This window comes from Streptomyces griseorubiginosus, assembly GCF_017614965.1.
Lineage (GTDB): Bacteria > Actinomycetota > Actinomycetes > Streptomycetales > Streptomycetaceae > Streptomyces > Streptomyces griseorubiginosus_B.
Genome location: NZ_WVUG01000012.1, coordinates 1 through 57,671 on the forward strand (window position 1 = coordinate 1; position 57,671 = coordinate 57,671).

General features: G+C 70.2%; 47 protein-coding genes and 3 pseudogenes (1 of these 50 running past the window's edge). 25 read left to right on the plus strand and 25 right to left on the minus strand.

Annotated features, from left to right (window positions below; genetic code table 11):
* Positions 1–480 (plus strand): PaaX family transcriptional regulator C-terminal domain-containing protein (locus GRC12_RS04015; protein ID WP_280117412.1); only part of this gene is annotated, 480 nt, incomplete at its 5' end.
* A 17-nt stretch (positions 481–497) separates the two neighbouring features.
* Here GRC12_RS04015 and GRC12_RS04020 read toward each other — a convergent pair.
* The 3 genes and pseudogenes from GRC12_RS04020 to GRC12_RS04030 all read right to left on the minus strand — a co-directional run.
* Positions 498–935 (minus strand): annotated as a pseudogene (locus GRC12_RS04020) (PPOX class F420-dependent oxidoreductase); the annotation flags it as partial.
* On the minus strand, positions 932–1,294 hold the full coding sequence (locus GRC12_RS04025) for an MmcQ/YjbR family DNA-binding protein (RefSeq protein ID WP_208777400.1): 363 nt from the start codon (positions 1,292–1,294) through the stop codon (positions 932–934). The gene GRC12_RS04025 and the pseudogene GRC12_RS04020, both read right to left, overlap by 4 nt.
* 8 nt (positions 1,295–1,302) lie before the next feature.
* Positions 1,303–1,686, minus strand: coding sequence for an MmcQ/YjbR family DNA-binding protein (locus tag GRC12_RS04030; RefSeq protein ID WP_208777401.1), 384 nt, complete (start codon positions 1,684–1,686; stop codon positions 1,303–1,305).
* Positions 1,687–1,866: 180 nt separating this feature from the next.
* Here GRC12_RS04030 and GRC12_RS04035 point away from each other — a divergent pair, with 180 nt between their 5' ends.
* Complete coding sequence (locus GRC12_RS04035; protein WP_208777402.1) at positions 1,867–2,889, plus strand: helix-turn-helix domain-containing protein; 1,023 nt, start codon at positions 1,867–1,869, stop codon at positions 2,887–2,889.
* A 279-nt stretch (positions 2,890–3,168) separates the two neighbouring features.
* Here GRC12_RS04035 and GRC12_RS04040 read toward each other — a convergent pair whose 3' ends face one another.
* On the minus strand, positions 3,169–3,687 hold the full coding sequence (locus GRC12_RS04040; protein WP_208777403.1) for a hypothetical protein: 519 nt from the start codon (positions 3,685–3,687) through the stop codon (positions 3,169–3,171).
* A 425-nt stretch (positions 3,688–4,112) separates the two neighbouring features.
* Between GRC12_RS04040 and GRC12_RS04045 the strand changes: the two genes are divergently transcribed.
* Positions 4,113–5,615, plus strand: a complete 1,503-nt coding sequence (locus GRC12_RS04045) for a hypothetical protein (RefSeq protein WP_208777404.1) — start codon at positions 4,113–4,115, stop codon at positions 5,613–5,615.
* Here the strand turns inward: GRC12_RS04045 and GRC12_RS04050 are convergent.
* Entirely contained in the window at positions 5,612–7,186 is a 1,575-nt protein-coding gene (locus tag GRC12_RS04050) for a Na+/H+ antiporter (protein WP_208777405.1), read from the minus strand. The genes GRC12_RS04045 and GRC12_RS04050 overlap by 4 nt on opposite strands.
* A gap of 236 nt (positions 7,187–7,422) precedes the next feature.
* On the opposite strand from GRC12_RS04050, the gene GRC12_RS04055 reads away from it, so the two are divergent.
* From GRC12_RS04055 to GRC12_RS04095, 9 genes are all read left to right on the plus strand, one after another.
* A complete protein-coding gene (locus GRC12_RS04055; protein ID WP_208777406.1) occupies positions 7,423–9,918 on the plus strand; it encodes a sensor histidine kinase in 2,496 nt (831 codons plus the stop codon).
* Between the two features lie 475 nt (positions 9,919–10,393).
* Positions 10,394–10,483 carry a K(+)-transporting ATPase subunit F gene (kdpF, locus tag GRC12_RS04060; protein WP_016434100.1) on the plus strand — a complete coding sequence of 30 codons (90 nt, stop codon included), beginning with the start codon at positions 10,394–10,396 and terminating at the stop codon, positions 10,481–10,483.
* A gap of 7 nt (positions 10,484–10,490) precedes the next feature.
* Positions 10,491–12,155, plus strand: coding sequence for a potassium-transporting ATPase subunit KdpA (gene kdpA, locus GRC12_RS04065; RefSeq protein ID WP_208777407.1), 1,665 nt, complete (start codon positions 10,491–10,493; stop codon positions 12,153–12,155).
* Positions 12,152–14,290: a potassium-transporting ATPase subunit KdpB gene (gene kdpB, locus GRC12_RS04070; protein WP_208777408.1), complete on the plus strand. Its 2,139-nt coding sequence runs from the start codon at positions 12,152–12,154 to the stop codon at positions 14,288–14,290. Before kdpA ends, kdpB begins: the two co-directional genes overlap by 4 nt.
* A gap of 5 nt (positions 14,291–14,295) precedes the next feature.
* Positions 14,296–14,964 (plus strand): potassium-transporting ATPase subunit C, encoded by a 669-nt coding sequence (locus tag GRC12_RS04075; RefSeq protein WP_208777409.1) that lies wholly within the window; start codon positions 14,296–14,298, stop codon positions 14,962–14,964.
* A gap of 133 nt (positions 14,965–15,097) precedes the next feature.
* Positions 15,098–15,781 (plus strand): response regulator, encoded by a 684-nt coding sequence (locus tag GRC12_RS04080; RefSeq protein ID WP_208777410.1) that lies wholly within the window; start codon positions 15,098–15,100, stop codon positions 15,779–15,781.
* 225 nt (positions 15,782–16,006) lie between these two features.
* Positions 16,007–16,627 carry a bifunctional 4-hydroxy-2-oxoglutarate aldolase/2-dehydro-3-deoxy-phosphogluconate aldolase gene (locus GRC12_RS04085; RefSeq protein WP_208777411.1) on the plus strand — a complete coding sequence of 207 codons (621 nt, stop codon included), beginning with the start codon at positions 16,007–16,009 and terminating at the stop codon, positions 16,625–16,627.
* A gap of 47 nt (positions 16,628–16,674) precedes the next feature.
* On the plus strand, positions 16,675–17,595 hold the full coding sequence (locus GRC12_RS04090; protein WP_244371997.1) for a sugar kinase: 921 nt from the start codon (positions 16,675–16,677) through the stop codon (positions 17,593–17,595).
* A 425-nt stretch (positions 17,596–18,020) separates the two neighbouring features.
* On the plus strand, positions 18,021–19,901 hold the full coding sequence (locus GRC12_RS04095; RefSeq protein WP_208777412.1) for a hypothetical protein: 1,881 nt from the start codon (positions 18,021–18,023) through the stop codon (positions 19,899–19,901).
* Here the strand turns inward: GRC12_RS04095 and GRC12_RS04100 are convergent.
* From GRC12_RS04100 to GRC12_RS04130, 7 genes are all read right to left on the minus strand, one after another.
* Positions 19,898–22,162, minus strand: a complete 2,265-nt coding sequence (locus GRC12_RS04100) for a bifunctional glycosyltransferase/CDP-glycerol:glycerophosphate glycerophosphotransferase (RefSeq protein ID WP_208777413.1) — start codon at positions 22,160–22,162, stop codon at positions 19,898–19,900. The two genes, GRC12_RS04095 and GRC12_RS04100, sit on opposite strands and share 4 nt — an antisense overlap.
* A 241-nt stretch (positions 22,163–22,403) precedes the next feature.
* Positions 22,404–23,714, minus strand: coding sequence for an alpha-glucosidase/alpha-galactosidase (locus GRC12_RS04105; protein ID WP_208777414.1), 1,311 nt, complete (start codon positions 23,712–23,714; stop codon positions 22,404–22,406).
* Entirely contained in the window at positions 23,711–24,667 is a 957-nt protein-coding gene (locus GRC12_RS04110) for a carbohydrate kinase family protein (RefSeq protein WP_208777415.1), read from the minus strand. Before GRC12_RS04110 ends, GRC12_RS04105 begins: the two co-directional genes overlap by 4 nt.
* A gap of 43 nt (positions 24,668–24,710) precedes the next feature.
* Complete coding sequence (locus GRC12_RS04115; protein WP_208777416.1) at positions 24,711–25,604, minus strand: carbohydrate ABC transporter permease; 894 nt, start codon at positions 25,602–25,604, stop codon at positions 24,711–24,713.
* Positions 25,601–26,539 carry a carbohydrate ABC transporter permease gene (locus GRC12_RS04120; RefSeq protein ID WP_208777417.1) on the minus strand — a complete coding sequence of 313 codons (939 nt, stop codon included), beginning with the start codon at positions 26,537–26,539 and terminating at the stop codon, positions 25,601–25,603. Before GRC12_RS04120 ends, GRC12_RS04115 begins: the two co-directional genes overlap by 4 nt.
* An 11-nt stretch (positions 26,540–26,550) precedes the next feature.
* Complete coding sequence (locus tag GRC12_RS04125; RefSeq protein ID WP_208777418.1) at positions 26,551–27,879, minus strand: ABC transporter substrate-binding protein; 1,329 nt, start codon at positions 27,877–27,879, stop codon at positions 26,551–26,553.
* 654 nt (positions 27,880–28,533) lie between these two features.
* A complete protein-coding gene (locus GRC12_RS04130) occupies positions 28,534–29,349 on the minus strand; it encodes an endo alpha-1,4 polygalactosaminidase (RefSeq protein ID WP_208777419.1) in 816 nt (271 codons plus the stop codon).
* Positions 29,350–30,095: 746 nt separating this feature from the next.
* Here GRC12_RS04130 and GRC12_RS04135 point away from each other — a divergent pair.
* Positions 30,096–31,331, plus strand: coding sequence for a Gfo/Idh/MocA family protein (locus GRC12_RS04135; RefSeq protein ID WP_208777420.1), 1,236 nt, complete (start codon positions 30,096–30,098; stop codon positions 31,329–31,331).
* 101 nt (positions 31,332–31,432) lie between these two features.
* Positions 31,433–31,813: pseudogene (locus tag GRC12_RS04140) on the plus strand (hypothetical protein); the annotation flags it as partial.
* Positions 31,814–31,857: 44 nt separating this feature from the next.
* Here the strand turns inward: GRC12_RS04140 and GRC12_RS04145 are convergent.
* Complete coding sequence (locus tag GRC12_RS04145) at positions 31,858–32,997, minus strand: PucR family transcriptional regulator (RefSeq protein WP_208777421.1); 1,140 nt, start codon at positions 32,995–32,997, stop codon at positions 31,858–31,860.
* An 87-nt stretch (positions 32,998–33,084) separates the two neighbouring features.
* On the opposite strand from GRC12_RS04145, the gene GRC12_RS04150 reads away from it, so the two are divergent.
* Positions 33,085–34,140 (plus strand): ferredoxin reductase, encoded by a 1,056-nt coding sequence (locus GRC12_RS04150; protein ID WP_208777422.1) that lies wholly within the window; start codon positions 33,085–33,087, stop codon positions 34,138–34,140.
* Positions 34,141–34,147: 7 nt separating this feature from the next.
* A complete protein-coding gene (locus GRC12_RS04155) occupies positions 34,148–35,266 on the plus strand; it encodes a fatty acid desaturase family protein (RefSeq protein ID WP_208777423.1) in 1,119 nt (372 codons plus the stop codon).
* 167 nt (positions 35,267–35,433) lie between these two features.
* On the opposite strand, the pseudogene GRC12_RS45310 reads toward GRC12_RS04155, so the two are convergent.
* Positions 35,434–35,745: pseudogene (locus tag GRC12_RS45310) on the minus strand (DUF6207 family protein); the annotation flags it as partial.
* Between the two features lie 454 nt (positions 35,746–36,199).
* Between GRC12_RS45310 and GRC12_RS04160 the strand changes: the two are divergent.
* Together GRC12_RS04160 and GRC12_RS04165 are read left to right on the plus strand one after the other, a co-directional pair.
* Positions 36,200–36,931, plus strand: a complete 732-nt coding sequence (locus GRC12_RS04160; RefSeq protein WP_208777424.1) for a FadR/GntR family transcriptional regulator — start codon at positions 36,200–36,202, stop codon at positions 36,929–36,931.
* The gene (locus GRC12_RS04165) at positions 36,928–37,716 is read left to right on the plus strand and encodes an SDR family NAD(P)-dependent oxidoreductase (protein ID WP_208777425.1); all 789 of its coding nucleotides are present in this window, start codon (positions 36,928–36,930) and stop codon (positions 37,714–37,716) included. Before GRC12_RS04160 ends, GRC12_RS04165 begins: the two co-directional genes overlap by 4 nt.
* Before the next feature lie 92 nt (positions 37,717–37,808).
* Here the strand turns inward: GRC12_RS04165 and GRC12_RS04170 are convergent, their stop codons facing one another.
* From GRC12_RS04170 to GRC12_RS04200, 7 genes are all read right to left on the minus strand, one after another.
* Positions 37,809–38,291, minus strand: coding sequence for a hypothetical protein (locus tag GRC12_RS04170; protein WP_208777448.1), 483 nt, complete (start codon positions 38,289–38,291; stop codon positions 37,809–37,811).
* A gap of 188 nt (positions 38,292–38,479) precedes the next feature.
* Positions 38,480–39,385, minus strand: a complete 906-nt coding sequence (locus tag GRC12_RS04175) for an amidohydrolase family protein (RefSeq protein WP_208777426.1) — start codon at positions 39,383–39,385, stop codon at positions 38,480–38,482.
* A gap of 39 nt (positions 39,386–39,424) precedes the next feature.
* Entirely contained in the window at positions 39,425–39,772 is a 348-nt protein-coding gene (locus tag GRC12_RS04180; RefSeq protein ID WP_208777427.1) for an L-rhamnose mutarotase, read from the minus strand.
* Positions 39,769–41,775 carry a hypothetical protein gene (locus tag GRC12_RS04185; protein ID WP_208777428.1) on the minus strand — a complete coding sequence of 669 codons (2,007 nt, stop codon included), beginning with the start codon at positions 41,773–41,775 and terminating at the stop codon, positions 39,769–39,771. Before GRC12_RS04185 ends, GRC12_RS04180 begins: the two co-directional genes overlap by 4 nt.
* 7 nt (positions 41,776–41,782) lie before the next feature.
* Positions 41,783–42,637, minus strand: coding sequence for a carbohydrate ABC transporter permease (locus tag GRC12_RS04190; protein WP_208777429.1), 855 nt, complete (start codon positions 42,635–42,637; stop codon positions 41,783–41,785).
* Between the two features lie 103 nt (positions 42,638–42,740).
* Positions 42,741–43,655 (minus strand): carbohydrate ABC transporter permease, encoded by a 915-nt coding sequence (locus GRC12_RS04195; RefSeq protein WP_208777430.1) that lies wholly within the window; start codon positions 43,653–43,655, stop codon positions 42,741–42,743.
* Positions 43,652–45,016: an ABC transporter substrate-binding protein gene (locus GRC12_RS04200; RefSeq protein ID WP_208777431.1), complete on the minus strand. Its 1,365-nt coding sequence runs from the start codon at positions 45,014–45,016 to the stop codon at positions 43,652–43,654. The genes GRC12_RS04195 and GRC12_RS04200 overlap by 4 nt, the downstream gene beginning before the upstream one ends.
* 304 nt (positions 45,017–45,320) lie before the next feature.
* Here GRC12_RS04200 and GRC12_RS04205 point away from each other — a divergent pair, with 304 nt between their 5' ends.
* Entirely contained in the window at positions 45,321–46,082 is a 762-nt protein-coding gene (locus GRC12_RS04205) for a FadR/GntR family transcriptional regulator (protein WP_208777432.1), read from the plus strand.
* A 240-nt stretch (positions 46,083–46,322) separates the two neighbouring features.
* Here GRC12_RS04205 and GRC12_RS04210 read toward each other — a convergent pair whose 3' ends face one another.
* Complete coding sequence (locus tag GRC12_RS04210) at positions 46,323–47,090, minus strand: hypothetical protein (RefSeq protein ID WP_208777433.1); 768 nt, start codon at positions 47,088–47,090, stop codon at positions 46,323–46,325.
* Positions 47,091–47,631: 541 nt separating this feature from the next.
* Between GRC12_RS04210 and GRC12_RS04215 the strand changes: the two genes are divergently transcribed.
* Together GRC12_RS04215 and GRC12_RS04220 are read left to right on the plus strand one after the other, a co-directional pair.
* Positions 47,632–48,330 (plus strand): response regulator transcription factor, encoded by a 699-nt coding sequence (locus GRC12_RS04215; RefSeq protein WP_208777434.1) that lies wholly within the window; start codon positions 47,632–47,634, stop codon positions 48,328–48,330.
* Complete coding sequence (locus GRC12_RS04220) at positions 48,320–49,735, plus strand: HAMP domain-containing sensor histidine kinase (RefSeq protein WP_208777435.1); 1,416 nt, start codon at positions 48,320–48,322, stop codon at positions 49,733–49,735. The genes GRC12_RS04215 and GRC12_RS04220 overlap by 11 nt, the downstream gene beginning before the upstream one ends.
* A gap of 301 nt (positions 49,736–50,036) precedes the next feature.
* On the opposite strand, the gene GRC12_RS04225 is transcribed toward GRC12_RS04220, so the two are convergent.
* Positions 50,037–50,939 carry a LysR family transcriptional regulator gene (locus GRC12_RS04225; protein ID WP_208777436.1) on the minus strand — a complete coding sequence of 301 codons (903 nt, stop codon included), beginning with the start codon at positions 50,937–50,939 and terminating at the stop codon, positions 50,037–50,039.
* Positions 50,940–51,361: 422 nt separating this feature from the next.
* Between GRC12_RS04225 and GRC12_RS04230 the strand changes: the two genes are divergently transcribed.
* Together GRC12_RS04230 and GRC12_RS04235 are read left to right on the plus strand one after the other, a co-directional pair.
* Positions 51,362–51,673, plus strand: a complete 312-nt coding sequence (locus tag GRC12_RS04230; RefSeq protein ID WP_208777437.1) for an EthD family reductase — start codon at positions 51,362–51,364, stop codon at positions 51,671–51,673.
* A gap of 150 nt (positions 51,674–51,823) precedes the next feature.
* On the plus strand, positions 51,824–52,669 hold the full coding sequence (locus GRC12_RS04235; RefSeq protein ID WP_208777438.1) for a PhzF family phenazine biosynthesis protein: 846 nt from the start codon (positions 51,824–51,826) through the stop codon (positions 52,667–52,669).
* A 536-nt stretch (positions 52,670–53,205) separates the two neighbouring features.
* Here GRC12_RS04235 and GRC12_RS04240 read toward each other — a convergent pair.
* A complete protein-coding gene (locus GRC12_RS04240) occupies positions 53,206–53,763 on the minus strand; it encodes a hypothetical protein (RefSeq protein ID WP_208777439.1) in 558 nt (185 codons plus the stop codon).
* A gap of 415 nt (positions 53,764–54,178) precedes the next feature.
* Entirely contained in the window at positions 54,179–54,907 is a 729-nt protein-coding gene (locus tag GRC12_RS04245; protein WP_208777440.1) for an SDR family oxidoreductase, read from the minus strand.
* A 74-nt stretch (positions 54,908–54,981) separates the two neighbouring features.
* Here GRC12_RS04245 and GRC12_RS04250 point away from each other — a divergent pair, with 74 nt between their 5' ends.
* Positions 54,982–55,359, plus strand: coding sequence for a MerR family transcriptional regulator (locus GRC12_RS04250; protein ID WP_208777441.1), 378 nt, complete (start codon positions 54,982–54,984; stop codon positions 55,357–55,359).
* A gap of 660 nt (positions 55,360–56,019) precedes the next feature.
* Positions 56,020–57,671 carry the 5' portion of a SulP family inorganic anion transporter gene (locus GRC12_RS04255; protein ID WP_208777442.1) on the plus strand. 13 nt of this gene lie beyond the right edge of the window, so the window shows 1,652 of its 1,665 coding nt (coding positions 1–1,652); it begins with the start codon at positions 56,020–56,022; its stop codon lies off the right edge, out of view.

Here is a 57,671-nt window from a genome sequence, read left to right on the forward strand (position 1 = left end):
GCCCTGCGCAACGACCGCTACCAGCTCGGCACCCGACTCGAATGGGCCGGCTTCGGGCGCCTGATGTCCAACGTGTGGATCACACCCGGCCGCGTCGACGCCTCCGCCATCCTCGACTACGCCGACCCCGCCGAAGGACAACCGGCCGCCTTCGAAGCCGTCGCCATCACCCCCACCGACATCGCCTCCCTCATCGCACGCGTCTGGGACATGGCCGCCCTGCGACAGGCCCACGAGACCTTCCTGCGCCGCTGGGAAGCAGTACAGCCGACTACCGACAACCAACTGCCCCAACTGGTCGAACTCTTCGACACCTGGGGAGACCTCCTGCGCGCCGACCCCGGACTCCCCACCGAACACCTCCCGCCCGACTGGCCGGCGACCCGATCCGCCCACGAGTTCCACCGACTGCGAGACGCCTTGTGGCGCGGGGCACGCGACGAACTGACCAGGCTGCATCCCCGGCCGACACGCGACTGAAGAGGGCGGGTGGGGTGCAGGCGGACAACGAATTCGCCGGGGACGGCGTTGCGCCTGCCGAATGCCTCGGCCTGGTCCGCGCCCATGTACCGGGCACCTGCCCGGGTGGCGACGTCGAGGAGTTCGTCCAGGTCCTCGCCGAGTGTCACATCGCCGCGCACCTCGACGTAGGCGAAGGGCGGATTGTCGTCGGAGACGCAGAGCGAGGCACGGAGGTTGCGGCGCAGGTTGCGCGCCTTGGCCGTGGCACCGCCGGTGGTGAACAGGAAGTCCGCGCCGTCGAAGACGTACCAGACGGGATGAATGTTCGGGGTGCCTTCGGCCTCGACCGTGGCGAACTGTCCGGTGTGCGCGCCGCGGGTGACGAAGGCGTGCCATTCCTCGGTCGACATGATGTGCATCGGGGGAGATCCTCGTCCTTGGGGGTTGCAGGTCTGTGGTCGTTCGGCGGTCATCCAGGGCGGCGGTTGCGCGGCACCGTGTCCAGGACGAGGTGGTAGGAGTGGTCGACGAGTTCGGCGACCAGGTCCGCGGTGATGCCCCGGCCGGCTCCCACGGAGATCCAGTGCCGCTTGTCGAGGTAGCGGCCCGGAGTGATCGAGGCGTACCGGCCCTGCAGCAGGCGCCCGTGCTCAGGTTCTGCCTTCAGGGTGACGATGAGTTCGTCCGGGTCGTCCGTGACGATCAGGAAGACCTTGCCCGCCACCTTGTAGACGTCCAACTGCTCGGTGAACGGGCGTCCGTGGCCGGTACCGGGCAGCGCGAGCGCAGTGCCGCGGGCGGTGTCCTGGAGCTGCTCGCCGCTGAGGGACATGACGCGGGTCAGGCGCTGCGGCCGTAGGTGTGCGGGTCGACGGGTTGCCGAGACTTGGGGAGCCGGCTGACCACGAGACGGTAGGACTCCATCACGAGCTCCCTGACCAGCTGCTGGTCGATCGCGTCGCCGCCCTCCAACGTGATCCAGTGCTTCTTGTTCATGTAGTAGCCGGGGGTGATGTTCGCGTTCTGCTCCCGCAGGGCCTCGGCCTCTGCGGGATCGGACTTGAGGATCACGACAGGGCGTCCGGGAACCTCGGTCATCAGCATGAAGACCTTCCCGCTCACCTTGTAGACCTCCCAGGCATCGCCGAAGGGGTGCTCCAGGCCGGCCCCGGGCAGTTCCTCGGCGCATTCGGCCGCGGTCTTCTGCAGCGTCGGTCCGTTCATGGTCGTACCTTCCTCGATCAATGTCAGTTCACAAGCCCGCGAGCCGGGGCACCGTGGGGCTGTCTCCGGCATGGTCAGCACGGACGGCAGGGGCGCCGCAGCAGTCGCACCGCCGGTCCGGCACCGGCAAGCCTCATCCTTTCGCCGAAGCAGACGATCCGGACGGTAGGCTGCGGTCACATGATGGTCGACAAGCGACATCCCTCGCGATCCGAGCGAGGTACCTCCGGCAATTCCTCGTCGCGGTCCGACTCCATCGCACGGGCCGATCCCGCCTCCATCCCGCTGTACGGCTTCCAGCCCCCGGTGGGGACCCCGTACGGCCTGGAAGTGACCACCGTCGAGGACTTCCACGCCCACCACGACGACTGGCCGTGGAACCCGCCCCGTCCGGGCCGGGCCACTTTCCACTATCTGATCCTGGTCACACACGGCGTCCTGTGGCACGACGTCGACCACGTCACACACACCGTCGCCCCCGGCCAGTGGTTGTGGGTGCGGCCCGGGCATGCGCAGTGCTGGCACGACCCCAGCACCGCCCGCGGCCTCTTCGTCCTGTTCGAGCCGGAGGTGCTCCGGCCCGATACCGCCCGCATCCTGGCTCCCCTCACCTCACACGACGCCCCTGCCGTCCTGACCCCGCACGCCGATGACGCCCTCTGGCTGGAACGGACCGCGCGTCAGCTCCTCGAAGAACACCGTGCACTGGGACGTCGCCCGCTCGCGGCCCATCACGCACTGCGGCGCAGTCTTCTCGAAGCGCTGCTCCTGCGCCTGGCCCACTCACCAGGTGTCTCAGGACCTCCGACCGATTCCGATGCGGCCTCCTCAGGGAGCGGCCCCCGCTCCGCGCCCCTGGGCGTCGCCGGGCGCCGCCCCGTCTACGAACGGTTCCTGGACGCCCTGGAGCTGCACTTCCGTGAGCTGCACCGCGTCGACGACTACGCCCAGTTGCTCGACTGCTCGGTGCGCACCCTCAGCCGAGCTTCCCGGTCCGCCACCGGCAAGGGAGCACGGGAGGTCATCAACGAGCGACGGCTGCTCGAAGCGCGCCGTCTCCTCGGCCCTGCCGGGTGGACGGCCCACGCGGTTGCCGCCCACCTCGGCTTCACCGACGCGGCCAACTTCGGCCGCTTCTTCCGCCACCACACCCGCCTCACCCCCGCCGCCTACGCGGCTCGTCAGGCGGCCGCCGAATCCTGACCACGGGCACGTGACCGACTACGCGCAGGCGGACCGCTGGACCGGGGGTGTTACCAGCGAAGGAAGCCCGGGCTCGAGCCGAGCTGTGATCCGAGTTCAAACCCTCATCAGTCCCCTGTCGGCGCTGCGTCGATGAGTCCGAAGGAGTCGCCGAACAGGACGACATCGGCGGATCCCGCGGCGTCGTCATAGCCTGCCAACTGCTTGCGCAGCACGAGCCGGGAGGCGATTCGAGGCAGGTCCCGTCCAGTCCGGGGACGGAGAGGGTGCTCTTCGCTGTCAGGACAGCCCCGACGCCCGGAGCACTGCCTCGACCGTCTCGTCGTCGATGTGATGTCCCAGGCGCTGCATGACTCCCGCTCCGTGGCGGAGAGTTCCGTGTTCGAGGGAGCGGCGGACACCCGTGTCGAGCTCGTGCCAGAGCATCGGGTTGGCGGTGAGGACTCGGGGGTCGATTTCCAGGGTGTGTCCGTGGGTGTCCCGCAGGACAAGGTGGGAGGAGACACCGCCGTACTGGCGTACGGCTGTCAGGGCGTCGGTATGGATCACTCGCCTGCACCAGGGGGTTCGCACCGCCAGCCAGCCGCGGCCCGCGCTCATCCGTGGCGGCAGCAGCACCGCGCATAGGGCGGCTGACAGGGTGACCCACAGCAGGGCGCGGAGGGGGGTCAGGCTTGCCGCGTCCCAGTCGACCAGGAGGCTCATGGCGCAGAAGATCACGGCGCAGCTCACCGCGAGCCGGGCGCTGCCACGCCAGTGGCGGTCGCCGGCCGAGCCCGCCGGTCCGCTCCGTCGCATGGCGCTGACGCTAGGCGCTCGTATGAGGTCCGGCGACCGTCGCTAACGGGGTCCTAGCGCCGTACGGGCGAATCTTGACGGGTTTCTGACGCGGGACGTCAGCCGGTGTGCGCGGCCGGCCTGCGGGCGCGGTCCGGTTCCGCTTCGCCGAGGACTTCTCGGGTGACCGGGGCGACCTCGCCGGAGTGCACCGTCAGCCCTGCGGATTCGCGACCGTCGTCAAGGTCCCGTCAAACCCCGCTGAGCGGTCATCAGGAACCCGTCAATGGCAGCTGTCCGTGGCCTGATCCAGTCGCACACTCATCGGCGACGGGGGGACGGGCGACCGTCCGTGGTGTGACGTTGGAGGGACCGTGACTCTCACGGCCGGCACAGCGCAGGGTCAGGGGCCTCGGACCGAGGGGGAGACACCGCCAGGGCAAGAGGTGATCGTCCCGGTCGGCGGCAGGTCCGGGCCCCGCGGACCGGAGGGTTCGGGCGATCCGGGTCAGGTGCCGCGTCCGGCCCGCCAGACCCTGGCCGCGGGGGCCGCTCTGCGCCGCCGCTTCTGGGCCACCGTGCCCGCGCGGCTGCGCCTGCTGCGCGCGGCCTCGGTCCTGCCCGCCGCCGCCCTGGCGGTGCTGCTGACCGTCGCCGGCCTGGCCGCGAACGGTATGTGGGACGGGGTGGCCGGTCGCGACGCGCCGCGCACGATCAGCGCCGCCGACCTCGACCTCGCCCTGAACGACATGGACGCCCAGGCCGCCAACATCCTGCTGTCCAACGGCGATGCGGGTGAGGGCCGCCTGCGGACGCCGTACGAGAAGGCGCTCGGCGTCTACGGCGACGCGCGGCGCGAGATCGGGCACGATCTGCGGGACCTGGCCGTCGCCGCGCAGGGGGACCGGTCCGACGAGAAGACGGTCGAGAACCTGACCGACGACTTCGCCGAGTACCAGGAGCTCATCGGACGCGCCTTGGAGAACGACGGGCGTCCCGGCGGCAAGCCGTCGGCCCTCGTGGACTACCGCAGGGCCACCGACCTGCTGCGGAGCAGCCTGCTGCCCGACTCCCGCAGGCTGGTCTCCTCGAACGACAGGGCCTTCGACGCGCAGTACACGGCGGCTCGCTCCACCCTCTCCGGCCAACTCCTCGCCGTCGTCGCCCTCGGCCTGCTCCTGCTGGTCGCCCTCGGGGCCCTGCAGTGGTACCTGACCCGACGCTTCCGGCGCATCCTGAACCCGCCCCTCCTCGCCGCCACAGCGTGCGCGCTGCTCTCGGTGATCCTCGGCGCCCAGATGCCGGCCTCCTCGGAGGCGAACCTGCGGGGCGCCCGACGGGACGCCTTCGACTCCGTCGTGGCCCTCTCCCGGGCTCAGGCGATCGCCTACGACGCCAACGCCGACGAGAGCCGCTACCTCCTCGACCGGCAGCGCCGCGACCGGTACGCACAGTCGTTCCTCGCCAAGTCGCAGCAGCTGTACGGCCTGAAGGGTGCGACTCTCTCGTCGTACGACGCCGACCTCGCCACTACCTGGCAGGCGTACGAGTCCGATCACCACGACCTGCGGTTCACCGGCGAGTTCCGGAGGGAACTGGACAACATCACCTTCCCCGGCGAGCGGGCCGCAGCGGAACAGACGGTGCGGACGTACGCCGTCTACCAGCGCGACGACCGGAAGATACGGGCCCTGCTGGCCGCGGGGAAGGAGAAGGAGGCGGTCGAGTTCTGCATGGACTGGGAGCCGGGCACCTCCAACGCGCACTTCGGGGCGTGGATGGCGGCGCTGGACAAGGTGACGGACATCAACCGGCAGCACTTCGCGGCGTCCGTGCAGGCCGGACGCTCGGATGTGAGGACCGAACTGCCGTGGGAATGCGGTCTGTTGATCCTGGTCATCGCTCTCACCGCTCTCGGGCTGCGGCCCAGGCTGGCCGAGTTCCGCTAGGCGTCCGCCAGCCGGGCCTCCTCCAGGTCGAGGGAGCGCTGCAGCCGGCGGCGGGTGGTGTCGCTGATGCGGTGGGTGTCGTACAGCCGTTGCAGCTCCACCGTCTCGACGGCGATCAGGTCACGGCGCAGCTGGCGGTAGACCAGATCGGCGGACTCGGTCGCGACCACGGTGCCGTTCTGCTCCGTCAGGCGTTCGCGCGCGTCGTCGAGACGGGCGTTCAGACCCCGGCGCAGCCGGTCGAGGACCATGTCCGGTACGGCCTCCAGCTCCGCGAGCTCCTCCAGCCGGGCCAGGCCGGCGTGGGCGAGGTGGGAGCGGGCCTCGACCTCCTCGCGTTCGGTGTGGGCGGGCTCCAGGGCGATGCCGGAGCGGCGGACGACCGGGGCGAGAGTGAAGCCCTGCACGACGAGGGTGACGACCACGACCGAGGTGGTCAGGACGAGGACGAGCGGACGGTCGGCGAGCGGGGTGCCGTCTTGTGCGATCTCCGGGATGGACAGGGCGGCGGCCAGTGGCATCACACCCCGGGTGCCTGCCCAGGTCAGCACCACCGGGATCCGCCAGTTCATCCGGCCGACCGCGCCTTTGTGCTGGACGACCGCGGACAGCGGGGCGATCCACAAAAGCCGTACGGCGATGAGCGTGCCTGCGACGGCGAGGGCGTACAGGGGCCAGGCATGGTCGCCGTCGGGCAGGGCCCGCACCTCCGCCGGCAACGCCAGGCCGATGAGAGAGAACACCACACTCTCCAGCAGGAAGACCACTGTGCCGTACACCGCGTGCAGCTGGAGCCGGATACGGGCGGTGGTGAGCCGGTCGCCCCGGCCGCCGAGGACGACCCCGGCGACCACGCACGAGGTCACGCCTGAGGTGTGCGCGACCTCCGCCAGCAGGTAGGCGGCGTACGGGGTGACCAGGGCGATCACCGTCTCCAGGACCGGGTCCTCGGTGCGCCGCCGGATCAGGGTGATCACTCCGGCCACCGCGCCGCCGATCAGCGTGCCACCGCCCGCGAGGAGGAGGAACTGGCCGCCCGCCGCGCCCCAGTCGGCGGCCGCGGAGGCCACGGCGATGCCGGCCGCCACCCGCACCAGCACCAGCGAGGTCGCGTCGTTGAAGAGGCTCTCCGCCTGGACCAGCACCTGCACCTTCGGCGGCAGCGACAGTCGCCGCCCCAGCGCGGTGACCGCCACCGGATCGGTGCTGGCCAGAACCGCGCCCAGCACGAACGCCATCTGCCACGACAGTGGCGTCACCCACACCGCGACCGCGCTCACGGCGGCGGCCGAGGCCAGCACCAGCCCGATGGCGAGGATCCCGACCGGCTTCCACACCGCCCGCAGCTCGCGCCAGGGCATCTCCTCGGCGGAGGCGTACAGCAGGGGCGGCAGCACGACCAGGCCGATGACTTCGGGGCTGATCTCGATCTGCGGGGTGCCCGGCAACAGCGCCACCGCGAGACCGGCGACGACCAGCAGGGAGGGCGCGGGGATGCGCCAGCGGCGGGCGAAGGTGGCGACCACCGTGGCCAGCACCACGAGGGCGAGAACCGTACCGACGCTGCGCATGCCGTCCCCCTGGGGCTCTTCGGGAAACCGCCGTGGCTCCCGGCCGACCAGACTTCCCGGCACACCTGCCTTCACCCTATCGGGCCAGGTCACGTCAAGACAGTGTCAAGGTCTTCGGGCCCGGCGCCAAAGAAGCGCTAACAACCGCGCCGGCCGGCCCGTGCGGGGGCTTCCTTGGCAGGAGGGACCCCGGGGGACAGGGGAGTTGATCCAGTGAGCGGAGCGCGTCGGCGGCGATGAGTGACGTACGGCCCGGACGACTGAAGGTCTACCTCGGGGCTGCCCCGGGAGTCGGCAAGACCTACCGCATGCTCGACGAGGGACGACGCCGTGCCGCCCGCGGGGCGGACGTGGTGGTGGGCTTCGCGGAGTGCCACGGGCGCCGGCACACCGAGGCGATGCTCGACGGCCTGCAGAGCATCCCCCGGGCGTCCTGCGCCTACCGCGGCGCACTGTTCGAGGAGATGGACCTCGCCGCGCTGCTCGCCCGGCGCCCGCAGGTGGCGATCGTCGACGAGTTCGCGCATACCAACGTGCCCGGCGACGGCCGCAACGCCAAACGCTGGCAGGACATCGAGGCACTCCTCGACGCCGGCATCGACGTGATCACCGCGCTGAACATCCAGCACCTGGAATCCCTCAACGACGTGGTCGAGAAGATCACCGGAGTGCCGCAGCACGAGACCCTGCCCGATGAGGTCGTCCGCCGAGCCCACCAGGTCGAACTGGTGGACATGCCGCCCGAGGGGCTGCGCCGCCGGATGGCGCACGGCAACATCTACGCGCCCGAGAAGGTCGACGCCGCCCTCGCCAACTACTTCCGGCCCGGAAACCTCACCGCACTGCGGCAGCTGGCCCTGCTGTGGGTGGCCGACCGGGTCGACGAGGCGCTGCAGGAGTACCGCTCGCAGCACGGCATCGGCGGGGTGTGGGAGACACGCGAGCGGGTGGTCGTCGCCCTGACCGGCGGCCCGGAGGGCGACACCCTGATCCGGCGGGCGGCCAGGATCGCCGACCGGTCGGCGGGAGGAGATCTGCTCGCTGTGCACGTGACCCGCAGCGACGGCCTCGCGGCAGGCGCCTCGCACGCCTCGCTCGCCCGTCAGCGCAGGCTCGTCGAGGACCTCGGTGGCAGCTACCACTCGGTGGTCGGCGACGACGTGGCCTCCACGCTGGTGGAGTTCGCGCGCGCCGAGAACGCCACCCAGCTCGTGCTGGGCACGAGCCGCCGCGGCCGGCTGGCCCGGTTCCTGACCGGGCCCGGCACGGGGGAGACCGTCACCGAACTGTCCGGCGACATCGACGTCCACCGGGTCACCCATGAGCGAGCCGGTCGCGGCACGCTCCTGCCGTCGCGACGGCGCACCCTGTCCACGGCCCGGCTGATCGCCGGACCGGTGGCCGGGCTGGTGCTGCCGGTGCTGCTCACCCTCCTCCTCGCCCAGATGCGCGGAACGCTGAACCTGACGAGTGAGGCCCTGCTGTTCCTGCTCGCCGTGGTGGGCGTGGCCTGCATCGGCGGGGTCGCCTCGGCGGTGATCGCCTCGGTGACGGCGTCCTTGCTGCTCAACTACTGGTTCATCCCGCCCATCGGAGCCTTCACGCTCGATGACCCGAACGCACTGCTGGCGCTGGCGGTGTTCGCGGTGGTGGCCGCCACCGTCGCCGCCGTCGTGGACCGGTCCCTGCGGCTGTCGCGCCGCTCCGCCCGCGCGACCGCCGAGGCGGAGACCATGTCGTCCCTGGCCGGCAGCATCGTCCGGGGCGAAGCGACCATCCCGGCCCTGCTGGAGCGGACCCGGGAGACGTTCGGGATGGAGTCCGCGGAGCTGGTGGACGAGCCGCCCGAGCAGGCGGGTGTGACGGCCGTTGCCGCCGGTCCCGGTGCCTGGCTCGCACTGCGGGGCCGCACGCTGTCGTCGTCCGAGCGGCGGGTGCTGGCCGCGTTCGCCGCGCACGCCGGCTCGGCGGTCGAGCGGGCCCGGCTCGCCGAGGCCGCCGCCGAGGTGGAGCCGGTCAAGGCCGCCGACCGGTTGCGTACGGCCCTGCTGCGGGCCGTCGGCCACGACCTGCGCACCCCGCTGGCCGCGGGTTGGGCCGCCGTGGCCTCGCTGCGCAGCCGTGATGTCGAGTTCTCTTCCGAGGACCGGGACGAACTCCTCGCCACCGCCGACGAGTCCATGGCCAAGCTCAACCGCCTGGTGGAGAACCTCCTCGACCTCAGCCGCCTGGAGGCAGGCGCCCTGACGCTGAACCTGCGGGCCACCTCCCTGGAAGAGGTCCTCCCGATGGCCCTCGCGGATGTCTCCGACGTGGACGTGGCGGACCTGGAGGAGATCCCGGCGGTGCTGGCCGATCCACCGCTGCTGGAGCGGGTGATCGCCAACCTCGTCGGCAACGCCGCCCGCCACACACCGTCGGGGAAGAAGGTGCTGATAACCGCCAGTGCCCTGGCCGGCCGGGTGGAGCTGCGGGTCGTGGACCGGGGGCCCGGTCTGCCCGCACAGGGCCGCGACCAACTCTTCGAGCCCTTCCAGCGCCTCGGCGACACCGACAACACCACCGGCCTCGGCCTCGGACTGGCCCTCGCCCGCGGCCTGACCGAGGCCATGAACGGCACCCTCACCCCCGAGGACACCCCCGGCGGCGGCCTCACGATGGTCGTGTCGCTGCCGTTCGCCCCACAGCCCCTGAACGCCGTACCGACCGAGCAGAACGCAGGAGGTGCGTGACGCCCTGGCGGCCGGCTTTTGCTGCCCCCTTCCAGGTGGCCCTCGCCTTCGTTCCCTTCCGCACGAGCCTGTAGCACACCACGGTCGTTCGTGGCTGCCTCCCCGGCGCCCTACGGTCTGTCGGCGTCCGTGTCGAGCGGTCCGCCGCATGCGTCGTCACGGCACCGGGTCACCGTGCTCATCCCGGAGGCGGAGCGGCTGCGGGTTGGGCTGCTGTGAGCCGGGTCACCGCTGGTCACGACTGCTGCTCACCGGTACGGGGCCGGGCCGTATGAGTCCCGTCAAAGCCATGAGCGTCGGCGTAAGAGAGCCGTCAACGGGTGGTCGGATGCGGCCACACAGGCGGTTTCCTCTAACCGTCCGCCTTTCATCGAACCTCACTCCAGGAGCTCGCGATGGCCGATCTGGCCTTCGTCGTCACCGTGATCGCGTCCTTCGCACTGGTGGCCCTCGTCGCCAAGGGGGTGACGAAGCTGTGACCGCCGAGAACATCGTCGGCCTGGTCGTGGCCGTCGCCCTGCTGGGCTATCTCGTCCTCGCCCTGATCTTCCCGGAGAGGTTCTGAGACAGACATGGGTCCCGTACTCGCGGGCGTGCTCCAACTGCTCGCCCTCATAGGCGCGCTGGCGCTCGCCTACATCCCCCTCGGCACCTACATGGCCAGGGTCTACTCCTCCGACAAGCACTGGCGTGTGGAGCGGTGGATCTACAAGGGCATCGGCGCCAACCCGGACACGGAGATGCGCTGGCCCGCGTACCTGCGCGGTGTTCTCGCGTTCTCCGCGGTCGGTGTCCTCTTCCTCTACCTGCTCCAGCGGCTGCAGGGCATCCTGCCCGGCTCGCTGAACTTCTCCTCGGTCGACCCGGCGCAGTCGTTCAACACGGCCGTCTCCTTCGTGACCAACACCAACTGGCAGTCGTACTACGGCGAGCAGACCATGGGGCACGTCGTGCAGACCGCCGGTCTGGCCGTGCAGAACTTCGTCTCCGCGGCCGTCGGCATCGCCGTCGCCGTGGCCCTGGTGCGCGGGTTCGCCCGCTCCCGCACGGGTGAGCTGGGCAACTTCTGGGCCGACCTGGTGCGCGGCACGATCCGCATCCTGGTGCCGGGCGCGGCGATCGCCGCGATCGTCCTGGTGGCGTGCGGTGCGATCCAGAACTTCTCCGGCATCCACGAGGTCGGCCAGTTCATGGGCGGCTCGCAGCAGTGGAACGGCGGAGCGGTGGCCTCGCAGGAGGCCATCAAGGAGTTCGGCACCAACGGCGGCGGCTACTTCAACGCCAACTCCGCCCATCCCTTCGAGAACCCCACGCCCTTCACCAACCTCTTCGAGATCTTCCTGCTGCTGGTGATCCCGTTCGCGCTGACCCGCACCTTCGGCGTGATGGTCGGCAGCGTCAAGCAGGGCTACGCGATCCTCGCCACGATGTTCACCATCTGGCTGGGCTTCGTCGCGCTGATGATGTGGACCGAGTTCGCCCACCACGGCCCGGCGCTTCAGCTGGCCGGCGGGGCGTACGAGGGCAAGGAGGTCCGCTTCGGCGTCGGTTCCTCGTCCATCTTCGCGGTGTCCACGACCTTGACGTCCACCGGCGCCGTGGACTCCTTCCACTCCTCCTTCACCGGCCTCGGCGGCGGGATCACGCTGCTCAGCATGATGCTGGGCGAGATCGCTCCCGGCGGTACCGGCTCCGGCCTCTACGGCATCCTGATCATGGCCGTGATCGCGGTGTTCATCGCCGGTCTGATGGTCGGCCGTACGCCGGAGTACCTGGGCAAGAAGATCGGCGCGCGTGAGATCAAGCTGGCCGCCTGCTACATCCTGATCACCCCGGCGCTCGCGCTCGTCTTCACCGCGGTCTCCATGGCGCTGTCGACCCCGCCGCACTCGATGCTCAACTCCGGGGCGCACGGCTTCTCCGAGGTGCTGTACGCCTTCACCTCGGCCTCCAACAACAACGGCTCGGCCTTCGCCGGGCTGAACGCGAACACCGACTGGTACAACACCACGACCGGTCTGGCGATGCTGCTGGGCCGCTTCCTGCCGATGGTGTTCGTGCTGGCGCTGGCCGGCTCGCTCGCCGAGCAGAAGCCGATCCCGGTGACCGCCGGCACGCTGCGTACCGAGAAGCCGCTGTTCACCGGCCTGCTGGTCGGCGCGATCCTGATCATCACCGGTCTGACCTACTTCCCGGCGCTGGCGCTGGGCCCGCTGGCCGAGGGGCTGGCGTCATGACCACCCGTACCGAGAAGTCAGAGGACTCCATGTCCACAGCCACCCCGACCCGGGCGCCGCACAGCGACGTACCCACCGGGCACAAGCCCGCCGAAGGACGTGTCGGCGCGGGCCTGTTCGACCCCAGGCAACTGCTGAAGTCGCTGCCGGACGCCTGCCGCAAGCTCGACCCGCGGGTGATGGTCAAGTCGCCCGTGATGTTCGTGGTGTGGATCGGCTCGGTGCTGACCACCGTCTTCTCCTTCAAGGACCCCGGCGACTGGTTCGGCTGGGCGATCAGCGCCTGGCTGTGGCTGACCGTGATCTTCGCCAACCTGGCGGAGGCGGTCGCCGAGGGCCGCGGCAAGGCGCAGGCCGACACCCTGCGCAAGGCCAAGACCGACACCGTCGCCCGTCGGCTGCTGGGCGACGGCACCTCCGAGGAGCAGGTCCCGGGCACCGCCCTGACCATCGGCGACCTGGTGGTGTGCGAGGCGGGCGACATCATCCCCGGCGACGGTGACGTCGTCGAGGGCGTCGCGTCCGTCGACGAATCGGCGATCACCGGTGAGTCGGCGCCCGTCATCCGTGAGTCCGGCGGCGACCGCAGTGCGGTCACCGGCGGTACGAAGGTGCTGTCCGACCGCATCGTCATCAAGATCACGACAAAGCCGGGCGAGACGTTCATCGACCGGATGATCAATCTCGTCGAGGGCGCGGCCCGGCAGAAGACGCCCAACGAGATCGCGCTGAACATCCTGCTGGCCTCGCTGACGATCGTCTTCCTGCTCGCGTGCGCCACGCTGCCGCCCTTCGCGGACTACGCGGGCACGCATCTGACGATGGTCGTGCTGGTGGCGCTGCTGGTCTGCCTGATCCCGACCACGATCGGCGCCCTGCTCTCCGCCATCGGCATCGCGGGCATGGACCGGCTCGTCCAGCGCAACGTCCTCGCCATGTCGGGCCGTGCCGTCGAGGCCGCCGGCGACGTATCCACCCTGCTGCTCGACAAGACCGGCACCATCACCCTGGGCAACCGCCAGGCCTCGGAGTTCGTGCCGGTCCAGGGCAGCACCGAGGCCGAGGTCGCCGACGCCGCCCAGCTGTCGTCGCTGGCCGACGAGACGCCCGAGGGCCGCTCCATCGTCGTACTCGCCAAGGAGCGGTACGGGCTGCGCGAGCGGCACCAGGGGCAGCTCGCCGGGGCCGAGTGGATCGCCTTCACCGCCCAGACCCGCATGTCGGGCGTGGACGTCGACGGGCGCAAGATCCGCAAGGGCGCGACCGGTTCGGTCATCGCCTGGGTCAAGGAGGAGGGCGGCACCGTCGCGGACGACGCGGACACGCTCTCCAACGCCATCTCGCAGGCGGGCGGCACTCCGCTGCTGGTCGCCGTCAAGGACGACGAGGGCGCGCGGGTGCTGGGTGTCATCCATCTGAAGGACGTCGTCAAGGACGGCATGCGCGAGCGGTTCGACGAGCTGCGCCGCATGGGCATCAAGACCGTCATGATCACTGGCGACAACCCGCTGACCGCCAAGGCGATCGCCGAGGAGGCGGGCGTCGACGACTTCCTCGCCGAGGCCACGCCCGAGGACAAGATGGCCCTGATCAAGCGGGAGCAGGCGGGCGGCAAGCTCGTCGCGATGACCGGTGACGGCACCAACGACGCGCCCGCGCTCGCCCAGGCGGACGTCGGGGTGGCGATGAACACGGGTACGTCGGCCGCCAAGGAGGCCGGCAACATGGTCGACCTCGACTCCAACCCGACCAAGCTCATCGAGATCGTCGAGATCGGCAAGCAACTCCTCATCACCCGAGGAGCGTTGACGACGTTCTCCATCGCCAACGACGTCGCGAAGTACTTCGCGATCATCCCGGCGCTGTTCGCGGCCGTCTACCCGGGCCTGGACAAGCTCAACATCATGGGCCTGTCCTCGCCCGACTCCGCGATCCTGTCCGCGGTCATCTTCAACGCGCTGATCATCATCGCGCTGGTGCCGCTGTCCCTGAAGGGCGTGCAGTACCGGCCGGTGAGCGCCGACAAGATGCTGCGCCGCAACCTGACGATCTACGGCATCGGCGGCCTGATCGCGCCCTTCATCGGCATCAAGATCATCGACCTGCTCATCTCCCTCATCCCCGGGATCGGCTGACCGCCATGAACAACTCCGTATCGAACACTGCTCGGTTGCTCGGGGCGGCCCTGCGGGCCCTCCTCGTGCTGACCCTGGTGACGGGCGTCATCTATCCGCTCGTCGTCACCGGTGTGGCCCAGGCGCTGTTCCACGACAAGGCGAACGGCTCCGAGGTCAAGGCGGACGGCAAGGTCGTCGGCTCCTCGCTGATCGGTCAGTCGTACAACCTGCCGCTGAAGAAGGGCCGGCAGACCCCGGACCCCGATCTGAAGTGGTTCCAGGGCCGCCCGGCCGACGGGCTCGGCAGCAACAGCGTGAACACCCAGTACAAGCTGCTGCTGTCCGGCGCGACCAACCTCTCCGCCGACAGCAAGGTCCTGATCCAGCAGGTGAAGACGGCCAAGGCGGCCGTCGTAAAAGACAACTCGGTGCCCGGCTACACGGTCAAGGCGTCCCAGGTGCCCGCCGACGCGGTCACCTCCTCCGGCTCCGGCCTCGACCCGGACATCTCCCCGCAGTACGCGCAGATCCAGGTCCACCGGGTCGCCGAGAAGAACGGCCTGTCGGTCGCCCAGGTCGAGAAGCTGGTCAAGGACCACACCGAGGGACGCACGCTCGGCTTCATCGGGGAGCCCCGCGTGAACGTCCTCGAACTCAACATCGCGCTCAAGGATCTTCTGGCAAAGCATTGACGGGATGGGGCGACATGCGCGGGAGTTGGCGGCCGGGAGTCATCCCTGAGCCGCCAACCCCCGTCGCCGTGGCGTCGGTTGCCTCGCGTCCGGTTCCGCCCGGCCCGGCGCACGACAGGAAAGGCACGCACCCATGACCAGGGTGTTGGTGGTGGAGGACGACCCGCAGCTCGTGCGGGCCCTCGTGATCAACCTGCAGGCGCGCAAGTACGGCGTCGACGCCGCGCCCGACGGGGCCACGGCCCTGCGGCTGGCCGCCGCCCGTCAGCCCGACGTGGTGATGCTCGACCTCGGCCTGCCCGACATGGACGGCATCGACGTCATCAAGGCCCTGCGCGGCTGGACCCGAGTGCCGGTCCTGGTCCTGTCCGCGCGGCAGGGATCCGAGGAGAAGGTCGCCGCACTCGACGCCGGCGCGGACGACTACATCACCAAGCCGTTCAACATGAACGAGCTCCTCGCCCGGCTGCGGGCCGCCGTCCGCCGCACCGAGGACACTCCACTCGTCCCCGAGACGACACTCGTCGAGACCGACGACTTCACCATCGACCTGCTCGCCAAGAAGGTCGTACGGGACGGACGGGACGTACGGCTGACCCCGACCGAATGGCACCTGCTGGAGATCCTGGTCACCAACCCCGGCCGGCTGATCACGCAGAAGCACCTCCTGCAGGAGGTCTGGGGTGTCTCCCAGAGCAACAAGACCAACTACCTGCGCGTCTACATGGCCCAGCTGCGCCGCAAACTGGAGGCGGACCCCGCCCACCCCCGCTATCTGATCACCGAGCCCGGCATGGGGTACCGCTTCGAATTCTGACTTCTCCGTGCCGAACTTCCTCATCCAGGAACAGAGCATGGGCATCCACTACAACCAGCAGTGCGACCTGCTGGAGTACGTGACAGCCCCCGAACCCTTCCGCTTCCAGGACGGATACGCTGTGGTCGGTTCCCGCCCGGGTCTCGGTGCCGACATCACGAGAAGGCCGTATGCCGGGCCGCCGAGACCGGAGGAACCGAACCCGCGCAAGGAAGGCCCGCTCCCATGGACCTGGTGGAATCCCTCCGCCGCCACCGCCTGCTCGCGATCGTGCGGGGCAAGGACCCCGTCGCCGCCGTGCGCACGGTGCGCACCCTCGTGGAAGAGGGCGTCGCCGCCGTCGAGATATCGCTGACCACCACCGACGCCCTGACCGTGCTTCGGCAGGCCCGCGCCGCGCTCGGCTCCGACGCCCTCCTCGGCGCCGGCACCGTGCGCTGCGCGGGGGACGCGGGCCGCGCGCTCGACGCCGGGGCGTCCTACCTCGTCACCCCGGCACTGGTCGACGGACTGGCGCCGTACGGTGTGCCCGTCCTCATGGGCGCGCTGACCCCGACCGAGATCGAAGCCGCCCTCGCCCGCGGCGCCGACGCGGTCAAACTCTTCCCTGGCTCCCTCGGCGGCCCCGGCTATCTGCGGGCCCTGCGCGACCCGTTCCCCGAGGTGCCCTTCGTGCCCGTCGGGGGAGTGGACGCGACGGCCGCCCGCGACTACCTGGCCCGGGGTGCCATCGCCGTCGGCGTCGGCTCACCGCTCGTCGGCGATGCGGCCGACGGCGGCGACCTGGACCCACTGCGCGCCCGGGCGGCCGAGTTCCGCAGGGTGGCCGCCGGGGACACACCGTGAGCGCGAACCCGCAGGGGCCGCCCGAGGTGGTGACCTTCGGCGAGACGATGGCGGCGCTGCGGGCCCAGGGCGCGCTGCGGATGGGCGGGAGTCTCGGCCTGTCCGTGGCGGGAGCCGAGTCCAATGTCGCCATCGGCCTCGCCCGGCTCGGGCACCGGGCGCGCTGGGCCGGCCGGGTCGGCGCGGACGAACTCGGTGCCCTGGTACTGCGCACCCTGCGCGCCGAGGGGGTCGACATCAGCCACGTGGCCACCGACGACACCGGTCGGCCCACCGGACTGCTGCTGACCGAACCCCGCCTGGGCACCCTGACCCGCGTCAGCTACTACCGCGCCGGTTCGGCCGGATCGGCGCTCGCACCGGCCGACGTGCTGCCCGCGCTGGCCCCGGGGACCCGCGTCCTGCACATCACCGGCATCACGCCGGCGCTCGGCCCGTCGGCGGCCGATACCGTCCTGGCGGCCGCCACTGCCGCGCGGGAAACCGGCGTCACCGTGTGCCTCGACGTCAACCACCGCTCCCGCCTGTGGACCGCCGACAGCGCCCGCACGGCACTGCGCCCGCTGCTGGCCCACACCGACTTGCTGATCGCCTCCGAGGACGAACTGCCGCTCGTGCAGGAACGCGCGGACGCGGAGGAGTCCGAGGCCGCGCGCGGTCTCCTGGCGGCGGGCATCAGAGAGGTGGTCGTCAAACGCGGTGCTCGGGGCGCGACGGTCTTCACCGCCGACGGGGCGACCCACCGCGCCGCACGGCAGGTCGACGCCGTCGACCTCGTCGGCGCGGGCGACGCCTTCGTGGCCGGGTATCTTTCCGGACTCCTGGACGGCGCGGATGTCCTGGACCGTCTGCACCGGGCCGTTTCGACCGCGGCCTTCGCGGTCGCCACCCGGGGCGACTGGGAAGGGCTCCCCACGCGCGAGGAACTGGGCCTGTTCGACGAACCCGACGGCACGACCGTCCGCTGACCACAGAGAGACGACGCATGACCTTCACGGCCGGTACGTGTACGTCGACATCCTCACCAGCCGGCTCTACGAACCGCGGGAGGAAGCAGGCCCCACGGATCCGCGCCAACTGGCCCTACTCGACGTTCCGTTGGGCGTGGCGGGGGTGGCGCTGAAAGGCCCGACGCACACTCCTGGATCTGGCGGGGGCCCGGGCCAGTGCACCCTGTCGGCTGCCGTGTCGCAGCGTGTGGGACGTGTGCGGGACGGGCCAGGGCCGCTCGCTCGCCCATCCGGCCGATGCGGCTCCGATGACTTCGGTCTGCGCGAACAGCTCGGCTTGAGGCGCGAAGTTCGCCGTCCATCGCAGGAAACCATCCCCACCCGCCCGAACGCCGACGGACCGGCACTGGTAGAACCGTCGAATGTCCCTGCGCGCTCGAATCTTGAAGAAGCTGCCCCTCGCGGTTGCCACGCTGCCGCTCGCGCTGCTCGGGATGTTCGTGACGGCGGTCGTGCCGAGTGGATGGGCCTACGCCGTGTGCGCCGCTGCCGCCTATGGCGCGGAACCCGGCGCGATGAAACGGGTCACCGGCCGCATGCAGCCGCTGCCCCGGGTGGGCCTGAGCGTTGCGGCGGCATCCGCGTTGCGCGGTGCCTCGGCGCTGGCGCTGCTGGCGCGGGCCGGGCAGGGCGAGTCCGGCGCGTTCGTCCTCGCCGTCCTGGGCTTCCTGGTGGTGCAGGCGCTGCGGCTGGGGTACGCGGGGCTGCTGCTGTATGTGTGGTGGTGTCGCCGGCTGCCCGCCGTGACCCGCAACGTGGATCTTTCCGCGCTGCGGATCCCGGACGCTCCGCCACGCCGGCTGATGGACCTGCACCGTGGGCCGCTCACCTTCGTCGACCTGCCGCTGGTCGCGGGTGCCGCCGTCGCCGCGGAGGCCGGCGCGCGCTGGGCCGCCGGTGGCGCCGGAGCCGCCGTCCTGGCGGCGCTTGTCGCCGTCGTGCTGCTCGCCGTGCCCGCGTGGCGGTCGAGGCATCTCGCTGCCAAGGGGCGCGTGCTGGCCGCCGTCCGCGCGGAGGTACAGGAGTACGAGCCCGAGGTGGTCGTCTACTTCTCCGGCAACCTCCGGTCCGCTTACCAGCTCAATGGCTGGCTGCCCGTCCTGGAGCGGACGCGCCACCGGGTGGTGATCGTGCTGCGCGAGCGCGAGATGCTGCCCCGGCTCGACGTGACGACCCGGCCGGTGGTCTGCCTGCCGCTCGGCAAGGACCTCGCCGCCTTCGAGTTGCCAAGCGCCCGGGTGGCGTTGTTCGCCGCCAACGCGGCCAACAACACCCACCTCCTGCGGATGCCGCAGTTCCGTTCCGTCTACATCGGCCACGGCGACAGCGACAAGCCCACCAGCTTCAACCCCTTCACCAAGGTCTACGACGAGGTGTGGGTCGCCGGCCCGGAAGGCCGCGAACGGTACGCCCGCTCGGGCGTCGGGGTGGCGGACACGGACATCGTCGAGGTGGGGCGGCCCGCGCTGTGGCCCATCACCACGACGACCGCTGCGGCACCGCAGCCGACCGTCCTGTACGCACCCACCTGGGAGGGCTTCCACGGCGACGAGGGCGCAGCGACTTCCCTGACCACGATGGGTCCGGCGCTCGTCCGCGCCTTGTTGGCCCGGCAGCCGCGGATTCGGCTGCTGTACCGGCCGCACCCGCTCACCGGAACCCTCGACCGGCGGGCGAAGGCAGCGCACGACGAGATCCTCACGCTGATCAAGGCGGCGAACGGCGGCGTCGGCGAGGACGACGCACGGCTTGAGCGGCTCGCTGCCCGGCTCGAGGCGCTGCGGCAGCCCGGCGGCGACGAGGCGCAGGCCGCACGGGACAGTGCCAGGCCCGTCGCCGACTGGGACACGGTGTTCGCCGCGTGGCAGGACGCGTACTGGGCCGATGGCACTCGCCACCGGGTCACGGCCGGCTCTCGCCCTGGCCTCTACGACTGCTTCAACCACGCGGACGTCCTCATCGCCGACGTGTCTGGCGTGGTCACGGACTTCCTCGCCGCGGACAAGCCGTACGCGGTGACGAACCCCGCCGGCCTCGATCCTGACGTGTTCCGGGGGCGCTACCCGGCAGCGGCGGCCGGTCACGTCCTCGGCCCGGACCTCGTGGGGCTCGAGGAGTTCCTCGACCGTGCGGGCAGCGCGCCCGACCCGCTCGCCGCTGAACGCGCGCAGCTGCGCGCGCGTCTGCTGGGACCGGCGGAGGCCGACCCGCTGGCCCCCTTCGAGCGCGCCCTCGACGCCCTGCTACGCCGCGCCGCCGGCTAGGGGGCCGGTCGAGTGGGAGGGGGCGTCGGCGAGGTGGGCGGGACTCCGCTTCGGGCCGTCTGGTCCTCGCCGAGGAACACCCGCCTGACCACCCGCTCAGCGGCGTGCCCGTCGTCGAACGTGCAAAAACGGCGGCGGAACGCGGCCCGTGCCCGCTGGGCCGCTTCATCGTTCGCCTCGCCGGAGCGCAGTACTCGGGTCAGTTCCTCCTCGGTCGTCGTGACGGCCCCGGGCGGCTGCTCCATCAGGTCGAACGTGACACCCCGGGTGCTGCGATACGTCTGCCAGTCGGGGGCGTAGACGACGATCGGCCTGTCCAGGTCGGCATAGTCGAACATGATCGACGAATAGTCCGTCACCAGCACGTCCGCCGCCAGGCACAGGTCTTCGACGACGGGGTGCGTCGACACGTCCAGCACCCGGCCGCCGCCGGACCGCGGCTGCTTGCCGTCGGCGTCGTAGTAGTGGGAGCGCAGCATCAGAACGTGGTCGGGCCCCAGTGCGGCTGCCAACCGGTCCGGGTTCAGGAGCGGGCCGACGTCCGCGTACTCGCGGTGGGTCGGGGCGTACAGGACCGCAGTCTGCCCCTCGGCGATGCCGAGGCCCTTGCGGATCGCGGCGATCTCGTCGGGACCGGTGGCGAAATAGCGGTCGTTGCGGGGATAGCCGTACTCCAGTAGCTCGTACGAGCCCGGGTAGACGCGCCGCCAGATCTGCGAGGAGTGCGGGTTGGCGGAGAGGAGGTAGTCCCAGCGGGCGGAGTGCTCGCGCAGCCGGGTGAAGTTCATGCCCTTGGCACCGATCGGGTACCGCTCCTGATCCAGGCCCATGACCTTGAGAGGGGTGCCGTGCAGGGTCTGCAGGTGCACGGAACCGGGACGCTTGGCGATGGTGTGCGGAAAGTTGACGTTGTTGACCAGATACTTGGCGCGGGCGAGGTGGCGCAGGGCGCTGCGTGAGCCCTCGACAGCAAAGTCCACCCCCGGAGGGAGCGAGGCGACGGCGTCCTCGCGGACGATCCACACACCGTGGATGTCCGGGGCGAGTTCGCGGGCCCGCTCGTAGATGGCGCGGGGATTGCAGGAGTATCCGCGGTACCAGTACGCGGCGTAGACCGCGAGGTGTTCGTCGAGGGGGAGGCGGCGCTGGAGTTCGTAGTAGAGGAATGAGGGCACTGCGCGTGCCCGGCGCGCGGTGGTGCGGGCGGCGCGCTTGGTCGTGCCGACGCTCCGACGGGCCTGCAGGCGCAGGCGGTTGACCGGCCGGAGGGCGGTGTAGAGGCGGTAGTCGTCGCGGGCGACGAGGCGGAACTTGGTGCCGCGGGCGCCGGCCGGGAAGGTGTATCCGGCGGGCCGGTAGCGGATGAAGTGCGCGGCCATCCGGTGGAAGAACTCTCGGCGGCGGCGCGGAGGGACACGGGACGGGTCGTCGATGATCGTGGTGTAGTGCCAGATGGCACGGTCGAAGATCGGCATGCGGAAGGCGTTGAAGGCGTCGCCGTGGGCGTCGAGGAAGGCGAAGATCTTCTCGTACTGGCCGAAGACGTCGAAGTGCCGGTCGCTGACCGTGGTGGTTATGGCTCCGGCCCGGCGCTCGCGGTAGATGTAGCAGACCCGGTCGAGGAGGGCGATGCGCTCTGCTGCGAGCAGGATGGGATAGGTGACCGGGAGGTCCTCGTAAAGGCCAGGGCCGAACCGTACGTCGAGGGCGGCGAGGAAGTCCCGGCGGATGACCTTGTTCCAGGCGGTCATCATGAGTTCGAGGACACTGGGGCGGGCGGCGAGGCCGAAGGTGTCCGGGGGCGTCGGCTCGCGCAGGAGGTGACCACGCGGGTTGGGTTCGATCGTGCCGTCGGGCAGCGCGCGGGCGTAGTCGAGGAACAGGACGTCGGGACGACTCGCCTCGAGACGGGGGGCAATGGCGGCAAGGCTGCCGTCGGCGATCCAGTCGTCACTGTCGACGAACCACACGTAGGTGCCGCGGGCCTTCTCGAACCCGGTGTTGCGGGCCTGGCCGAGGCCGCCGTTGTCCGCAAGGTGCACGACCCGGACGCGGGAATCCCGGCGGGCGTACTCGTCGAGGATCGCCGGGCAGCCGTCGGGGGAGGCGTCGTCAACCGCGACGACCTCGAAGCGGGTGAAGGGCTGGGCGAGGATGGCGTCGAGGCATGGGCGGAGGAATTCCTCCACGCCGTAGACCGGGAGCACAAGGCTGACGAGCACGTCGGACTCTGGGGTGGCGGCCGCTGCTGCCACTGCCATGTTGTGTACCTCCTATGGGTGACGCCCGTTCACCCTAGCCCCGTCCTTGGCGGGTAGCCGGGTCGGGTGCGCTGCTTGGGTGGGATGCGTCCGATCGGCGGTGGTGGCCGTGCTGAGGCGGGTGCAACGCCCGGTCCACCGTCAGTGATCGTCGTGAACGCCGATCACTGACGGTACGCGCCAGGGTTCCGCCGCGGCAGCGGAACAGTTTGCGAGGTGCGTACACCGCCGGCCACGGCGCCTACGACCCGAGGCGGACGCGCAGCCCCTGCTGGAGGAGGTCGCCGTGGGCGGTGACCATGTCGTCGCACAGGCGCCAGATGTCCTCGACCGGCAGGGCCGCGGCCGTGGCGGGGTCGGTCATCGCCGCGTGCCTGATGTGCCGTGGTTCCTCCTCGATCGCCGCCTGCACCACCAGGTCGTTCGCGCTGAGGTAAGTGCGGTTGAGCGCCGCCAGCTGGGGCGGGAGGGAGCCGACCCGGGTCGGCTGGACGCCCAGGGAGTCCACCAGGCACGGCACCTCGACGACACCGTGCGCGGGCAGGTTGTCGATCAGGGTCCCGTTGGGGACGTTGCCGTAGACCGTGCGTGGGGTGCCGGTGACCATGCTGTGGATGATCTGGGGTGCGTACTCCATGGTCCCCTCGACGGCGACCGGTGTTCCCGCGGCCAGCGCTTCGCGGGTCTTCTCGTAGGTGGCTACGTTCTCGTCGACGATCTTGAGGTACTCGCCGATCGGCAGCCGCAGCCGTTCGACCTCGCTGCCGTGGTGCAGGTACCAGGGAACGTACTCGGAGGAGTGCTCGCTGGTCTCCGTCGGGTAGTAGCCGAGCCGGCGGTACATGTCGACCCGGACCCTCCGGCGCAACTGGCCGTCGGAGGCGATCAGTTCGTCCAGCTTCGGGTAGAGGCTCCTGCCCTGGTGTTCGAAGCGCAGTACCCATGCCTGGTGGTTGACGCCCGCGGCGTGGTAACTGATCTCCTCGTAGGGGACCTTGACCAGATCGGCGAGGTCGCGCATCGTCCAGTACACGGAGTGGCACAGTCCCACCACCCGGGTCAGGCCGGTCGCCTGCGTCAGGTACTGGACGTTCATGGCCATGGGGTTGGTGTAGTTCAGCAGCCAGGCCTGCGGGCACACTTCGGCGATGTCCCGCCCCAGTTGCCTCAGGAACGGGAAGGTGCGCAGGGCCCGGAAGATGCCTCCGATGCCGAGGGTGTCGCCGATGGTCTGGCGTACGCCATAGCGGGCCGGTACCTCGAAGTCGGTCCGGGTGGCCTCGCCCATACCGATCTGCACGATGTTGATCACGAAGTCGGCGTCCGCGAGGACCTTGCGGCGGTCGGTGTCCGCGGTGATGGTGGGATGGGCGCCGAGGGTGTCCGCGATCCGGCCGGCGGCGGCGTGGGCGGTGGCCAGACGCTCGGTGTCGATGTCGTGCAACGCGATGTGCGCCGACTTCAGTTCGGGGAACGCCAGGAGGTCGGCGAGCAGTCCCTGGGTGAAGACGACGCTGCCCGCTCCGACGAAGGCGATCTTGGGGGTGGTCATACCTGGGTTTCCTCGGTCTCGGAAAGGCGGGCGAGGACTTCGTCCCGCGTGGGCTGTGCCGTGGTGCCGCCGTGAGCACGGGTGGACAGGGCTCCGCAGACCGCGGCGAAGCGGAGGGCCTCTGGCAGGGGCGTCTCGTCGAGCAGGGCGGCGATGAATCCGGCGTCGAAGCTGTCCCCGGCACCGACCGCGTCGACGGGCTGGACTCGGATGCCCCGGGTGGTGAAGAGCCGTTCGCCGTCATGGCACAGGGCGCCGTCGGCGCCGTTCTTGACCGCGGTGATCGGGCCTCGGCGGGCGAGGCTTGCGGCGGCCTCGGCGGGGTCGTCCGTGTCGAGGCGGGCCAGGCGCCGGGCTTCGGCCGCGTTCGGCAGCAGGAAGTCGGTGTGGGCCAGGACCGCGTCCAGACCCGAGGCCTCCCATCGGCCCGACGGGTCGTCGTTGGTGTCCAGGGAGGTGCTGGCGCCGTGCCGGCGTGCGGCGCGCAGAAGGTCCGGGAGTGCGACGGCGAGCTGTGGCATCAGGAAGTAGGAGGCCGCGTGCACGTGCCGCGCAGCTCCCAGCAGTGTCGCGGGTACGTCGTCGGCCGTGGTCGCGGTCAGGGTGCCGGGGGCGGTGATGATGGCCCGGTCGTCTCCGCGGGTGAGCACGACCGTCATGGGGGTGGGGCGGCCGGGGTCGAGCCGCAGCGCTTCGGTGTTGACGCCGTGGGCGGCGAGCTGGTCGCGCATGTAGCGGCCTGCGTCGTCGTCGCCCACCCGGCCGGCGAAGGCGACCTTGAGCCCGAGGCGGGCGGCCCCGCAGGCGACGATCGCGCCGGATCCTCCGACGGTGAGGGTGCCGGTGGGCACCAGCTGTTCGCGCTGGCCGAAGGCGAGCGGGCCGTCGAGCGGGCCGACGACGACGTCGGGGTTGGCGTCACCGACGACCAGCAGGTCGAATGAGTGCGGCATTGAGGTGTTCCTGCCTGAGGGGTGTGTCGGGGGGCCAGCGGGGTCAGCCCTTGAGACCGGTGGACGTGATGGACTGGATGAACGCCTTCTGCGCGCCGAGGAAGGCGAGCAGGACCGGCACCACGGTGATGACGTTGCCGGCCATCACGGCGGCCCACTGGGTGTGGTGTTGTCCCTGGAAGGTCGTCAGGCCGAGCTGGAGCGTGTACTGGGTGTCGTGGTTGATGGCGATCAGGGGCCAGGTCAGGTCGTTCCAGGTGCTGAGAAACGTCAGGACGGCCACCGTGCTGAGGGCCGGCCGGGACAGGGGCAGCACGATCCGCCACAGCACGTGGAGCCGTGAGCAGCCGTCGATCCAGGCGGCCTCCTCCAGCTCGCGGGGCAGCGAGAGGAAGAACTGGCGCAGGAGGAACACCGAGAAGGGCGTGACGAGGGACGGCACGATCAGCGCGCCGAGGGTGTCGATGAGGCCGAGCTGCTTCATCACCAGGAACGTGGGGATCATGGTGAGTTGGAACGGGATCGCCATCGTGGCCAGCATCAGGCCCAGCAGCAGCCGGGAGCCGGCGAACCGCATCCGGGCGAACGCGTAGCCGCCGAGGGTGCCGAGCACGAGGTTCGCGGTGACCGTGACGAGGCTGACGAGGAACGAGTTGGCGAACCAGCGGGGGAACATCGCGTTGCCCAGCACATAGCGGTAACCGCCCAGGTCCAGATGAGAGGGCCACAGCGCCGGCGGGAAACGGTTGATCTCGGCGTTGCTCATCACCGAGCTGAGCGCCAGCCAGATGAAGGGAATGGCGAAGAGCAGGGCCATGGGCGCGAGCAGCAAGTGCCAGGGGCTGAAGGGCAGTCGCGGGTGGCGGCGTCGTACCTCGCGGCTGGGGGTGGCGGAAGCCGCCTGCGCGGCGTCGGGCGGGGCGGAGACGGTGGTCATGCGGAGGCCCCCTGCAGACGGCGACGGAGGAGCTGGAGGATCAGGCCGATCAGGCCCAGGGATGCGGCCAGGACGTAGGCCGAGGCGGCGCCGTATCCGGCGGTGGCGTTCTGGAAGGCCTGCTGCCAGATGAAGTAGACGATGACGGTGGTGGAGCCGAGCGGGCCGCCCTTGGTGGTGACGTACACGAGGTCGAACGCCTGGAGGGATTCGATGGTCTGCCACAGCAGCAGGAACACCGTGACGGGCCTGAGCGCGGGCAGCGTGACGTGGCGCAGGAGCTGGAGGCGGTCGGCGCCGTCCAGCCGGGCAGCCTCGATCAACGAGGCCGGCACGTCCTGGAGCGCCGCGAGGTAGATCACCAGGCAGAAGCCCGTACCGCTCCACAGGCTGATCGCGACGAGTACGGGAAGTGCCTGGGAGGGGTCGGTGAGGAAGCCCTGGGAGGGGATGCCGAGGTGGTGCAGGACGGCGTTGGCGGCGCCGAACTCGGGGTCGAGGATGAATGAGAACAGCACGCCCTGCGCGGTGGCGGAGACGACGAACGGGACGAAGTACAGGGTGCGGTAGAGCCCGACGAAGCGGATGCGCCGGTTGAGGGCGAGGGCGAGGAGCAGGCCGAGCACCATGCTGGCCGGCACGTACAGCGCGGTGTACAGCAGGGTGTTGCGCAGAGCCTGGCTGAAGTGCGGGTCCTGGGCGAGGGCGCGGTAGTTGTCCAGGCCCACCCAACGGCTGGGCGTGACGAGGTCGTCGGCCTGGAAGGACAGCAGCAGCGACCAGATGATGGGTACCACGCTCAGGCCGATGATGATCAGCACGGCGGGGGAGACGAAGGTCCAGGCCATGGCGGCTTCACCGGCTCGTCTGCGGCGCAGGGCCCGCCGGCTGGTCGGTGGCCGGGACACGGTGATCGGGGTGGGCAGTCGCGACATGACGGGGCTCCTCAGCGCGGGATGAGCAGTGCGGCATTGGCGTCGGCGGCGCAGGCGCGCAGTGCCTTGGTTGGGCTGCGCTGTCCCAGCAGCACGGCGACGACGGCCTGCCCGAGAGCCTGGGAGATCTGCGGATAGGCGGCGTGGACGGGGCGTGCCCTTGCCGTGTCGAGGGCCTTGGTGAAGACCCCCAGTCCCTCGGTGCCGCTTTCCTTGTGCTGCCAGGCAGGCAGATCGCGGGTTCGTCGGCTGAGGGGCAGGCTGCCTGCGTCGATGTCCCAGTGCACGTCCTGCGTGGGCTGCATGAGCCAGGTCACGAAGGTTTTGGCGGCTTGTCTGCGGGCGCCGCCGTTGTCGAACACGGTCCAGGTGTCGGGTCCGCTAATGGTCACCGGCCGGCCGGAGAAGCTGGGCAGCGGCACGACGTGGTAGTCGATCTTCGCTTGGTGGATGTCGGGCAGCTGCCAGGGACCGGTGACCACCATGCCCATGCGGCCGGACTCGAAGACCTGGTACATCTGCTCACTGCCCGGCTTCGGGTCGATGTAGACGCTCTTGTCGCGTGCCAGGGTGGCCACCACTTCCAGGGCGCGGGTCCCGGCGTCGGCGAAGCCGATATGCCTGCCGTCGTCGGCGACGACATCCCCGCCGAGATCCCAGATCATGGGCCACAGGCGCCAGACGGTGTCCTCGTCGCCGACGCCGGGCCAGCCGGTGCCGAAGCGGCCGCCGCCGGTGTCGGTGAGCGCATTGGCGGTGGCGACGAAGTCGTCCCATCGCCAGCCTGCTTCCGGCAGCGGCAGGCCGGCCCGCCGGAAGAGCTTCTTGTTGCAGACCACGGCGAGCGAGTCCAGCAGCGCGGGCGCGGCGCGCACCCGGCCGTTGACGGTCACGGCCGCACGTGCCGGTTCCCAGTAGGTCCCCCAGGGAGTATGGGCGTGTTTGACCATGTCGGTGAGGTCGACGACCTGCGGGCTGCGGGCGACGCTGGCGAGATCGGAACCGAAGATATAGGCGATGTCCGGATAGGAGCCGGCAGCGAGCGCGGCCGTCACCTTCTGGAGCATCGAGTCGGCGAGGACTCCGCCGCCCAGCTCGACCCGGATGCGGGGGTGACTGCGCATGAAGGCGGCGGCCAGGGATTCGAGGGCCTTCTTGCCGGTGTCGGTCTGACCGTGCCACATCTCGATGGTCACGGTGCCGTCGGCGCTGACGCCGTTGTCGCCGCCCGCCGCGCAGCCGGCGGCCGAGAGGCCCGTGGCCGCCGCCGTGGCCCAGGCCGCGCCGGTGCGCAGGACATCGCGGCGTGCGGGCGGCGCGCTGCGGGTGGCTGCACGCATGGGTACCTCCGGTGTGGAGCGGTGGGACAGGTGTGTTCGCGCAAGGAGTGCGTTCGCTGGACGCGTTCGGCGTACGCCGTTTCGGCCGCGGCCAAGGACGCTGGTCCCGCCGGGGCGGATGTGCGGCCGACCTGCGTCGGTCGTGGCGTCGCGGCGGGCGGGGCTCAGCGCCGCGAGCGTCGCGAGGCGGACGGTGCTCGTGCCGCTGTCGTCGGCACGGCGCGCCTCGGGTGCGGCGAGGCGGGGCGGGTACGGGCCTCGCGGGACCGTGTGGCTCGGTGAGCACGGGGAGCGCGTCCAGGCGGGGCCGTCGTGTCGCGGCGGCTGGGGGGAGTCGCGCGGATGAGGATCATGTGTGGCCCCAGATCCTGGTGGGCACGGCCCCGCCTCGGACCCCGACGGGATCCTGGCGACTCAGTCCGGGCTTCTGGCGCGTGGCCAGCTACCGGCTGGGCGTACCTCTGTCGCCGAGTGCTTCGACTGTGGCGTTGGCCAGGAGTTAAACGACGGTGATGGGCGTCTGTCAAGAGGCGGTCCTGTGTGAATCTGCGCGAAACGGCGGTGAAATATGCATGATTGCGCACTGGTCGGAGCGTGAGCGTCGGCCTGTGACGCCTCACCGAGCCGTTACAGGCCGACGCGCGCTCTTTCGACTCAGCAGGTCTTGCGGACGTACCCGCTGGCGCCGGCCGGTGAGACGTCCACGTCGCGCTGGACGATGCTCAGCGTGCCGCCCCACCCCCGGCACGCCTTCGACCTGCCGGCGTCGGTGTACTCGATCACGATCACGTTGTCACCGAAGGCACTGGTGTAGTCGCCGCACTCGTCGTACTGGCCGCACTCCTCGGCCACGGCGAAGTCGAGGCCGTTGGCCTTGCGATTGCCGGCCAGCTCGGAGGTGTTCTTCTGGGCGATGGCCAGGCCGTCCGCGTGGGCGCGGGCGGAGAGCAGCTTGATGAACGCCTGTGCGTTGTTCGCCGTCAGGCGGTTCCCCGAGCGGGTGTAACTGTCGTAGTTGTCGGGCTCGACAGCCTGGTAGCCCTTGCTCCGGCAGCCGTCGATCTGGGCTCCGATCGTGCCGGCGATCCGCTGCCGCTTGGCGTCCGTGCTGACGTCGAGGAGGGCCTCGCCCCAGTCCTCGTCGTAGACGACCTTGCCCGCGGAGTCGCGCAGCAACAGGTCCGAGTCCCAGTCCTTCTCGGCGCCCGGCTGCGCCTGGAAGGCGTTGACGTAGCAGATGTTGTACAGGCCCGCAGCGGGGGACGCGGTGTGGTCACGAGTGACGACCTTGACACCCCTCGGCGGGGTGTAGGCGCCTCCGATCTGGTAGTCGAAGGCGGCATGGGCGGGCGGCGGGGTTACGGTCGCGGCCTGCGTCGAGGGCGCCTGGACGAGCAGGGAGCCGGTCAGGGCCGCAGCGCCGATGGCCGCGCCGGTGAGTTTGCGGGAGGCGGTGTTCAGGTTGCTCATGTGGTGAGCTCCAGAGGAAGCGGGCACGTCCCCGCCTCGGACACGTGGGCGTCCTGGCGACTCGGGCCGGGCTCGCGGCGCGAGGGGCTGCATACCGGCTGGGCGTGCCTCTGCACGCGGAGCGTGGCTCCGGCGTTTGCCCAGGAGTAAAGCGACCACCTGTGAGGATGTCAACGCACCGCCGAACTCCCCCAGTTGCGCGGCCAGTCGGGGGCCCGCGCGAGGGCGCGACAGCCGGCGCGACGTCACCGTGCCGATCACATCGCGGCACACCCAGGGCCGAAGTCACGGCGAGCAACGCGGCCAGGGCGGCGGCCGACGGAACCGCGACCTCGACGAGCCGCTCCGGCCAGGACCGACCGGTGCACAGGCGGAGACCCAGGGCCGCCAACCAGTGGCGGTTCTCAGGTGGGGTGATCGCATGCCGAGCACCTGAGCGTCCGCCCCGGCTCCGTGCTCGAACCTCGGTCGGCGCATCGGCGACGATGCCCGAGATCCCCGAGTGGCCAAAGAATGCTTGAAGATGCTCGATATAGGCGTTGATCCTGCATGATCGAGCATCTATGGTCTTGGTGGAGCCGTCGGGCTCAGGATGCGTGTCGCTTGTGGTGAGTCATGGTGCATGTCTGCCGTGCCCTCGTGCGGGCTGCGTTGTCACAGCGCCCCTGCTACGGCGGCCGACCCTCCGCCGGCCACCCGCGCCCAGGCGTCAGCCGTGTCTCCCCGTCTCCGACGAAGGGGTGTCCATGACCAGTCATCCGGCCGAGCCGGAACTGCGCGTCGGTGTCGTCGGCACAGGCCAACGGGCAGCGCTGGCCGGCCGGGCGGAGCGGCACGGTCGGGCCCGCGTGGTCTCCTGCGCCGATACGTCCGAGCGTGGCCGTGCCGACGCCCGGAAGATCTTCGGGAGCGGTGTTCAGGTCCACGAGCACTACGAGGACATGCTCGCGGACGATCTGGACGCAGTTTTCGTCCTCACCCCGGACGACGTGCACACCGCTCCGGCCCTCTACTTCCTCGAAGCGGGTGTCGCTGTGTTCGTCGAAAAGCCTCTGGCCATCGACCTCGACGACTGCGACCGGATCCTGGCCACCGCGGCCCGCACCGGCACCCGGCTGTACGTCGGGCACAACCTTCGCCATCTGCCGGTCCTGCGCACCATGCGCGGACTCGTCGACGAGGGGGCGATCGGAACCGTGCGGGCCGTGTGGTGCCGACACTTCGTGGGCCACGGCGGCGACTACTACTTCAAGGACTGGCACGCCGAACGAGCCCGGACCACCGGCCTGTTGCTCCAGAAAGGCGCACACGACCTGGACGCGATCCATTGGCTGGCGGGCGGCAGCGCCCGCACGGTGACCGCACTGGGCGACCTGTCCGTTTACGGTGCCAATCCGCACCGCCGTACCCAGCCACAGGGTTCGGCGCGGGTGCAGGACTGGTTCGACAAGGGCGTCTGGCCGCCGTCCGCGCTGCGCGACCTCAACCCCGTCATCGACGTGGAGGACATCAGCATGGTGCTTGCTCGCCTCAACAACGGGGTGCTCACGAGCTACCAGCAATGTCACTTCACCCCGGACTACTGGCGCAACTACACCGTCATCGGCGACGAAGGCCGGATCGAGAACCTCGGGGACGGTGTCGAGGGCGACGCCCCGGTGATCAAGGTGTGGAACCGGCGGCGGTCCGGCTATCGCCCCGGGGCGGATCTGACCCTGCCCCCCGCCGAAGCAGCCGGCGGCTCGCACGGCGGCGCGGATCAGTCCCTCGTCGACGAGTTCCTGCATTTCGTCGCGTACGGCGGCGCAACCGAGACGTCGCCCGTCGCCGCCCGCGAAGCCGTCGCGACCGGCATCGCGGCCACCACGTCGCTGCGTTCGGGCGGCACTCCGGTGGAGATCCCCGCCATCGCCCCGCACCTCGCCGACTACTTCGAGCGTCACCAGCCCGGCTCCCGTGCCCCCGCATTCCGGGGCGACTGAGCCCCGGCCGCAATCCACCGACCCACGCAGTGCTCCTGTGATCCTCTATGGCCTTGGCGAAGGGACGGCGATGTTCGCGGCCAACTGCCTGCACGCGTGGTGGCACGTACATCCTCTGTGGTTCGATCGGCCGCCTGCTGCTCGCGCTCTTCCTGACCGCGGTCGGCTACGCAGTCACCCGCGCGCACCTGCTTCCCGGCTGGACTGGCCGTTCGGCCTACGTCCTCGCCGCGGTGAACCTGGCCTTTGTCCCGTCCCTGTTCTTCGGCAACACCCCCGCGCACTTCTATGCGGCGAACGGGTGGGGCAGCACGGCCCTGATGGGGGCGTTGCTGAGCTACTGGCTGCTCGCCGTGGGCATCTCCACCTACCGACGGGAGTGTCGCGGCGGGCGTCCTGGATCAACTCCCGGTCTCAGCCGGTTCATGCCGCTCTTGCCTGGGCCGCATGGGCCGGCTGGTGATTCCACCCGCGAGGCGTGATGCCTGGACTGCTTGCGGACGCGGTCGGAGGGGCGACGTACGCGTCAGATGGTCCGAAGACCGACCGCCAGTGTCAGTTCAAGGACCCGGTGTGGCGATGCGAGGTCCGGAAACAGTTCCCGCAGCTGTGACATCCGGTACCGGACCGTCTGGGGATGGACGAACAACGCCGCCGCTGCCTCGTCGCGCCTGCCCTGGTGCAGCAGCCACGCCCGCAGCGTCTCCTCCAGCCGCAGTGCGGTCGCGGGAGGCAAGGTCTGCAACGGTGCGAGGGCTCGGGCACGCAGGTCCGCGAACGCGTCCGCGTCGGCGCTCAGCACCAGTTCGGGCAGGTGGTCCTCGGTGTCGCGAATTTCAGGGGAGACGGAGCGCGCGCGTACGGCTCGTGCGTACGAGGCGGAAGCACGAGTCCAGGGCCGGGCCGGGCCGACCACGGCGGTGCGCTCGGTCAGCTGCCGCAGGAGATGTGATCGGTCGGCATCGGGGACGAGCAGCACACCGGTGGCGTCCGGCAGATCGTCGAGGACGAGGGTGCTCGGGTCCAGCGTGCGGTAGGCAGGCCGGGCCTGGGCGGCGGGCAGCAGGACCGCGGTCAGCGAAACGGGAGGCTGCCACCCGGCCCGTTGAGCGGAGGCCAGCAGCACGTCCGGGGCCGCGCCGGCGAGGAGGTCGCGGGCCAGGTGTTCCAGGTGGCGCTCGTGGGCCCTGCCCCGGGCAGCCAGTTCGTCGGCGTGGCCCGCGGCGCTCGCGGCGGAGAGCTCGTCGATGTAGGCGAAGGTCAGCTCGGCGAACTTGGCGACCTCGGCGGCGGGCAGACCCGCGGGTACGGCACCCGCTGCCAGGCATCGCCAGGCCACGCGGGCGCCGACGCGATAGGCGCTGAGCAGGGCGTCCATCGAACGGCCGTCGCGGACCTCGCCGCGGCCCAGCTCGTAGGCCGCGTCACTGGCGTCACCGCCTGCGGCCTTCCCGCTTGCGAGGTCCAGGTAGTGTCCCAGGGCGGTGCGGACGGCTCGGCGGATGGTGGCGCCCATGTGGCCCGTCAGGGCGTTGGCGTAGGGAGGGACCTCGTCGATGATCGCCTGGACGACCTCGTCCGCGGTGGTCTTCAACTCGGCCCGAAGTGCGGTGACCGTCGTCTCATCCAGGGCCAGTTCGCTGACCCTCCGCATGGCATGGCTCACGTTTTTATTCCCTGCGAACAAATCAGTCGACCAGATTCACGTCCTGTGGTCAGGACTTTACGCCTCAAGGCGCAGCAAGCTGGAGTCATGACGAGTGCAGCCCTCCGCAGCAGGGCGTGGAAAATGCTGGAGATGGTCACGACGCCGCTGCTGCCGTCGGACTACCTCGACCTGGTCAGCCCGCTGCGTGCGGGCGCTGACCTGCGGGGGCGCATCGAGGCGGTGCACCCCGAGACGCCTGATGCCGCGACCATCGTGATCAGGCCGGGGAGAAGCTGGCGCGGCCACACGGCCGGTCAGTACGTGCGCATCGGCGTCGACGTCGACGGCGTGCGCCTGTGGCGCGCCTACTCCATCACCTCGCCGACCAACCGCCGGGACGGCCGCGTCACGATCACCGTGAAAGCGATGCCGGACGGCAAGGTCAGCAACCACCTGGTCCACAGGGTGAAACCCGGCACACTGATCCAGCTCGACCAGGCGAACGGTGACTTCGTGCTGCCGCAGGCCAAGCCCGCCAAGGTGCTCTACCTGACGGCCGGCAGCGGCATCACGCCCGTGATGGGCATGCTCCGCGACACCGAGTTCGACGACGTCGTCATGGTCCACTCCGCGCCGCAGCCGCAAGACGTGATCTTCCGCAACGAACTGCACGACCTGGTCGCGGACAAGAAGCTGACCCTGATCGAGCTGCACACCGACACGGACGGCATGCTCGACATCGCCCGTCTCGATGAACTCGTGCCCGACTGGGCCGAGCGCGAGACCTGGGCGTGCGGGCCCACGGGCCTGCTGGATGCCGCCGAGAAGCACTGGAGCGAGCACGGCGTCCCAGAGCGCCTGCACACCGAACGCTTCCGCCCCAGCGTCGTCGCCACCGGCGACGGCGGCGAGGTCACGTTCAGCACCACCGGCAAGACCGTCGACGCGGACGGCGCCACGCCGTTGCTGGACGTCGGCGAGGAGGCCGGCGTCCTCATGCCCTCCGGGTGCCGCATGGGTATCTGCTTCGGCTGCGTCACGCCGCTCAAGGCGGGCGCCGTCCGCGACCTGCGCACCGGCGAGATCACCGAGGCAGAGCCGGGCGTCCTCATCCAAACTTGCGTGTCCGCCGCGGCGGGCCCCTGCGACATCGACCGGTAGGAGCATCTTGACCGCCATCGACCCCACTGCCCACCTGACCGCGGAGCAGATCGAGGAACTCGGCCGCGAGCTGGACGCGATCCGCGACGAGGTGATCGCCGGCCGCGGCGAGAAGGACGCCGCCTACATCCGCAAGGTCATCTCGGCGCAACGCACGCTCGAGCTGGTCAGCAGGGGAGTGCTGCTGTTCTCGATCTTTCCGCCCGCATGGCTGCTCGGCACCGCCGGTCTGTCCGTGGCGAAGATCATGGACAACATGGAGATCGGCCACAACATCCTGCACGGCCAGTGGGACTGGATGCGAGACCCGAAGATCCACTCCACCACCTGGGAATGGGACCACGTCTCACCGGCCGACCAGTGGAAGCACTCCCACAACGAGCTGCACCACACGTACACCAACGTGATCGGCAAGGACAACGACCTCGGCTACGGCATCATGCGCGTCGACGAGGACCAGAAGTGGCACCCGTTCCACCTCGGCCAGCCGCTGTGGAACTTCATCAACGCCTGCTTCTTCGAGTACGGCATCGCCGCCTACGACCTGGAGCTCGGCAAGAACCTGAACAAGCGCCGCCGCAAGGACCCTGAGTTCCGCGCGCGTGCCAGGGCCGTGGGCCGCAAGATCCGCAAGCAGGTGCTCAAGGACTACGTGATCCACCCGCTGCTGTCGGGCCCGTCGTTCCTCCCCACGCTCGCCGCCACGTTCACCGCGAACCTGGTCCGCAACCTCTGGTCCCACTCGGTGATCATGTGCGGGCACTTCCCCGAGGGCGTACAGGTCTTCGAGCGCCGGTCGATCAAGGGCGAGACGCGCGGCCAGTGGTACCTGCGCCAGATGATGGGCTCGGCGAACATCAGCGGCAGCAAAGCCATGCACTTCATGACCGGCAACCTCTCCCACCAGATCGAGCACCACCTGTTCCCGGACCTGCCGAGCAACCGGTACGCCGAGGTCGCGGTGAAGGTGCGCGCGCTGTTCGAGAAGTACGAGCTGGAGTACGTCACCGGCCCGCTGCCCAAGCAGGTGTTCTCCGCGTGGCGCAAGGTCTTCCGGCTCTCGCTGCCGAACAAGGAGCGCGAGGTCAAGACGCCGGACCGCGAGCGGGAGCTCGTCGCGGCCTGATTCCGGACATTGGTTCGGCTGAAGTCCTGCATTGCCCTTTTGCCGCGTAGGCGATCGCACTTCACCTCCACAGCACGTGCGTGGCCCCGAGCTCTCTGCTCGGGGCTGCAGTGTTGCCCGGGCGCGCGAGACCCGGGACGACTGGACGGAGCTATTGGGTGCTGGCACGCGTCCACGAAGCGGCGCATCCGGACTCCGGGCTCGCGGACCGTGCGGTTGGCCGGCGCGATCGCACACCCCGCGGCGAGCAACTGCTGGCCGGCGAAGGCGGTGGCGTCGACGCCGGTGGAGGCTCTGCGGTCAGACGGGCTCCACCCATTTGTACAGACGCCGCCGATGTGCGGAACGTGGCCCGTCGGTTGCGTCTTGGCCCGGGGTGACGCGCGTGGTGAGACTGGCGGCCGGCCGTCAGAGCGCTCGCCGCATCGGACGCCGGTGGCCGACCGCCGACCAACCGCCAAGGGTTGAGAGAGATTCATCGGTGCAAGCGTGCGCCGGCGGTGATGTTCGTGACTGCCGCAACCGTCACCGCGTACGGAGCGCAGGCCGTGGCCGCGCCCATGCCCTGGGAAACCAGCCAGTAGGACGTCCGCATCGCGAGCGCTGGACTGGCACCGGGTCCGGCGTGCTCGTCATTCGGCCGGGCACGCGGCGGGTCAGGAGCGGGTGCTGGTGTGGCGTACGCCAGGTCCCCATTGCTCTTGCACGGGTGCCATGCACCACTGACGCAGAGGCTTCTCTGGGGCGGGCGGTGTGGCCGGAGGCGGAGTTCGATGACGGCTTGGCCGCTGTGGCGGCCTGTCAGGCTGTCGCAGCGCGAGGGGTGACGCACGTGTTCCGGGGTCGCCCAGGTGGGCAGCTCTTGCTACAAACATGGGATGACCACATGTCTGTTAGGGTGATGGCAACCACCAGGAAGGGAAGGGCCCGGTCATGCCGCTGCGCGGAGCGGTCCGCAGGAATCTGGTCGACGAGGTGATCGAGCAGATAGAGGGCCTGATCACCAGCGGCGAGTGGCCGCTGGAGTACCGCATCCCCTCCGAGCCGGAGCTCGTCGAGCGGCTGGGCGTGGGGCGCAACACCGTCCGCGAGGCGGTGCGGGCGCTGGTGCACACCGGGATGCTGCAGGCACGTCAGGGCGACGGCACCTACGTCCGCTCGCGCAGCGGGGTCGGCGCCGCCCTGGCCCGCGTCGTCCAGCACCGAGAGGTGCTGGAGGTCTACGAGGTGCGGGCCTCTCTGGAGCGGGACGCCGCCCGGATGGCTGCCGTGCGCGCCACCACCGATGACCTGGCTCTGCTGCGGGCGGCGCTGGCGGACCGGGACCGGGCGCAGAGCACCCGCCCGGAGCAGCATGAGGCATTCGTGGAGGCGGATCTGCGTTTTCACCGCCAGGTCGTGGCAGCCTCACGCAACAGCGCCCTGATCGACCTGTACGGGCACCTGACCGACGGGCTGCGCGAGACGCTGCGGGCCGTCATCGACTCCCCCCTGCCCGACGCCGTACGCCACCAGACCGCAGAGCACGCGGCGATCGTCGCCGCGATCGAGGCCGGGGACGCCGAAGCGGCCGAACGCGCCGCCGCCCTGTGCCTGGCCCGGGCGGTGGCCGCGCTGGAAAGCAACCGCCCCGGCCACACCGGGGAGCGAGGAAGCCTGACATGAACAATCTGTTCGATCTCTCCGGCACTGTGGCCGTCGTGACCGGGTCCAGCCGCGGCATCGGGCTGGCCATCGCCCGCACTCTGCTGGCCCAGGGCGCGAGCGTCCTCGTCAACGGCTACGACGAGGCCGAGACCGCCGCCGCGCTCAAGACCCTGCGTGAGCAGTATCCGCAGGCCGACGGCGAGCGGCCCCGGACCGCTGCCCTCGCCGGCGACGTGACCGACGCAGATCTGGCCCGCGTCCTGGTGGCCGAAGCAGTCGACGTCTTCGGACACCTCGACCACCTCGTCTGCAACGCGGGCATCGACATCATCAAGCCCGCCGTCGAGTACACCCCCGAGGAGTGGGACCGCGTCCTGACGGTCAACCTGCGCGGCGCCTTCCAGCCCGCCCAGGCCGCCGCCCGCCACTGGATCGCCGAGGGCAGCGGCGGGTCGGTCACCATGACGTCCTCCATCGCCGGTGCGGTCGGCATCCCGACCCTGGCCCCGTATGCGGCCAGCAAGGGCGGCATCAACCAGCTCGTGCGCACCCTCGCAGCGGAGTGGGCGGCACACCGCATCCGGGTCAACGCGGTCGCGCCCGGCTACGTCGCCAACATCATGGACAGCGTCACCGCCCACGACGACCCGGCCTCCGACCGGCGCATCAACATCTTCACCCCGCTCGGGCGCCGGGCCACCGTCGAGGAGATCGCCGCCCCCTACGCCTTCCTCGCCTCGCCTGGCGCCGCCTACGTCACCGGATCCGTCCTGGCCGTGGACGGCGGCTACACCGCAACCTGATGTGCGACATCCAGTGAGTACGCCCCATCCGCGACACTATCGAGCCTCCTTCGGGTGTTGGTCTCGGAAGTGGCGCCCAGCTGACGGCCCCGTCACTCGCGCTGGTTGAGGGCTCTCGTCAGCTGCCGGTTGGCTTCCCGGGCCGCCCCCAGTTCGGCCTCGCGCTCCTCCAGGGCCGCCTTCAGATCGACGGTCTGCTGTTCCAGACGGCTGATCGTCCGCTGGTGTTCCTCGGCATCGACGGGCCGGAGCGTCGCCCTGCCGCCGAGCGGTTCGGCAGGGAACAGCTTGACCCTGTCGAGGTCGGCCCGCAGCGCGCTCATCACCTCCGTGGCGGTGGCCACCCCGGGAAGGACGGGCACTCCCAGCTCCGGGCACTGGCGAGGAGCTCGTGGTCCAAGCCGGGGGACGCGACAAAGCGGCCTCGGCCGAAACCGCCCGCTCGGCTTGTCCGGCGGTGAGCACCGTGCGGCGCCGACCATCAGAGCGCCGTGCGCCGCCATCGCCTTCGCCACCTGCCCGGTGCCCGGGGTGCGGAAGGTGACCTCCGCGCGCCGGGCGCCGCCCGCGGCCAGGGTGCGGGCCGGCGGGCGGCCGTGGTGGGGTCGGGCACGGCCAGGACCGGCACGATCCGAGCTTCGGCGAGCAGGCCGGGGAGGTCGGCGGTCATCGGCTCAGCCAAACGCCGTCGACCGGCAGGACGGTGCCGCGCACGTAGGCGGGGGTTCTGCGCGGGTTCGGCGCGATGTTCGGTGGGCGCTGTTCAGCTCGTTCGGGCCGTCGCGTCCTTCCTTCCGGCGACGGGCGTAAGGCCGTAGAACGCGGTGGCGGTCCCGGCGAGGAGCGCGTCGATGTCGCTCTCGCTCCAGCCGATGAGCAATTCGTCCACGGTGGCGGCCCACCGGTTCCAGCCCCCCGCCAGGTTGGCGACCGGCCAGTCCGAGCCGAACATCAGCCGCTCGGGGCCGAAGGCGGAGGCCAGTACGTCCCAGACGGGCCGGATGTCGGCGGTGGTCCAGCGGGAGTGGTCGGCCTCCGTGATCAGCCCGGAGACCTTGCACAACACGTGCGGGTGCGCGGCCAGCCGCTGAATCCGGCCTTCCCAGTTCGCGAAGTCCTGCCGGGCGATGTCCGGCTTGCCCGCGTGGTTGAGGACCTGGGGCAGGTCGGGAAAGCGTTCGGCGAGACGGATCGCCTGGTCGAGCTGGTGGGCGCGGACGAGCACGTCGTAGCGCAGTCCACGATCCCGGGCCGCCCGCAACCCCCGTTCCACGGTGGGACGTTGGAGCCAGTTCGGATCGGTCTCGCCCTGGACGAGGTGCCGCAGGGAGCGCAGGTAGCGGCCGCCCGGCCCGGCGAGCAACTGGTCGAGCACGTCTGCGATGGCCGGGGTGGTGAGGTCGGCCCAGCCGACCACGGCCTGGACCAGGGGCTCCTGCTCGGCGAGTGCGAGAAGGTCCTCGGTCTCGGCGACCTCCGCGATGCATTGGACGACCACCGTGCTGTGCAGCCGTCGGCCCGCGATGGGGTGGGTGGCGGTGATCCGCAGGTCGTCAGGGGTGAAGGTGCGGCGGATCGATGCCACGCCGGGGTCGTCGAGCCAGGGTTGTGGGCGGTGGGTGAGGTCCCACAGGTGGTGGTGGGCGTCGACGAGCACGGATGTGTTCACGGGGTGGTCCAAGTCGGGGTCGGGCTGGTGCGGGCCGGGTCAGACGGTGGCGTCGTCGTCGGGCGGGCTCAGGTGCCAGATCTCGGGGATTTCAGTCCACTGGCGGCCCTCGCCCCGGTCGGGGAAGGGTTCCTGGCACGGGTCGGTGAGCTTCCACCAGCGCTGGGTCTCGGGGTCGGCCTCGATGGACGCCATGTCCGCCGCGAAGTCCTCGCCGTGGTACTCCATGTAGGCGAAGAGCACGTCACCATGGAGGAAGATGCTGTAGTTGCGGATGTTCGCCCGGTGCAGGGCGGCTTCGACGCCGGGCCACACGGCGGAGTGGAGGCGGAGGTACTCCTCGCGGCGTTCGGGGCGGAGCCGGATGGTCTGGGCGATGCGCTTCACGGCGATTCCCCTGTCGTGTCATCGCAGTGGGCCCCGTCGAAGGGCGTGCGGTAGCTGGGTGTGCGGGTGCGCATCCCGAGCCGCAGGGTGAGCCGGATACGGGTGGAGGCGGGCAGAGGGACCGTCAGGAACGGTGAGTCGCAGGGGGCTTCCGACTCGGTGACGACGGGCTCGGTGTGGCCGTAGTCGTACATGTCTCCGATCCAGCCGTCGTCCGTGCAGGTGGTGTACCGGACGCCGGTGATGGTGTGCTCGGCGAAGGCGCCCGCCTGGACGATCACCGTGCGGTCGGTGCCGGGGGAGAGGTTGACCAGTTCGACGGTGGTCGCCTCGGGGTCGATGGAGGTGACCAGGGCGGCGACGTCCGCGGGCAGGCCGGCTCGGCGGGCGTCGGCGTCGTGGTAGCGCAGCCTCGCCTGCTGCAGACCGCCGTTGTACAGCACCTGCGGGCCGCCCCAGGTCAGCTGTACCAGGGCCTCGGTGACCACCGGGTTGCACAGCTGCCACACGTGGATGTCGGCCTCGGGCACGTCCAGGTCCCGGTAGCGGTCGATGCGCCGCAGCCGGTGGCGGACCTGGGCCTGGGCGGCGGCGAGGATGCGCTCGGGGTAGTCGGGGTCGTCGCCGGCCAGGAAGGCGAACCACGCCTTCTCGTGTCCGGAGTCCTCCTTGGACCGGAACGGCCGCACGGTGCGCCAGTCGATGGCGTCCGCCTCGCGCAGCCGCTCCAGCCGGGCGCGGTCGACCTGGGAGGAGGTGTGGTGCCACAGGGCCACCGGCACGGGGGGCGTGGCCGGGTTGTAGTCGAACCAGCCCGAGTCGTTGTGCCGGAACGGCAGGTGGAGCGTGGGCGTGTGCCGGTCCGGGCCGAGTTCGACCGCCCACTTGGAGGGCAGGCTGGAGTCGGCCTCCGTGTGGGGCATGACCTTGGCGTGGCCTATGAGGGTGTCGAGCGAGGTGGCGACCATGGAGAGGTAGTCGTCGTCCCCGGTGACCGTCGCCGCCGCCAGCGCCGCCACGCAGGCCGCGTGACCGACGCTGTGCCAGCCGTGCGGCCAGGACCAGCCGTAGTGGCCGCCGTACCAGCGCCCTTCCAGCAGGCTGCCGACGATGCCGTCAGGGCCGACGTTGTCCGGGATCAGGCCGCCGTGTTCGCGGGTGCGTTCGCGCCAGGCGCCCACGTACTCGACGATCCAGTCCCGGTAGCGCTCCTCGCCGGACAGGATCCAGGCGTTGAGGACCAGTCCGGCGGCGGCGAGGTTGACCGCGGTGTCGCCGACGCCCATCCGGTCCCGCATCTGCTCGCCCAGCCGGGGGTCCGCCGAGAGCGGGTACGGTCCGTCCTGGGCCTCGGGGAGCCATTCGAGGGGATAGCCGTACGTCTCCGCCTCCTTCGGCAGCCAGGGGTACACATCGCCGTCGAACAGGCCGGTGCGCTCGGGGTCGCTGCCGTTGTGCGGGCGGGTGATGATGCGGTGCTCGGGGTCGTAGTTGCCCTTGGCGGGGTCGACGTACAACTCGGCGAAGCGCAGGGCGCGCTCACGCCAGCGGTCGGGCGCGGCCATGCACAGGAAGTAGAGCAGCAGCAGGCTCTCGCCCTGGTGGAACCAGTCGTAGCCGCGCTCGAACTCGTCGCGCAGCATGTCCAGTTCGGTCAGCTGCCGGGTCACGCCCTCCCAGTGCTTCTCGCTGGCGGGCAGAAGGTCGTCGGCGCCGCCGAGGAGGTAGAGCTGGGGCCAGTTGAAGAACACTTCGTAGAAGTCGTCCACGCCGTCGCGGGTGGTCAGTGGGCCGTTGTAGTTCAGCCGCCCGTCGGGACCGGTGAAGGCGTGCTGGAAGCGGCGCCAGGCGTGGTCGAGCAGGTCGAACAGCGCGCGTTGGGCGACGGCCCAGCCGGGGGGTTCGAGCAGCGGGACCGAGGCCTGGACGTCGGCTGCGGGGGATGCCTGGTCGGCAGCCGGGGTGTCGTCCACGAAGACGTGGGGGTGAGGTCTGAAAGGCATGAAGCTGTTACTCCTTGGTGGCGCCGGCGAGCATTCCGCTGACCAGGAAGCGCTGGGCGAACAGGAAGACGACGAGCACGGGGGTGATGGCCACCAGCGTCGCCAGTGCCAGTTGCGGGCGTTGGATCGCGAGTGCGCCGACGGTCGGATTGAACGACGGCACATTGCTGAGCAGACTGCCGACGCCCACCTGGATCGGCATCTGGTCGCTCTCGGGGAGCATCACGTAGGGCAGGAAGTAGTTCGTCCAGTTGGCGACGAAGCTGAAGAACCCGACCAGCGCGATGACGGGGGTCGCCAGGGGCAGGGCCACATGGCGGAAGACGCCGAACTCGGAGCAGCCGTCGATGCGTGCGGCGGCCAGGAGGTCCTTGGGCACGGCGGTGGTGAAGTAGATGTACGTCAGGTACACCCCGAACGGGTAGAACGAGTACGGCAGGATGATCGACCACATCGTGCCGATCAAATGCACCGCGTTGATCTCCAAAAACAGTGGCACCACCAGCGTGGCGTTCGGCATCAGCATCACGACCAGCGTCGCGATCAGCAGCGTGTGCCGGCCGCGGAACTCGGTCATCGCGAGCGCGTACCCGGCCGGAACGGCCAGGCAGAGCGTGATGACCAGCGAGATCGCGGCGTAGAGCGCGGAGTTGCGCAGCCACAGCAGGATGGCGTCGTCCTGGAAGGCGGTGAGCGCGTGCCAGTTGGCTTTCAGCGCGTGCCAGGACCCGAAGGACAGCGGGTTGTCGTGGACCAGTTGCTGGTCGGTCTTGGTCGCCGCGAGGAGCAGCCACAGCACCGGCAGCACGAAGAACACCACGAACACGGTGAGCACCGAGCCGGCCAGCAGACGGGACGTCACCTGGCCGGGTGGACGGTGGCGCGGCCGTGGTTGCCCGTGCCGGCTTCCGGGGTGCTGATCCCGTTTCGCGCGGGGAGCGGCTGCAAATGGGGTGGATCGTGTGTCAGTCGGCATCGAAGAACCCCGATCGTGCGACGAAGACACCGGCGACCGACACGCTGACGACCAGGAGCTCCACCGAGACCGCGGCGGCGCCGTTGATGTTGTTCATCTGGAAGGCGAAGTCGTACGTCAGCTGGTTGAGCGAGTAGTCGCGCCCGGCCACGCCCACGCTGGCCAGGGAGAGCAGTTGCGGCTCGACGAAGAGCTGCGCGCCGCCCGCGAAGGCCAGGATCACCATGTAGACGATCCATTTGCGGAGCATGGGGATCTGCACCCGCCAGGCGGTCTGCCAGCCGTTCGCGCCGTCGATGCGGGCGGCCTCCATGACGTCCCTGGGGATGTTGTTCAGCGCCCCGTACATGACGACGATCCAGCCGCCCGCGCCGGTCCAGAACGCGATGATCGTGAACAGCAGCGCCAGATTGCCGGGGGCGATGACCTCGCCGAAGGTGTGGAAGCCCAGTGTCTCCAGCAGGGAGCTGACCGGGCTGACCGTCGGGTCGAGCATGAAAAGCCACACCAGGACGCTCGCGGCGCCGGCCAGGGCCCCTGGGATGTAGTAGAGGAAGCGCAGTGCCTGGCTGACCGGCCCCGAGGACACCCGATGCAGGAGCAGGGCCAGGACCACCACGAACACCACGAGGGACAGGAGCCAGAAGACCAGATAGAGGGCCACGTGGCCCAGGGAGTCGACGAAGCGGAAGTCCTGTGCCGTGGTGACGAAGTTGGACAGGCCGGTGAAGGCGCCTCCGGCGTTGGTGAACGCGAAGTAGATGGCGTAACAGGTCGGAAGGACGCCGAAGGCGATCAGCAGCAGCACGTAACCGGCGACGAATGCCACGCCGGCCCGGCTCTGCCGGGAGGTGCCGCGAGGGCGCCCCCGGACGGAGCCGGCCGAGGAGGGCGTGAGGGTCACTTCGAGACCTTGTATCCGTCGGCCTGCGCGTACTTGACGATCGCGTCCTGCCAGGCGGGCAGCAGCGATTCGATGGTCTTGCCCTGCGTCAGGCCGGGCTTGACGGTGGCGGCCCAGATGGCCTCCTGGCTGAACTGGCCCGAGCCCCAGTCGGACCACACCTGCGAGGAGGCGTTCTTGAGGGCGGTGAGGTCGCCGGCGAAGTAGCCGGAGGCGTTCTGCGCCTTGAGCCAGTTCTCGGCGGCGGGCGCGTACGCCGGGAAGCCGGGGGCCTTCTCGCCCTGGTAGGCGTTGTCGGTGGTGACCCACTTCAGGAAGTCGGTGGCCGCCTTGATGTGGGTGGAGTGCTTGGACAGCAGCCAGGTGCCGCCGCCGACGTTGCCGGTGGAGGGGGAGGTGTCGCCCTGCCACTGAGGTATGGGCGCCACCGCGATCTGCTTGGCCGGCGTCTTGAGGCCGTCCTTGAAGACCGCGCCGCCGTACCACGCCGGGCCGGGCATCAGCAGGACCTTGTCGGCTTCGTTCTTGGCGAAGTCGGTGCTGAAGACGCCGCTGATCGACATCGACTTGTTCTTGATCAGCACATCCAGCAGCTTGGCCATCTTGGTGCAGGCCTCGCTGGTGGTGTTGACCGAGACGGCCTTGGGGCCGGTGATGTGGTTGGCGCCGCATTTGCTCGCCCACAGGTAGATCTCGGGGGTGAAGGTGTCGCCCGCGTCGCCCACGAGGTAGCCGGGGTGCTCCTTGGCGACCTTCTCGCCAAGGGCCTGGTAATCCTCCCAGGTCGTCGGCACGGTGTAGTCGAACTTCTTCAGCAACGGCGCGTTGTACCAGAGCACCGCCTGGGAGAGGTCGTTGCGCAGGCAGTAGAGGGTCCCGTCGACCGTGCAGACGTCGTTGGCGCCCTTGGCGAACCCGGCGAGGGTCGCCTGCGGAATCAGCCCCTTGTTGAGCGGCGCCGCGAAGCCCGCCTGGACGGCCCAGCTCGCCTCGTTGTTCTGGGAGCTGAAGACGACGTCCGGCCAGCCCTTGCCCGTGCGGTTGAACAACTGGACCTTGGTCTGGAGGTAGTTGGACCCGTTGGCGTCACCGTCGTAGCTGACGATGTCCATCTTCACGTCCGGATGCTGCGACTGGTACAGCTTCGCGGCGTCCATGCGGGTCGCGTCCACCCAGACGGTCAAGGCGCCGTCCTTCTGCGGCGCTTGGGCGAAGCCGTCCTTGGTGGTCGTGCCGGCGGTGCCGCCGCTGCCACAGGCGGCCGCTGTGAGCATCACACCGGCGGCACAGGCGGCCAGCAACGCGGTACCTCTCCGGCTGGTCCCTGTCTCCTGGTGGGTCGAAGGCTTGTAGACGGACATGAGCGACTCCACTGGGGGTGCGTAAGGCTGACGGCTCTGTCATCACCGCTGCGGAAGAAATTAGCCGCCATATCACAGAAGGCGTCAAGGGGTGTGTACGTCTTTTTCGTGGCTCGGTGCAGGTATGAGGGCGCTTCTTTCCGTTGCGTAACCTGCATAAATAGCCAAGAATCACGCAAACAACCCATGCTCTCGCGATCTGCAGCGCCGAAAATGAGTACGACTCATTTGGGCTTGAGGTACGCTGAGCACGGCTTCAAGGCCGATCAGTCACTGTCGTCGCAGTCACCCGGAGGCAGCACCCATGAAAGACACGCCCGCCGTGGCGGCAGCGGTGAACGGCGCGGACGAGCGGCGCGACTACCGGCCCGGATACGAGGTCGTGGCGGAGCGGATTCTCGAGTTCATCGCCGAGGCGCGCCTGGTACCCGGCGACCGGATGCCCACGGAGAACGACCTGGCCCAGCGGCTGGACACCAGCCGGGCTGTGGTCCGGGAAGCCGTGAAGATCCTCTCGGCGCTCGGCCGGGTGCGGGCGCACAAGGGACGCGGGCTGTTCGTGGCGGACGACGACGGCATGCTGATCGCCAGTCGCTGGGGCGGCTTCTTCCGGCCCGTGGACCTCGACCACGTCCTCATGCTCTTCGAGTTCCGCCGGGTCCAGGAGATGGCCGCCGCCAGACTCGCGGCCACCCGCGCCACGCCGGCCGAGCTGCGCACCATCGAGGTCGCCATGCAGCAGTGCCGGCAGGGGTACGCCCAGGGTGAGGTCGGCGTCTTCAACCAGGGCGACGACGACTTCCACGCGGCGGTGGCGGTCGCCTCGCACAACACGTTCCTCGGCAGCGCGGTGCGCGACGCCCGTCGGCTGCAGCGTCAGTCCAGCGCTATCGGGATTCACAACTCCCTCGGTGAGGGCACCGCGGCCGCGGTCGAGGAGCACGAGGCCATTTACCGCGCCATCCGCGACGGCCACCCCGACGAAGCCGCCGACGCCACGGCCGTACACCTCGATCGGACCCTGGAGGACTACCGGCGGGAGATCCAGCGGCGCCTGTTCGGCTGATCCTCCCGCCAAGCGCAGGGGCTCCTGCACGGGCGGCGAACGTGCACAGGACTGTGGCGCGTTTGAGCTGCCGGTTGGCGCTTCTGGGGGCGTGTTGGCCGTGGACCGAGGTCTCCTTCAGGAGTCCAGCCTGTCGCCCTCCGTCACATAGTTCGCATTCAAGACGGCTGCCAGGTTGGCTATCTCATGCTCCGTCAGGTGGCGGCTCGTCAGCGGTAACGCGACGAGTTCGCGGGGGCCTCAGCCCCTGATGGCGATGAGTGTGTTTTCTTCGAAAGGACTGCCTTTGACGCTGATTTCCTTCACGGTGCCGATGCCTTTGGCGTAGTACTTGTTGTCTATGGTGCCGGGTTCGAGTGGTGTCCATTCTTTCGTGTGCAGGCTTTTGTTGAAGGTTTTGTAGGGCACGGAGACGCGGGAGGTGAGGTCGAGCACCTGGAAGTGATCCTCGGCCTGGCCGGGGTAGTACTCCTGCTGTCCGCTCGCGCCGGGCTTGGGGTGGGCGGGCAGGTAGACGCCGGGCCGGGCCCCGTCACGGCCGGCGCGCCAGGTCCCCTCGGTGGAGATCATGTTGCCGTGGTCGTCGAGTTCGGCGGTGTCCTCGCCGAAGTACCAGACATTGCCCGCGTTGTCCTGGGCGTAGTAGTCGCGGGTCGCCTCGTGGAGCGTGCGGCCGGAGTAGAGGCGGTCGGTGACGACACGGCAAGGGATGCCCGTGATGTTCTGGGTGTCGTGGGTGGCGGTGAGGTACTCGGTGGTTTTCGCGCCGTCCTTGGTGCCGCTGTAGATGAGCGTCCGGCCGGGCGGCAGGGGGAACCAGGGGTTGTCAACGGTCGCCGAGAAGCTGCGAGGAACCGGGCTCGTCGAGGTGGCTGTCACGGACCGTTGGCCGGGGTTTGCACTCGGTGAACAGGCCATCATCAGCAGTGTTGCCGCGCAGGCGGCCGCGAGGGTGAGGGCTGGCGCTGTGCGGGGCGGGCCGGCGCTGTGCGTGGGGGTGAGTGTCATGAGAACTCCCCGAGTCGGGTGGTAAGACGCCAGCCTGCTCCCCGCCAACTAAGGAGATCCTGAAACGGACACGCTCCGGGGGCTGCCGTTGAGAGATCGGCAGCCAGCTGGCGGGAAGGGCTGGCCCGCCTTCACTTGACGCGGACCCGGCACGGTGCTGCCGCCATCCGACACTGCAGCCCGCTGCTCGCCTACGCCGCCGAAGTACGCCGCTGCCGTCTGCGACCGAATCGAACAACGTGTCGGTCATCGGCATCAGCGCAAGGCCCTTGCCGATCGGCGCGGCCGAGCGGCAGGCAGGTCCCGCCGTACCCCGTCTTGTCCCAGACGGCGAAGGCGAACCCGCGCGGTGTCCCCTCCCAGGACCACCACACGCACAGGCGGGGTCTCGCCGGAGCACCGTTCAGATCCCTCGCATCCCCTGGTTTTCCGTGTACGAGCGCGCTCAGTGTCCCCTTAGGCAGCCGGCTCTACGCTGGTTGCGACGGGCCTGTGCCAGGAGGCGCCGTGCTGGAGGCGCCGGCCTGTGCGAGGAGGCGTGATGCGGATTCTCGTGGTCGAGGACGAAACGCCGATGGCGCAATTGCTGCGGCGCTGCCTGGCGGAGAACGGCTTCGCGGTCGATGTGGCCGCTACCGGCGAGGAGGGCCTGTGGTACGCCGGGGAGATCGACTATGACGTGATCGTGCTGGACGTGATGCTGCCGGGGACGGACGGTTTCGGCGTCCTGCGCTCCGTCCGGGCGGCGGGCCGGTGGGCGCCGGTGCTGCTGCTGACCGCGCGGGATGCGGTGGAGGACCGGGTGCGCGGCTTGGATCTGGGCGCGGATGACTACCTCGTCAAGCCGTTCGCGCTCGCCGAACTGCTGTCCCGACTGAGGGCGTTGATCCGCCGGGGTGCGCGGGAGCGGCCCGCCGTGCTGGCGGTCGGTGACCTCACGCTGGATCCGGCGGCCCGTCGGGTGGCCCGGGGCGGGACGCCGATTTCCTTGACGGCCAAGGAGTTCGCTTTGCTGGAGTGCCTGATGCGGCGGCCCGGCGAGGTGTTGTCGAAGGCCGAACTCATCGAGCGTGTCTGGGACTTCACTTTCGATGCGGACTCCAACGTCGTCGAGGTGTACGTGGGCTACCTGCGGCAGAAGATCGACCGGCCGTTCGGGCGGCAATGCCTGCGCACCTGCCGCGGCGCCGGGTACTGGTTGGCGGACGATGGCAAGGACCGTGTGGATCATGTCGGCTAGGCTGCCGGTCAGGGTGCGGCTGACCCTCGCGTTCTGCGCGGCGATGGCTGCGGTGCTGGCCGCGCTGGGCGCCTTCGTGTACGTCCGGATGGGCGGGGAACTCATGCGCGCCGTCGATCTCGACCTGCGGGCGCGGGCCGCGGCCACCGCCGGTGCCCTGGCGGAGCGCGGGCGGGCGCCGCTGGAGGCGGGCCGCGGACTCATCGACCCCGACGAGTCCTTCGCCCAGATCCTCCTGCCGCGCGGGGAGGTGGTCGAGACGACCCCTGCCGTCGCCGCGGCCCCGATGCTGTCGCCCGCCGCCACGCCGTCCGTCACCAGGCCGGTCTTCTCCGTCCGACGCGTCGCGGGCGTCGACGACCCGGCCCGCCTGCTCGCCGTGCCCGTCCGCCTGCCGGGCAAGGTCCCCCGTGCCGGCGTCCTGGTCGTGGGCGCGCCCCTCGGCGATCGCGCGGAGGCCTTGCACCGGCTGCTGCTCCTGCTGCTCGTCGGCGGTCCGGCCGCCCTGGCAGCGTCCTCCTACGCCGGCTGGCTGCTGGCGGGTGCCGCCCTGCGGCCGGTGGAGCGCATCCGCCGGGAGGCCGCCGCGATCTGTGAGGCCGAGCCCGGTCGGCGGCTGACCGTCCCGCCGACCGGAGACGAACTGGCCCGCCTCGCGCGCACCCTCAACGCCATGCTCACGCGCCTGCAGGAGGCGCTGGAACGCGAGCAGCGTTTCGTCGACACTGCCGGACACGAACTGCGCACCCCGCTGGCACTGCTGCGCGCGCAACTCGAACTCGCCACGGCCCGGCCACGCGGGCGCGACGAACTCGAGGCCGCCGTGCGCTGTGCCGTCGCCGAGACCGACCGCCTCGTCGGACTCGCCGAGGACCTCCTGGTCCTGGCGCGCACTCGGCAGGGCCGCCTTCCGCTGCACCGCGAACCGGTGTTGCTGCCGCGGCTGCTCACCGAGGCCGCCGCGGCGTTCTACACCCGCGCCGAGGCCGACGCGGCAACGATCACCGTACGGACTCCGGGCGCGGCGCAGACCACCGTCGATCTCGATCCGGTACGCCTGCGCCAGATCCTGCACAACCTCCTCGACAACGCCCTGCGCCACTGCGGCCCCGCAGGCCCCGGAGTTGTCACGATCACCGCGGAGCGCACCGACGAGGCCGTCGTCCTCCAGGTCCAGGACCAGGGCCGGGGATTCCCGCCCATGCTGCTGACCGATACCTCGTCCGGCACGGACACCGACGGCCTCGGCATCTCCATCGTCCGGATGATCGCCGCCGCCCACGGCGGCCAGGTGAGCCTGGCCAACCTCCCCTCGGGCGGGGCGCTCGTCACCGTAACGCTGCCTGTACCACCTCGTCCCGCATCACAGGCCGGCTCGGGCGCGTTGAGCCGTGGACGGGCTTGACTACCGGAAGTTGGGCTGCCGTGGGGGCTGAAAATCCCGCGAACCTTGTGGAAACCTTGCGAACTCACGGGGCGGTAGCAGTCGCTTCGAGGCGCATGACCTGCACGAGCGCCTCGAAGCGCGGTGCCGGGCGACCGACGGGGCATATCCGGACCTGGCCGACTTCACCATCTGTGACGCCGGGCGGCCGTCGCTCGGGCAGTCCGGGCGGCGCCGCCCACGCCGTCGGCGCAGGGACTGGCCCTGGCGGTGCGGGTCGGCCTCGCCACCGCCGACCCCCGTCTCGCGTGGCCTGCGGGCGTCAGTCCGGCAGCCAGTGCAGCTCGTGCGCCAGGGATTTGGCGACGGTACGGACGCGGCGGTGCAGTGGTGACGGCACGCGCGGGAGGACCAGGTGGATCGTCAAGGTGGGTGCGCCCTGCAGCGGTCGCCACGTGAGGCCGGCCGGTGATGTCGTGGCCGCGGCTTCACCGGCCGGGGCGAGGGTGAGCCCGTCGCGTAGGTCGCGCTGAGACATGTCGAAAGAGACTGCGGGCGTGTGGAATCGGGGGTTTGGCCGGGTGGCGAGGAACAGTGCGGAGAACTGATCGTGGATCACGGGGTTGGCCGTACGGTCGGGGAGTCGCAGCGGATACGCGGCCGCGTCGGCGATCTCGATCTCCGGGAGTTCGGCCAGCGGATGATGCTGTGCCAGTTGGACCCCGATGCGCTGACGCCGCAGCAGGAACTGGCGCACGCCAAGACCCGGCTGTTCACCGCGGGTGATCCCGGCATCGATGCGGCCGTCGGCGACCGCGGGGGAGATCTCCGGTGTCGCCATCGGGACCGCGCCGACCTCGAGTCCCGGGTTGCTGCGAATGAGCATGTCCACCAGGGCCGGTGTCGTCTCGGCTCCCGTGCTGAGGCTGTATCCGATGCGGAGCGTGCCCAGTTCGCCGGCCCCGGCATTCCGGGCGGTGTCCCAGGCCTGGTCCAGCGCCGCGAGTGCGGGCGGCGCGGACTCCGCCAAAGCCGCACCGGCCGTGGTCAATACGACGCTGCGCGTGTTGCGGACCAACAGGGCCGTACCGAGTTCCGCCTCCAATCGGCGCATCCGGGCACTGAGTGCGGGCTGCGCGATACCGATCCGTGCGGCCGCGCGGGTGAAGTTCAACTCCTCTGCCAGCACCAGGAAGTACCGCAGGCTCACCGTATCCGGCGCCACGTGCCCTCCCTGCCGATTGATAACGATCCGTTCTGAGTCTAGGTCGAACCGGTCTTTCCCTCGGCCACACATCCAGCCCTAGCCTGCGCATATGACCATCCAACCGACCGTCTTATCGGACACCGCACGCACGCACACCGCCGATTTCGAGTCCGCCGTCACGGCTCTCGCGAAGGCCGCGGCCACCGAGCCCGGTGTCGTCGACCACGGAATCCGGCCCGGCCCCACCCACCCGGGCCACTACCTGATCCGCGAACGCCACGCGGACCAGTCAGCGGTCGACACCCGCAGGGACCTCCCTGATGTCGCAGCCTTCATCGGCACCTTCCGCGTCGGCCGTCCACCGACTCCCACGCACTCCTCGAAAACATCTCCCTCACCCGAATCCCGATGCCCCGCACCAAGCGATGCAGGAGGTCGCCATGCATAGGTTGGTTGCCCTGTACTGCAAGCCCGTCGACCCTGACCACTTCCGCGACTACTACGTGACCAACCACCTTCCCCTGGTCATGAACTGGCCCGGCCCGCTTGCGTGGCGCTACAGCTTCGACGTGGCGGCGACCAACGGAGAAGCGCCGTATTTCGCCGTCTTCGAAGCCGACTTCGCCGACGCCGCCGCCATGGCCGCGGCGGGGGCTTCGGCGCACGGCCGGAAGGTGGCCGCCGATGTCGCCAACTACGCCACCGGCGGTGCGGTCGTCATCCACTATCCGGTGCAGGACGGCACCTGCTGAGGCCGGACGCTACGCTCCGGGAAGCGTTCGGTCGGCCGCCTCGGCCAGGTCCGGCCATCGGCGGAACGCCGTTCGCGGTTGCCCGTTCGTCGCGCGTCAAAGGGAGGGCGATGTCCTGGCCGGATGTCACGGTTGTTGATGCGTGCGTGCGTGCGACGCGACGGCCGGGGCGGCAGCCCCACGGCCGTCACCGACGACAACCCGGCGGTTACGGACGCGGACCGGCGTGCGGTCGCCGCTGCTGCCGGCACCTCGCACGCGGCGTTCCTCGGCCCGGGGCGGACGCCGGACGGTGGCTGCCCGGTCCGGTTCTTCACCGCCACCGCCGAACTGTCCGGTTGCGGCCACGGCACCGTTGCCGCGCAGGCCGTCCGGTTGACCCGCTCCGCGCTGGGCGAACTGAACGACCGACAACACACGGGCGGGCGCACGTTCGACACCGCCGCGATCCGCCGCCCCGCCGGTATCGAGGTGTGGTTCGACCAGGGCCTCGTCGCGCTGCGTCATCCGACACCGGACGAGCGAGCCGCGATCGTCGCCGCCCTCGGGCTCACCGCGGACGAGGTGCATCCGACCGACGCACCACGGATCGCCGCGCCCGGCGCACCACGCATGCTGGTACCGGTCCACGACCGGTCGGCGCTGCTCCGAGTCCGCCCACACCTCGGCAGGCTGACGGCGGCGTGCCGCCGGTACGGGCTCCTCGGCTGTTTCGTGTACGCGCCGCCAGTGGGCGACCGACCGGGTGCGGCGCGGATGTTCGCGCCGGCGATCGGCGTCGACGAGGACGTCGCCAACGCCAACAGCACCGGCTGCCTGGCCGCCCACCTGCTCGACACGACAGGGGCACAGACGGTCGCGATCGAGGTGGAGCAGGGTGACACCCTGGGCCGACCGGCCAGCGTGCTCGCTTCGGCACGACGCGGGCCGGCTGGCATCACGACCCGGGTCGGCGGGTTGGCGGTGGTCCGCGACGGACACCGAGGCGACCACTAGACCGTCCTCTTCTGCGATCCGCGCATGGGCTGGGGCTGTCCGCTGCGGTCAATTATTGGCACCCGGTGGCGATCGTCAGCGGTGCTTTGTCCCTGGCCGGTCAGCCTGCGACGGCTATGCCGGCAATCGCTACGACCAGGCCTAGAATGATCATTGGCCAGCGGTTGTGCGGTGAGTGGCCGCCGTATGCCTCGCCCCTGAAGTGGATCATTAGGCCTATCCCGAGGCTCATGACAGTGAGACCCGCCATCAAGCGCAAGATCGCTACAGTCATGGCCCCTCCCGCCGCGGGGTGACACGGGTTCGGCGCCCAGTTGCCTCTTGTCCGGGCTTGGGCGTTGCCCGGCCGGTGTCGCAGATCGTACCGGGTGATCTGCGGGTGCCGGCCCACTGGTTGGCCTGTGAGTGGACCGCCGGACGCGCTGGGAGGTCCTGGTCCGGGTCGGAGCCGGCCCGCTGTGTGAGGTGGGCGGGATCGCGCAGCGTGGCCGGCTGCTGGCTGTTGCCGGTGGTGTCGTGGGCGGGGTGACGTCGCGTCAGTGTGTGCAGATCTGCTGTACGGCTTGGTCGATGTCGGCGGACTGGGCCGCGGTGGGGAGGACCGGGGCCTGGCCCTCTCGGCGGGTGTTGCGGACGGTGACGAACAGCAGGGGCGTTCCGGTCGGGGGGAGAGGCAACTGGCAGTAGACGTTGATGCGTGCGTGCAGGAAGAGAGCTTGGCCGGGCCGGAGCGCGGCGCCCGGGGCGGGTCGCGTCTGCAGGAAGCCGTCGTAGCCCTGTCTCGTTCCGGTGAACGTCACGGGGGAGGCGGAGGCGATGCGGACGGTGATGCCGAAGTCCAGGCTGTACCGGTGCGGCATCTCGACGCCGGTGATCCGGACGCTGGTGGCGGCGACCGGGTCGGGGGGCCCGGGCTGGGGGCGGCTGGCGGCGGCGTAGCCGAGGAGCGTGCCCAGGGCGAGTGCGCCGGACGACAGGGCGATCGTCGCCTGGGCGCGGCGCGAGAGCGCCTGCCAGCGCTCCCGGAGCAGCGGACGGTCCGCGCCCGTGTTCTCGACGACATCGCTGTCCTGGCCCTCGGACGGAGTCACCATGTCCGCAGCGTAGAGCCGCGTGCCGGGCGATGGGTACCGGCCGGACAGCCCCTTCTCAGCCCTTGCCCTCCGACGGCGCCGGACTGACCGCGGGCTGGACGGTCTGGGGCAAGCGTCCCCACAGCACGCAGGGTTTCCACGTGATGCCGGCCTGGCCGCCGGAGTGGAGCAGGTGACTACACCAAGGCGATCCAGCACGGGTCTCCGGCACCCGACGCAAGAGGCCGTGTACGTGGCGACCGCGAGCGGCGAGGTGCACGGCGTACCGCTGTGACCGCGTACAGGCCTCCCGCGGCCGCCGGCACCTTGGGCATGTATGAAGATCCACAACTGCGGACGGAGCTGTGTCGACCGTCCTCAGGCCGACCGCCCTCAGGAGGAACCGACCGAAGTCAGCGCGGCCCCCGAACGCCGCTCATGCCGCGATCAACGCCGCCAGGGCGCGGTCCATCGCGGCGTTGAACTCTTCCGGCGTCAGCGGCAGGCGGGACTTGACGTCCCGGCTCCACTGATCGGCGAGGACCTCGGCGGAACCCGCCTCGACACCGTCGAGCGCCGCGTCGGCCAGGTTCGACGGCGCGAGCTTGTCCACGGGCCAGCCCGCGGCCATGTCGGTGTCGGCCAGGCCGAGGTGCACCGCCGTCACGAGCGTGCCCTGCTCGGCGAGTTCCAGGCGGACGCCGTTGGTCATGGCCCAGGCGGCGGCCTTGGTCAGGTGGTAGGCATTGGCGCCCTTGCCCCCGAACCACGACATGGCGGAGAGGATGTTGACGATCGCGCCCCCGCCGTTCCTGGCGAGCGCCGGCGCGAACTCCCGGATCATTCGCAGGTGGCCGAACATGTTGGTCTCCAGCTCGTGCCGTACGGCCTCCAGCGAACCGGTCACCAGGTCGGTCCCTGTACTGATTCCCGCGTTGTTGATGAGCAGCGAGACGTCCGGGGCGGCCTCGGCGGCGGCCCTCACGGATGCGGGATCGGCGATGTCGAGGGGCAGTACCACGGCCCCGGGCAGGTCCACGGTCTCCGGTCGGCGGGCCGTCGCGTAGACCTTGCGGGCGCCCCGTTCGAGCAGACGCTGGGCGAAGGCGCGGCCCAGGCCGCGGTTGGCTCCGGTGACAAGGGCAACTGAGTTGTTGATGTCCATGCCCGGTACGCTAAAACCTGACGCTGACGTCAGAGGCAAGTGCTGGCCGTCAGGAGCGGGGTGAGAGGACCACCATGACCGTCACAGAGGCCGCGACCGAGCGGCTGATCCGCATCGGCGAGGTGGCGCGCGGCGCCGGCGTCTCGGTACGGGCCGTGCGCTACTACGAGCAGCAGGGGCTCCTCGTCGCGGAGCGCAGCCCGTCCGGCCAGCGCCTCTACCGCCAAGACGCCATCGCCCGGATTCGCTTCTTCCAGCAGATGTACGCCGCCGGCCTGACCAGCCGAAGGATCACAGAACTCCTTCCTTGCTGGGACTCCGGGCACACCGACGCCGAGCAACGAGCCATGCTTCGCGCCGAGCGCGATCGCATCCAGGCTAAGGTCGACGAGTTGCAGGCCGCCCTGAACCGCCTCGACGAGGTCATCGCGATCACGGACACGCACCCCTAGACGGGCCCCTAGACGCTCTAGACGCCATGCCGTGACTCTGTCGCTGGTCTCTGTCGGTCAGGTGATCGTGGGGATGGCCGCGACTGCCGCCGCGGTCATCTGCCGTGCCGTGGTCGCAAGGCTGGCGATCGCGTCGTCAGGGGTCCGGCGGCCCTTGTCGCACCGCTCGCGTGGCCGGGTCCCCCCGGCTCGCTCCCCCTGTCCGCGGCCGCCGCGGCACAGGTGGGCGACGCCGCCATCGTAGTCGCCACCCGGAAATGGACGATGATCGCAGGCGCCTCGCTCCTGACCGCCGTACGCGTCGCAACGGCTGTCGCCACCGCGTGAGCGTGGCCGGCTGTCGCGCTTGCGGTGGCGCCGGGCGGACGTATGGCCGTTGGCCGGTGACACAGCACCGGACCGCGCCATCCTCCAGCACCGGCATGAGGCACGGGAGGCCGCCGGAGACGAGAGATAGCAGATCTATGAATTGCCAAGTTTTGCAATTCATTAGATGCTGAAGACTGTGTTCCGGTGGTAGCCGCGGGCACAACCTTTCGCATCGGCCCCGGGCGGGGCGTGTAAGGAAGCCGAGGGATCGTGTCCGTTCCACTGCACCAGGCCAACCTGCTCGTACGTGCCCGGGCTCGCGTGGCTTCCCTGCTTCCTTCCCGTGCAGACATGGCAGAACTGCGACGTGACCCGCGCCGGGATCTGCTCGCGGGCCTGACCGTGGCGATCGTCGCCCTGCCGCTCGCACTCGGCTTCGGCGTCTCCTCCGGACTGGGCGCGGCAGCGGGCTTGGCGACCGCCGTGGTCGCGGGAGCGCTCACAGCGGTCTTCGGCGGATCGAACCTGCAGGTGTCCGGACCGACGGGCGCCATGACGGTGGTGCTGGTGCCCATCGTCGGCCGGTACGGTCCCACCGGCGTGCTCACCGTGGGGTTGATGGCGGGCGTGATGCTCGTGGCGCTGGCCGCGGCGCGGGCGGGCAGGTACATGCGCTACGTGCCCGCGCCCGTCGTGGAAGGATTCACTCTGGGCATCGCCTGTGTGATCGGGCTGCAACAGATCCCGAACGCTCTCGGCGTACCCAAGCCTGAGGGCGACCGTGTCCTGGTCGTCGCCTGGCGTGCGGCCAAGGAGTTCGCCACGTCACCGAACTGGACGGCCGTAAGCCTCACTGTCGCTGTGGCGGCGGTCATGCTGGCCGGCGCCCGATGGCGTCCCACGGTGCCGTTCTCCATCCTCGCCGTGATCGCGGCGACGATCACGGCGCAGGCGGCTGGTCTTGACGCAGCCAAGCCCATCGGCGATCTGCCCGCAGGTCTGCCCGCACCCTCGCTGGGCTTCTTCGAGCCCGGTGCACTGGGCACGCTCCTCGCTCCCGCTGTGGCGGTCGCGGCACTGGCCGCGCTGGAGTCTCTGCTCTCCGCCTCAGTCGCGGACGGAATGACGGTCGGCCAGCAACACGACCCCGACCGGGAGTTGTTCGGCCAGGGCCTGGCCAACATCGCCGCCCCGCTGTTCGGCGGTGTTCCGGCGACCGGTGCGATCGCCCGCACCGCGGTCAACGTCCGTACCGGTGCGAGCTCCCGGCTCGCCGCCCTCACGCACGCCGTCGTTCTCGCGGCGATCGTCTTCACCGCCGCGCCCCTCGTGTCGAAGATCCCGCTCGCGGCCCTGGCGGGCGTGCTGCTGGCCACGGCGATCCGCATGGTCGAGGTCGGTTCCCTGCGAGCGATGGTGAAGGCCACCCGCTCCGACGCGCTGATCCTCGTCCTCACTGCCCTTGCCACGCTGGCCCTGGATCTCGTCTACGCGGTCGTCATCGGACTGCTGGTCGCCGGCGCCCTCGCTCTGCGTGCCGTCGCACGGCAGGCCCGCCTCGATCAGGTACCGCTGGACGAGGGCGACCACACCGCCGAGGAACACGCGCTGCTCGCCGAACACATCGTGGCGTACCGGATCGACGGACCGCTGTTCTTCGCCGCCGCCCACCGGTTCCTGCTGGAGCTGACCGACGTGGCGGACGTGCGCGTGGTCATCCTGCGCATGTCCCGCGTGTCGACCATGGACGCCAGCGGCGCCCTGGTGCTCAAGGACGCGGTGGAGAAACTGAACCGGCGCGGCATCCTCGTCCTGGCCTCCGGCATACGGGCGGACCAACGACAGGTCCTCGACTCCGTCGGCGCGCTGGAGCTGCTGCGGTACGAGGGCCGGGAGTACGACACCACACCCGAGGCCATCCAGGGCGCCCGCGAGCATCTGGAAGGAGCCGGAGTCCTCCCCGCCGCCTCCGCTCAGCCGCAGACGGGCGCTTCCTCCGAAAG

Coding starts and splice junctions, on each gene's coding strand:
- GRC12_RS04025 (WP_208777400.1), bottom strand. CDS start 1,294: ATGTCCCTCAGCGGCGAGCAGCTCCAGGACACCGCCCGCGGCACTGCG.
- GRC12_RS04030 (WP_208777401.1), bottom strand. CDS start 1,686: ATGAACGGACCGACGCTGCAGAAGACCGCGGCCGAATGCGCCGAGGAA.
- GRC12_RS04035 (WP_208777402.1), top strand. CDS start 1,867: ATGATGGTCGACAAGCGACATCCCTCGCGATCCGAGCGAGGTACCTCC.
- GRC12_RS04040 (WP_208777403.1), bottom strand. CDS start 3,687: ATGCGACGGAGCGGACCGGCGGGCTCGGCCGGCGACCGCCACTGGCGT.
- GRC12_RS04050 (WP_208777405.1), bottom strand. CDS start 7,186: ATGCGCAGCGTCGGTACGGTTCTCGCCCTCGTGGTGCTGGCCACGGTG.
- GRC12_RS04055 (WP_208777406.1), top strand. CDS start 7,423: ATGAGTGACGTACGGCCCGGACGACTGAAGGTCTACCTCGGGGCTGCC.
- kdpA (WP_208777407.1), top strand. CDS start 10,491: ATGGGTCCCGTACTCGCGGGCGTGCTCCAACTGCTCGCCCTCATAGGC.
- kdpB (WP_208777408.1), top strand. CDS start 12,152: ATGACCACCCGTACCGAGAAGTCAGAGGACTCCATGTCCACAGCCACC.
- GRC12_RS04075 (WP_208777409.1), top strand. CDS start 14,296: ATGAACAACTCCGTATCGAACACTGCTCGGTTGCTCGGGGCGGCCCTG.
- GRC12_RS04080 (WP_208777410.1), top strand. CDS start 15,098: ATGACCAGGGTGTTGGTGGTGGAGGACGACCCGCAGCTCGTGCGGGCC.
- GRC12_RS04085 (WP_208777411.1), top strand. CDS start 16,007: ATGGACCTGGTGGAATCCCTCCGCCGCCACCGCCTGCTCGCGATCGTG.
- GRC12_RS04090 (WP_244371997.1), top strand. CDS start 16,675: ATGGCGGCGCTGCGGGCCCAGGGCGCGCTGCGGATGGGCGGGAGTCTC.
- GRC12_RS04100 (WP_208777413.1), bottom strand. CDS start 22,162: ATGGCAGTGGCAGCAGCGGCCGCCACCCCAGAGTCCGACGTGCTCGTC.
- GRC12_RS04105 (WP_208777414.1), bottom strand. CDS start 23,714: ATGACCACCCCCAAGATCGCCTTCGTCGGAGCGGGCAGCGTCGTCTTC.
- GRC12_RS04110 (WP_208777415.1), bottom strand. CDS start 24,667: ATGCCGCACTCATTCGACCTGCTGGTCGTCGGTGACGCCAACCCCGAC.
- GRC12_RS04115 (WP_208777416.1), bottom strand. CDS start 25,604: ATGACCACCGTCTCCGCCCCGCCCGACGCCGCGCAGGCGGCTTCCGCC.
- GRC12_RS04120 (WP_208777417.1), bottom strand. CDS start 26,539: ATGTCGCGACTGCCCACCCCGATCACCGTGTCCCGGCCACCGACCAGC.
- GRC12_RS04125 (WP_208777418.1), bottom strand. CDS start 27,879: ATGCGTGCAGCCACCCGCAGCGCGCCGCCCGCACGCCGCGATGTCCTG.
- GRC12_RS04130 (WP_208777419.1), bottom strand. CDS start 29,349: ATGAGCAACCTGAACACCGCCTCCCGCAAACTCACCGGCGCGGCCATC.
- GRC12_RS04135 (WP_208777420.1), top strand. CDS start 30,096: ATGACCAGTCATCCGGCCGAGCCGGAACTGCGCGTCGGTGTCGTCGGC.
- GRC12_RS04150 (WP_208777422.1), top strand. CDS start 33,085: ATGACGAGTGCAGCCCTCCGCAGCAGGGCGTGGAAAATGCTGGAGATG.
- GRC12_RS04160 (WP_208777424.1), top strand. CDS start 36,200: ATGCCGCTGCGCGGAGCGGTCCGCAGGAATCTGGTCGACGAGGTGATC.
- GRC12_RS04165 (WP_208777425.1), top strand. CDS start 36,928: ATGAACAATCTGTTCGATCTCTCCGGCACTGTGGCCGTCGTGACCGGG.
- GRC12_RS04185 (WP_208777428.1), bottom strand. CDS start 41,775: ATGCCTTTCAGACCTCACCCCCACGTCTTCGTGGACGACACCCCGGCT.
- GRC12_RS04200 (WP_208777431.1), bottom strand. CDS start 45,016: ATGTCCGTCTACAAGCCTTCGACCCACCAGGAGACAGGGACCAGCCGG.
- GRC12_RS04205 (WP_208777432.1), top strand. CDS start 45,321: ATGAAAGACACGCCCGCCGTGGCGGCAGCGGTGAACGGCGCGGACGAG.
- GRC12_RS04210 (WP_208777433.1), bottom strand. CDS start 47,090: ATGACACTCACCCCCACGCACAGCGCCGGCCCGCCCCGCACAGCGCCA.
- GRC12_RS04215 (WP_208777434.1), top strand. CDS start 47,632: ATGCGGATTCTCGTGGTCGAGGACGAAACGCCGATGGCGCAATTGCTG.
- GRC12_RS04220 (WP_208777435.1), top strand. CDS start 48,320: ATGTCGGCTAGGCTGCCGGTCAGGGTGCGGCTGACCCTCGCGTTCTGC.
- GRC12_RS04230 (WP_208777437.1), top strand. CDS start 51,362: ATGCATAGGTTGGTTGCCCTGTACTGCAAGCCCGTCGACCCTGACCAC.
- GRC12_RS04240 (WP_208777439.1), bottom strand. CDS start 53,763: ATGGTGACTCCGTCCGAGGGCCAGGACAGCGATGTCGTCGAGAACACG.
- GRC12_RS04245 (WP_208777440.1), bottom strand. CDS start 54,907: ATGGACATCAACAACTCAGTTGCCCTTGTCACCGGAGCCAACCGCGGC.
- GRC12_RS04250 (WP_208777441.1), top strand. CDS start 54,982: ATGACCGTCACAGAGGCCGCGACCGAGCGGCTGATCCGCATCGGCGAG.